Source organism: Shewanella polaris (assembly GCF_006385555.1).
GTDB classification, from domain to species: Bacteria; Pseudomonadota; Gammaproteobacteria; order Enterobacterales; family Shewanellaceae; genus Shewanella; species Shewanella polaris.
In genome coordinates this window covers 2,076,173-2,133,843 of record NZ_CP041036.1, presented here as the reverse complement: position 1 = coordinate 2,133,843, position 57,671 = coordinate 2,076,173, and the positions used below count along the sequence as shown (strand labels likewise).

Annotated in this window: 41 protein-coding genes and 1 tRNA gene (2 of these 42 running past the window's edge); 17 read left to right on the top strand and 25 right to left on the bottom strand. The window is 40.3% G+C overall.

The window, feature by feature from the left end:
* The 3 genes in view from FH971_RS09320 to FH971_RS09310 are tightly spaced (at most 13 nt apart) and all read right to left on the bottom strand, a layout consistent with a single transcriptional unit that may run on beyond the window.
* On the bottom strand, window positions 1-537 hold the 5' end (the start) of the coding sequence (locus FH971_RS09320; protein WP_140234112.1) for an FAD-dependent oxidoreductase. Its footprint begins 1,239 nt before the window's first position; the window shows 537 of its 1,776 coding nt (coding positions 1-537); its start codon is at window positions 535-537; its stop codon lies beyond the left edge, outside the window.
* A complete protein-coding gene (locus tag FH971_RS09315; protein ID WP_137227248.1) occupies window positions 537-752 on the bottom strand; it encodes a 4Fe-4S dicluster domain-containing protein in 216 nt (71 codons plus the stop codon). Before FH971_RS09315 ends, FH971_RS09320 begins: the two co-directional genes overlap by 1 nt.
* A gap of 13 nt (window positions 753-765) precedes the next feature.
* Window positions 766-2,169 carry a ferredoxin reductase family protein gene (locus tag FH971_RS09310; RefSeq protein ID WP_167496001.1) on the bottom strand — a complete coding sequence of 468 codons (1,404 nt, stop codon included), beginning with the start codon at window positions 2,167-2,169 and terminating at the stop codon, window positions 766-768.
* A 275-nt stretch (window positions 2,170-2,444) separates the two neighbouring features.
* On the opposite strand from FH971_RS09310, the gene FH971_RS09305 reads away from it, so the two are divergent.
* Window positions 2,445-3,518, top strand: a complete 1,074-nt coding sequence (locus FH971_RS09305; RefSeq protein WP_140234110.1) for a methyltransferase — start codon at window positions 2,445-2,447, stop codon at window positions 3,516-3,518.
* A 105-nt stretch (window positions 3,519-3,623) separates the two neighbouring features.
* Here FH971_RS09305 and serC read toward each other — a convergent pair whose 3' ends face one another.
* Window positions 3,624-4,715 carry a 3-phosphoserine/phosphohydroxythreonine transaminase gene (gene serC / locus FH971_RS09300; protein ID WP_137227251.1) on the bottom strand — a complete coding sequence of 364 codons (1,092 nt, stop codon included), beginning with the start codon at window positions 4,713-4,715 and terminating at the stop codon, window positions 3,624-3,626.
* A gap of 169 nt (window positions 4,716-4,884) precedes the next feature.
* Window positions 4,885-7,608: a DNA gyrase subunit A gene (gene gyrA, locus FH971_RS09295; protein ID WP_140234109.1), complete on the bottom strand. Its 2,724-nt coding sequence runs from the start codon at window positions 7,606-7,608 to the stop codon at window positions 4,885-4,887.
* Between the two features lie 387 nt (window positions 7,609-7,995).
* Between gyrA and ubiG the strand changes: the two genes are divergently transcribed.
* The 5 genes from ubiG (at window position 7,996) to yfaE (ending at window position 13,994) form a co-directional block, all read left to right on the top strand.
* Window positions 7,996-8,721 (top strand): bifunctional 2-polyprenyl-6-hydroxyphenol methylase/3-demethylubiquinol 3-O-methyltransferase UbiG, encoded by a 726-nt coding sequence (gene ubiG / locus FH971_RS09290; RefSeq protein ID WP_137227253.1) that lies wholly within the window; start codon window positions 7,996-7,998, stop codon window positions 8,719-8,721.
* Between the two features lie 178 nt (window positions 8,722-8,899).
* Complete coding sequence (locus FH971_RS09285; protein ID WP_137227254.1) at window positions 8,900-9,562, top strand: HAD family hydrolase; 663 nt, start codon at window positions 8,900-8,902, stop codon at window positions 9,560-9,562.
* 553 nt (window positions 9,563-10,115) lie between these two features.
* Window positions 10,116-12,404 (top strand): class 1a ribonucleoside-diphosphate reductase subunit alpha, encoded by a 2,289-nt coding sequence (gene nrdA / locus FH971_RS09280; protein ID WP_137227255.1) that lies wholly within the window; start codon window positions 10,116-10,118, stop codon window positions 12,402-12,404.
* Between the two features lie 71 nt (window positions 12,405-12,475).
* The gene (gene nrdB / locus FH971_RS09275) at window positions 12,476-13,606 is read left to right on the top strand and encodes a class Ia ribonucleoside-diphosphate reductase subunit beta (RefSeq protein WP_137227256.1); all 1,131 of its coding nucleotides are present in this window, start codon (window positions 12,476-12,478) and stop codon (window positions 13,604-13,606) included.
* Entirely contained in the window at window positions 13,596-13,994 is a 399-nt protein-coding gene (gene yfaE, locus FH971_RS09270) for a class I ribonucleotide reductase maintenance protein YfaE (RefSeq protein ID WP_137227257.1), read from the top strand. Before nrdB ends, yfaE begins: the two co-directional genes overlap by 11 nt.
* A gap of 121 nt (window positions 13,995-14,115) precedes the next feature.
* Here yfaE and FH971_RS09265 read toward each other — a convergent pair whose 3' ends face one another.
* The 3 genes from FH971_RS09265 to FH971_RS09255 form a co-directional block, all read right to left on the bottom strand.
* Window positions 14,116-14,412, bottom strand: a complete 297-nt coding sequence (locus FH971_RS09265) for a 2OG-Fe(II) oxygenase (protein WP_140234108.1) — start codon at window positions 14,410-14,412, stop codon at window positions 14,116-14,118.
* A 190-nt stretch (window positions 14,413-14,602) separates the two neighbouring features.
* Window positions 14,603-15,394, bottom strand: a complete 792-nt coding sequence (locus tag FH971_RS09260) for a hypothetical protein (RefSeq protein ID WP_420853480.1) — start codon at window positions 15,392-15,394, stop codon at window positions 14,603-14,605.
* Window positions 15,395-15,544: 150 nt separating this feature from the next.
* On the bottom strand, window positions 15,545-16,693 hold the full coding sequence (locus tag FH971_RS09255) for a BamA/TamA family outer membrane protein (protein ID WP_140234107.1): 1,149 nt from the start codon (window positions 16,691-16,693) through the stop codon (window positions 15,545-15,547).
* A gap of 835 nt (window positions 16,694-17,528) precedes the next feature.
* On the opposite strand from FH971_RS09255, the gene FH971_RS09245 reads away from it, so the two are divergent.
* Both FH971_RS09245 and FH971_RS09240 read left to right on the top strand, forming a co-directional pair.
* The gene (locus FH971_RS09245; protein ID WP_101087073.1) at window positions 17,529-18,392 is read left to right on the top strand and encodes a PA4780 family RIO1-like protein kinase; all 864 of its coding nucleotides are present in this window, start codon (window positions 17,529-17,531) and stop codon (window positions 18,390-18,392) included.
* Between the two features lie 664 nt (window positions 18,393-19,056).
* Window positions 19,057-19,383, top strand: a complete 327-nt coding sequence (locus tag FH971_RS09240; RefSeq protein WP_137227260.1) for an EF-hand domain-containing protein — start codon at window positions 19,057-19,059, stop codon at window positions 19,381-19,383.
* 64 nt (window positions 19,384-19,447) lie between these two features.
* Here FH971_RS09240 and FH971_RS09235 read toward each other — a convergent pair whose 3' ends face one another.
* Entirely contained in the window at window positions 19,448-19,741 is a 294-nt protein-coding gene (locus FH971_RS09235) for a hypothetical protein (RefSeq protein ID WP_137227261.1), read from the bottom strand.
* 280 nt (window positions 19,742-20,021) lie between these two features.
* On the opposite strand from FH971_RS09235, the gene FH971_RS09230 reads away from it, so the two are divergent.
* Both FH971_RS09230 and yghU read left to right on the top strand, forming a co-directional pair.
* A complete protein-coding gene (locus FH971_RS09230; RefSeq protein ID WP_140234106.1) occupies window positions 20,022-20,699 on the top strand; it encodes a haloacid dehalogenase type II in 678 nt (225 codons plus the stop codon).
* Between the two features lie 152 nt (window positions 20,700-20,851).
* Complete coding sequence (yghU, locus tag FH971_RS09225) at window positions 20,852-21,709, top strand: glutathione-dependent disulfide-bond oxidoreductase (RefSeq protein WP_137227263.1); 858 nt, start codon at window positions 20,852-20,854, stop codon at window positions 21,707-21,709.
* 169 nt (window positions 21,710-21,878) lie between these two features.
* On the opposite strand, the gene FH971_RS09220 is transcribed toward yghU, so the two are convergent.
* Window positions 21,879-23,894 carry an oxidoreductase gene (locus FH971_RS09220; RefSeq protein WP_140234105.1) on the bottom strand — a complete coding sequence of 672 codons (2,016 nt, stop codon included), beginning with the start codon at window positions 23,892-23,894 and terminating at the stop codon, window positions 21,879-21,881.
* Window positions 23,895-24,057: 163 nt separating this feature from the next.
* On the opposite strand from FH971_RS09220, the gene sppA reads away from it, so the two are divergent.
* On the top strand, window positions 24,058-25,902 hold the full coding sequence (gene sppA / locus FH971_RS09215; RefSeq protein WP_140234104.1) for a signal peptide peptidase SppA: 1,845 nt from the start codon (window positions 24,058-24,060) through the stop codon (window positions 25,900-25,902).
* A gap of 131 nt (window positions 25,903-26,033) precedes the next feature.
* Window positions 26,034-27,047, top strand: a complete 1,014-nt coding sequence (gene ansA, locus FH971_RS09210; RefSeq protein WP_140234103.1) for an asparaginase — start codon at window positions 26,034-26,036, stop codon at window positions 27,045-27,047.
* Window positions 27,048-27,160: 113 nt separating this feature from the next.
* Here ansA and FH971_RS09205 read toward each other — a convergent pair whose 3' ends face one another.
* From FH971_RS09205 to FH971_RS09160, 10 genes are all read right to left on the bottom strand, one after another.
* Window positions 27,161-27,442, bottom strand: a complete 282-nt coding sequence (locus tag FH971_RS09205) for a YeaC family protein (protein ID WP_140234102.1) — start codon at window positions 27,440-27,442, stop codon at window positions 27,161-27,163.
* Window positions 27,439-27,756 carry a zinc ribbon domain-containing protein gene (locus FH971_RS09200; RefSeq protein WP_140234101.1) on the bottom strand — a complete coding sequence of 106 codons (318 nt, stop codon included), beginning with the start codon at window positions 27,754-27,756 and terminating at the stop codon, window positions 27,439-27,441. The genes FH971_RS09205 and FH971_RS09200 overlap by 4 nt, the downstream gene beginning before the upstream one ends.
* A gap of 52 nt (window positions 27,757-27,808) precedes the next feature.
* Complete coding sequence (locus FH971_RS09195) at window positions 27,809-28,933, bottom strand: M14 family metallopeptidase (RefSeq protein WP_137227269.1); 1,125 nt, start codon at window positions 28,931-28,933, stop codon at window positions 27,809-27,811.
* Between the two features lie 107 nt (window positions 28,934-29,040).
* Entirely contained in the window at window positions 29,041-29,703 is a 663-nt protein-coding gene (locus tag FH971_RS09190) for a response regulator transcription factor (protein ID WP_137227270.1), read from the bottom strand.
* 157 nt (window positions 29,704-29,860) lie between these two features.
* Window positions 29,861-31,660, bottom strand: a complete 1,800-nt coding sequence (locus tag FH971_RS09185; RefSeq protein ID WP_140234100.1) for a DUF885 domain-containing protein — start codon at window positions 31,658-31,660, stop codon at window positions 29,861-29,863.
* Between the two features lie 635 nt (window positions 31,661-32,295).
* On the bottom strand, window positions 32,296-33,615 hold the full coding sequence (locus tag FH971_RS09180) for a DEAD/DEAH box helicase (RefSeq protein WP_137227272.1): 1,320 nt from the start codon (window positions 33,613-33,615) through the stop codon (window positions 32,296-32,298).
* Window positions 33,616-33,811: 196 nt separating this feature from the next.
* Window positions 33,812-33,901 (bottom strand) — tRNA-Ser (locus tag FH971_RS09175).
* Between the two features lie 265 nt (window positions 33,902-34,166).
* Window positions 34,167-34,790 (bottom strand): YchE family NAAT transporter, encoded by a 624-nt coding sequence (locus tag FH971_RS09170; RefSeq protein ID WP_371833623.1) that lies wholly within the window; start codon window positions 34,788-34,790, stop codon window positions 34,167-34,169.
* Window positions 34,791-35,516: 726 nt separating this feature from the next.
* A complete protein-coding gene (locus tag FH971_RS09165) occupies window positions 35,517-37,568 on the bottom strand; it encodes a dipeptidyl-peptidase 5 (RefSeq protein WP_140234099.1) in 2,052 nt (683 codons plus the stop codon).
* 205 nt (window positions 37,569-37,773) lie between these two features.
* Complete coding sequence (locus FH971_RS09160) at window positions 37,774-39,348, bottom strand: fumarate hydratase (protein WP_140234098.1); 1,575 nt, start codon at window positions 39,346-39,348, stop codon at window positions 37,774-37,776.
* Window positions 39,349-39,487: 139 nt separating this feature from the next.
* Between FH971_RS09160 and pabB the strand changes: the two genes are divergently transcribed.
* The 5 genes from pabB to FH971_RS09135 all read left to right on the top strand — a co-directional run bounded on the left by pabB (window position 39,488) and on the right by FH971_RS09135 (window position 47,851).
* Window positions 39,488-40,918, top strand: coding sequence for an aminodeoxychorismate synthase component I (gene pabB / locus FH971_RS09155; protein ID WP_140234097.1), 1,431 nt, complete (start codon window positions 39,488-39,490; stop codon window positions 40,916-40,918).
* A gap of 193 nt (window positions 40,919-41,111) precedes the next feature.
* Window positions 41,112-41,795 (top strand): glutathione S-transferase family protein, encoded by a 684-nt coding sequence (locus FH971_RS09150; RefSeq protein ID WP_140234096.1) that lies wholly within the window; start codon window positions 41,112-41,114, stop codon window positions 41,793-41,795.
* Between the two features lie 365 nt (window positions 41,796-42,160).
* On the top strand, window positions 42,161-43,882 hold the full coding sequence (locus FH971_RS09145) for a phospho-sugar mutase (protein WP_140234095.1): 1,722 nt from the start codon (window positions 42,161-42,163) through the stop codon (window positions 43,880-43,882).
* Between the two features lie 247 nt (window positions 43,883-44,129).
* Window positions 44,130-46,523 (top strand): TonB-dependent receptor plug domain-containing protein, encoded by a 2,394-nt coding sequence (locus tag FH971_RS09140; RefSeq protein ID WP_140234094.1) that lies wholly within the window; start codon window positions 44,130-44,132, stop codon window positions 46,521-46,523.
* A 266-nt stretch (window positions 46,524-46,789) separates the two neighbouring features.
* The gene (locus FH971_RS09135; RefSeq protein WP_140234093.1) at window positions 46,790-47,851 is read left to right on the top strand and encodes an NAD(P)H-hydrate dehydratase; all 1,062 of its coding nucleotides are present in this window, start codon (window positions 46,790-46,792) and stop codon (window positions 47,849-47,851) included.
* Window positions 47,852-48,082: 231 nt separating this feature from the next.
* Here the strand turns inward: FH971_RS09135 and FH971_RS09130 are convergent, their stop codons facing one another.
* The 5 genes from FH971_RS09130 to glgB form a co-directional block, all read right to left on the bottom strand.
* A complete protein-coding gene (locus FH971_RS09130; protein ID WP_140234092.1) occupies window positions 48,083-49,786 on the bottom strand; it encodes a glycogen synthase in 1,704 nt (567 codons plus the stop codon).
* A gap of 9 nt (window positions 49,787-49,795) precedes the next feature.
* Window positions 49,796-51,058: a glucose-1-phosphate adenylyltransferase gene (gene glgC, locus FH971_RS09125; protein ID WP_140234091.1), complete on the bottom strand. Its 1,263-nt coding sequence runs from the start codon at window positions 51,056-51,058 to the stop codon at window positions 49,796-49,798.
* An 88-nt stretch (window positions 51,059-51,146) separates the two neighbouring features.
* Window positions 51,147-53,609: a glycogen/starch/alpha-glucan phosphorylase gene (locus FH971_RS09120; protein WP_167496089.1), complete on the bottom strand. Its 2,463-nt coding sequence runs from the start codon at window positions 53,607-53,609 to the stop codon at window positions 51,147-51,149.
* Window positions 53,610-53,683: 74 nt separating this feature from the next.
* Window positions 53,684-55,783, bottom strand: coding sequence for a glycogen debranching protein GlgX (gene glgX / locus FH971_RS09115; RefSeq protein WP_140234089.1), 2,100 nt, complete (start codon window positions 55,781-55,783; stop codon window positions 53,684-53,686).
* A 41-nt stretch (window positions 55,784-55,824) separates the two neighbouring features.
* A protein-coding gene (glgB, locus tag FH971_RS09110; RefSeq protein ID WP_140234088.1) for a 1,4-alpha-glucan branching protein GlgB crosses the window boundary here: on the bottom strand, window positions 55,825-57,671 show its 3' portion. The gene runs 388 nt beyond the window's last position; the window shows 1,847 of its 2,235 coding nt (coding positions 389-2,235); the start codon falls outside the window, past its right edge; it ends in the stop codon at window positions 55,825-55,827.

Below are 57,671 nucleotides of genomic sequence, written 5' to 3'. Positions count from 1 at the left end.
GTGAGTGATCATGATACGTTCCTCAACGGGAATATTACGTTCGTTGAGGGGCTTCATAAAACTGTGATGATAAAGTGGTGAATCAAAGAATCCCCATGCCTTGAGCTCTTGTACTCGAGCATAAGAATGCTCAGCCAATTGCCGAGTAAATACAGGATTATTAGTCTGAATGGCAGATTCTGTTACTTGGGCAACAAATTCATCAATACTCATGATGGCATTGTCTTTATCGTAACTAAAAATTCCTTTTGCGAAAGGCGTTAACCCTGAGCTACCGACTCGCCCTTTGGATACTATTAGGGTTTTCGAACCTGCATGATGGGCTTTTACTGCAGCAAATAACCCTGCCATGCCACCACCAATAATTAGCACATCAAGCTCACGATTATCGACAGTAAAGTCTTTGCTGTTTATCTTAGGTTTATTCTCTTGTGCGGGCGCATCAAACGGAATACTAGCGAATGCTGCAGCTCCGGCTATGCCGCCTGCTATGCCGATAAATTGACGACGAGATAAAGTTTGTTCGGGTTTCATCATTACCTCCAAGACACCATGACAGGAATACTTTTATCCGGGGTGATAGTGATTGCACCAACAGGACAATATAATCTGCATAAATGACAGATCTGACAATCTTCCGGGTAACGTATTTCAGCTTTGTTTGTTTCTTTATTCATATGAATAACATCAGTTGGACAACTTTTGACACAAGCCTCGCAACCAATGCAGCCAGATATTTGCTTAATAGGCATCTTTTGCTCCTAATTAAAATGCAAGTTGTTCAAAATGGATTTGATTATTTGCCACACCCAGTTGCTTAAAATGACCAGTCGTCGCCGTTAACATTGATTCGGGGCCACATACATAAAATGTCCATTGTGTTTCTAATTGAGTAGTGACACTGGCAGCAATCTGCTGTAAATCAATAAATCCTTTCACTAAATGACGACCACTCAAAAGATCGTTATTTTCAATATGTTCACACACTAATTTCAGCTTAAAATCGACCATGGTTTGTTCAAGTGCTATTAGCTCATATAAACAGACCATACGATCGAGTGTATGATTAGCGTAAATAAGTCTAATTGGACGGGGATCATGTTGTTCTGCTAGTTGACGTAATAAACCTAGTATGGGCGCAATACCTGCCCCCCCAGCAATTAACGTTATTCCTCTCGTTAAATTAGCTTGCTCAAGTGTCATATTGCCGTAAGGACCATCAATATAAACAGTTGCACCTAATTCAAGTTGGCTTAATGATGAAGTGTAGTCGCCTAACTCTCTAATAATAAACGATATCATTTTGTGTTGTTGAGAAGCGGTTACTATCGAAAAAGGATGTTGTTCCAAGTTATATGGATTACCACTGGTGTTAATCCACACAAACTGACCTGCTTGATAATTTAATGATTGCGCTGTTTTGGATTTAATACTCAGTTTCCAATCACACTCACTGATTTTTTCAAGTGCATTAATGGCGTAAGGATGCTTTTTAATATTACGTGGCTTAATGAAGTAGTTATAAATTAACAATGCCATCGACACACAGTACAAAGACCACCAAGTGATATTGAATGCATGGTTAAATTGTCCATGACTTCCAATGGTTGTCACATGCAGTGTCGCCAACGTAGCAATAATTGCAAAACCAATAACATGCAATAAACGCCAAGTCTCATAGCGTAGATTGAGCTTGTCTTTATAAATCGACATTAATACCCAAACCGCCATTGTTAACCAAGCTATTATTCCTGTTAACATATTTGGTGACGTCACCACACTGACAATGCTTAACCACAAGTCATCTATAGAAATAAAGCCTTTGGGTAATACAATTAATATGGGATGTAAGAAGAAGAAAATACCGAGATATTTACCGAACTGTTTATGCTTGGTGATCCCCCAGTCTATGTTGGCAAATAATGGCAAATACTTTAGCCGTCCAGCTAGCGGAAATTGCATAAAGAAAACCATCATTGCAATTAAATTAACGGCACCTAGCACACTGCTATAGACACCAGTAAATTCCATACCCAATAACTGGGCAATAACAAATGGCACGATTGCCAATGCTAGATAGGCACAAGCCAACCTTTTGTGCTTAGTAAATTTTAATGAACGTAAATGTAGGTTTAATGCCTGTGTTTTAATCGAAATGGGTGAATTCATTATGTCTCCAAGGGTGTAATGACACCATAGAAATACCATACATGCAGTAGGGTTAAGATGGGGTTAATAATGACTAATAGTAAAGTAAGGTTACGCAAAGCTATGTAAACACTAGGGCCTGTTGAATTAATCAGACTTAGTTCCAGATAATATTTAGCTGATGTGTATTATTGTTAACCTAAAAAAACGAAAACTAGAACTAGGTCAAAACCTTAGTGATATTTATTTGCTAATCTAATATCAATATTTTCCTCATTGTTAAGTTAACGTTTCTAATGTATTTTTATCAATCTCCCAAAAAAATATCTGCTTTTGATGCCAAGTTTGAAGCACAAAAAATAGCTTTTGCACCTGTCAGTTTTCAAGTCGCACGTTGCTTAAATAAATTTGGTTTACTCGCTGAGGTTGATCAGGCTGGTGAACAAGGCATTAGTCTTGTTCAACTTACTCAGCATGTTGAATTGTCTGAATATGCCATTCACGTATTGCTTGATATGGGACTCAGCATGGGTATTTTTTGGTGTAAGGATGATCATTATCGATTGGATAAAACGGGCTATTTCTTGCTCCATGATGATATGGCCGCAAAAAATCTAAACTTCATTCATGATGTTTGCTATCAAGGTTTGTTTGAACTCGATGAGTCACTTAAGCAAGGTAAAGCAATTGGACTTAAGCACTTAGGTGATTGGGACACGATTTACCCAGGATTAAGCCAACTACCTGAACAAACTAAAAAAAGCTGGTTTGAATTTGATCATTATTATTCAGATCATGCTTTTGACAGCCTATTACCATTAATATTCAAGTCACAGCCGGACCATATTATTGATGTGGGTGGCAATACTGGTAAATGGGCATTTGCATGCACCCATTATAATAAAACCGTCAAAGTAACCATTATGGATTTACCCGGTCAACTTGCTGTTGCAATGAAAAATGCACAAACTCATTTGGTTGCAGATCGGGTACATCCATTTGAAACAGATTTACTCGATAGCAACAAGCCTTTCTACCAAGGTGGTGATTTGTATTGGATGAGTCAATTTTTAGATTGTTTTTCAAAACAACAAATTATCACTATTCTGCAACGCACAGTGGCTGCGATGAAGCCTGGCAGTGAACTTTGTATTTTAGAGACCTATTGGGATCGACAGCCACACGAAGCGGGCGCCTATTGTGTTAACGCAACGTCGTTGTATTTCACCGCTATTGCCAATGGGAATAGCCGCATGTACCACAGTAAAGATATGCTAAAAATGATTAATGAAGCTGGGCTGTATGTTGATGAAGACATTGATAATATTGGTCTTGGTCATACCTTACTACGTTGTAAATTAAAGCCGTAAATCGGTATTAAACATGGATACTAAGTACTAAAAAAAGCGAATGCTGTTTGGCATTCGCTTTTTTATATTCATTAACCCAAATTGCGGTAAGGTTGGCTTTTTAGATTAGCTGTGTTTTATGGCAAAGTTATTCATAAAATCAACCAGGGCTTGTACACCTTCAAGTGGCATCGCATTATAAATGCTGGCGCGCATACCACCCACGATGCGGTGACCTTTTAACGCGACTAAACCCGCCTGCTCCGCTTGCTTTAAAAACTCAACGTCTAAGCTATTGTCCACTAGTTGGAACGTCACGTTCATCCGTGAGCGATTATGTGGCGCTACGCCATTTTTATAAAATGGGTTACTGTCGATACACTCATACAATAACGCTGCTTTTTGTTGATTAACATCAGCCATCGTGCTCACGCCGCCATTAGCCTCTAACCACGCAAACACTTCTGAGGCTAAATACCATGCAAACGTGGGCGGTGTATTAAACATAGAGCCATGTTCAACCGCTACTCGATAATCCATTATTGATGATTGAGGTAGACTTGGAAGTGTTAGCATATCGTCACGTACAATGACAATCGACAAGCCTGATGGACCAATGTTCTTTTGCGCGCCGGCGTATATCAGTCCGTATTTACTGACATCAATGTGGTGCGACATAATAGTAGACGACAAATCCGCAACAATTGGCCATGGGCTATCTAATTCTTCGAAAATTTCAATACCATCGACGGTTTCGTTAGAACAATAATGCACATATCGATAATCTTTATCGATTGCAGTTAAATCAGGCAATATCACCTGATTAAGCCCATCGACTTGTTCAACAATATTGATGGTATCAATTTGGCTTTCACTGACTAATTTTTTTGCTTCAGTCACTGCAGCTGATGACCATTGACCACTCACCAAATAAAGAGCCTGGCCGTTATCACCCAAAAAGTTATTCACCACGTTCGAAAACTGGGCGCGACCACCACCGTGCATAAATAACACATGGTAATTGTCAGGAATATGCATCAACTTGCGCAGAGTCACTTCGGCTTGCTGAGTCATTGCAATAAATTCTTTGCTACGGTGGCTAATTTCCATTACGGAGACGCCTAGGCCATTCCAATCAATTAATTCCTGTTGTGCTTTTTGCATCACAGCTTGAGGTAACATCGCAGGTCCAGCACAGAAATTATAAATCGCACTCACAGACAACTCCTTGACTCAATTTTTATTCATCAGATAAGAGCATTAATACTAAGTATTTTAGTACCCTTTGAATAGGGGGCTATCCGTCTATTTTGATGAATATTTTTCCGTAAAATAAAACGAGCGCCATAAGGCGCTCGTTATTGAAGCAGTAAAGTTCACCGTCAGATTAATCCTGTTCGTCGTTCTCTACATCACTTTCCACATCAGAACCGGTCGATTCGGTTGACTCACCTTCAGCAACTTCGCCTTCGATGATATCAGCAGGCACAATCACATTGCCTTCTTCGTCTAACAACTCATCAGTTTGAATTTCTTCAATACGCTGCAAGCCAACGACTTTCTCGTCTTCTGCGGTGCGGATGATAGTCACACCTTGAGTGTTACGACCAATAATAGATACACCTTCAGCAGGAGTACGAACTAACGTTCCTTTGTTACTGATCAACATTATTTCATCAAACTCGCCCACTTGTACAGCGCCGACTACAGGACCATTACGGTCGCTGACTTTAATCGATACCACACCTTTAGTGCCACGGCTCTTCGCTGGGTATTCGCTCAGTTCAGTACGCTTACCGTAACCATTTTCTGTTACGGTTAAAATCGCGCCATCACCTTTAGGAACAATCAGTGAAACTACTTTTTGACCATCTTCAAGCTTAATACCACGAACACCGGTTGCAGTACGGCCCATTGGACGTAAAGCAATGACTTCTTCACCAGTTTCTGCATCACGTTTCACTTCACCCGTTTCAGAGTCACGTGCTTTCTCGTTAAAGCGAACCACTTTACCTTCGTTAGAGAACAACATAATGTCGTCACTACCTTCGGTAATATCAACGCCGATTAACTGATCGCCGTCTTTTAAGTTCACCGCAATAATACCGTTTGCACGAGGATTACTGTAGGCAGTTAATGCTGTTTTCTTAACAGTACCGTGTGCTGTTGCCATAATGATAAATTTATCATCTGCGTATTCACGTACCGGTAGGATTGCAGTAATGTGCTCACCGTCAGAAAGTGGTAATAAGTTTACAATTGGACGACCACGAGCAGTACGACTTGCCAAAGGTAATTGATACACTTTTAGCCAGTACATCTTACCAAAGTCAGAGAAGCACAAGATGGTGTCATGGGTGTTTGCCACCAATAACTTTTCAACAAAGTCTTCATCTTTTACTTTAGTTGCCGCTTTGCCTTTACCACCACGACGCTGAGCTTGGTAGTCAGATAGCACTTGGTATTTTGCATAACCTAAGTGAGATAAAGTCACTACAACGTCTTCTTCATTGATTAAGTCTTCAAGACTCATGTCAATTTCGTTAGCGTTGATAATAGTGCGACGTTCATCACCGTATTGTTCAAGTATTTCTTCTAGTTCTTCTTTAATCACTTCCATCAAACGCGATGGAGTACGAAGAATGAATAACAAACCAGCAATCAGAACTAAAAGCTCTTCATATTCCGCTAAAATCTTGTCATGTTCTAGACCGGTTAAACGGTGCAGACGTAATTCCAAAATTGCTTGTGCTTGTTGCTCGGTTAAATAGTACTGACCGTCACGGATACCGAACTCAGGCTCTAACCATTCAGGACGCGCTGCATCATCGCCAGCTTTTTCAAGCATGCCTTGCACATGACCTAATTCCCAACCTTGTGCCACTAACTTTGCTTTGGCTTCAGCTGGTGTAGGTGATGCTTTAATTAACGCAATAATCGGGTCGATGTTAGCCAGTGCAATGGCAAGTGCCTCAAGAACATGAGCACGTTCGCGAGCTTTACGTAATTCAAATACGGTACGGCGCGTGACCACTTCACGACGGTGAAGAATAAAACACTCAAGCATTTCTTTAAGGTTAAACAATTTAGGCTGACCGTTAGTCAATGCCACCATGTTGATACCAAAAGAACACTGCATTTGGGTTTGAGAATATAAGTTGTTTAGTACAACCTCACCCACTTCACCACGTTTGATTTCAATAACAATACGCATACCGTCTTTATCAGACTCGTCACGTAGGCCACTGATACCTTCTAATTTTTTATCTTTAACAAGCTCGGCAATTTTTTCAATCAAACGGGCTTTGTTAACTTGATATGGAATTTCATGAACGATAATACGTTCACGGCCATGATCATCAGTTTCGATATCAGCTTTTGAGCGCATGATTGCGCGGCCACGGCCAGTGTTATAAGCATCGATAATGCCTTTACGACCATTTATTGAAGCTGCAGTTGGGAAATCGGGACCAGGAATGTATTCCATTAACTGTTCAATTGACAAGCTTGGCTCATCGATTAACGCTAAACAGCCCTTCACCACTTCCGTTAAGTTATGTGGTGGGATATTGGTGGCCATACCGACCGCAATACCTGATGAACCGTTAATTAATAGATTCGGTACACGAGTTGGTAATACCGCAGGGATCATCTCGGTGCCATCGTAGTTAGGCACAAAATCCACAGTTTCTTTTTCAAGGTCGGCTAATAATGAATGCGCCAACTTTTGCATGCGAATTTCGGTATAACGCATCGCCGCAGCGGAGTCACCGTCGACCGAACCAAAGTTTCCTTGTCCGTCAACTAATGTGTAGCGTAACGAGAAAGGTTGCGCCATACGTACAATCGTATCGTATACAGCAGTATCACCATGCGGGTGATATTTACCAATTACGTCACCAACAACACGAGCAGATTTTTTATATGGTTTGTTCCAATCGTTTTTTAATTCGCTCATTGCGAACAATACTCGACGATGAACAGGTTTTAAACCGTCACGGACGTCAGGTAATGCACGACCTACAATTACACTCATAGCATAATCAAGGTAAGAATTCTTAAGTTCGTCTTCGATGTTAATTGGCGAAATAGATGATGCCAGATCAGTCATAAACTGCGCGTTCCTCTAAAGTGAGCTGACAATAAAACTTCCATATTATTATCTAGCTTAAAAACGTGATTTGGCATTCTAACACAGATATTTAATGTCGCCAGAGCAAAGACCTGCCAAATCCTCTCTCACTATTAAAAATTATAAAAAAGCTAATATTTTCAGCTGATTTAGTTTATTAATTAGCTAATATACGGCTATTTTTTAACAAAAATTAACCTCAATGAATTTAGGATGTAAACACTGATGAATGCAAAATAACAATTTAACACTCATAAATGGATATTTTATAAGCAAGTGTGAACAATGGTTGCCATTGTTCACTTTTATTCGTAAAGGTTATCGCTATAATAGCCGCCATAGATTTTAAAACAATTAGGTTACGTTATGTCACATGCTGAACAATCGACACCCAATGTTGATCCCCTCGAAATCGCAAAATTTGAAGCCATGGCACAAACATGGTGGGATCTCAATGGCGAGTTCAAGCCATTACACTTACTTAATCCACTGCGTTTAAACTACATTGACCAAACCGCTGATGGAATTTTTGATAAGAAAGTGCTTGATGTTGGCTGTGGTGGCGGCATTTTATCAGAAAGCATGGCGCGCTTAGGTGCACATGTTGATGGTATTGATATGGGGACTGAACCTCTTGAAATAGCAAAACTGCATGCTTTGGAGTCTGGCGTCACAGTCAATTACCTAAAAACGACAGCTGAAGCACACCGCGACACCCACCGCGAATATTACGATGTAGTGACTTGTATGGAAATGCTTGAACATGTACCCGAGCCACAATCGGTTATTCAGGCGTGTTGTGACATGGTTAAACCTAATGGCTTTGTGTTTTTCTCCACGATTAACCGTAATGTTATGTCTTACTTACAAACCATTATTGGCGCCGAATATTTATTAAAAATGTTACCCGTAGGCACCCATAATCACAGTAAGTTCATTCGCCCCTCTGAACTGATAGCATTAGTCGACAATACTGACTTACTGTGTAGAGATGCTTTAGGCATTACCTACAATCCTTTATCTGGGGTATTTAAGTACACTAAAAGTGTTGATGTAAACTATATGATCGCCACCCAGAAAATCAGCGACTAGCCAAGTGGTATCAATAATCGATTAAGCGCGATTATAAGCACTCGCTTAAACGATAGACGATTGATATCACTCGATGATATAACGCTGACGATAAGCACAATAGCGGTTCGTCAGTCACTTCCCTTCTGTATTGGTCACTTTATTGTGGCATTAAACATCTCATTTTAGGAACATCACAGTGCATAAAAATGATGTTAAAGGGGTCTTATTTGATCTTGACGGCACACTTGCTGACACAGCACCAGATTTGATACATGCGCTTAATTTGAGTTTGGATGATGCGGGTTTTAGCGCTCAGCCACTCGATAAAATGCGTCATGCAGCCTCTCACGGCAGTTTATTTTTGGTTAAAACGGCTATTCCGGATGCTGATGAAGCATTGCAAATCCGTATTCAACAAGGGTTACTACACCACTATGCCCGTATTAATGGCGATTACAGCCGCTTGTTTACAGATTTACCTGAACTGCTGACATTATTAGATCAGCAAGGTATCCCTTATGGGGTGGTGACCAATAAACCTGCTCGTTTTGCTCGACCTCTCATTGAAAAACTAAATTTAACTCATCAGCTTAAAGCAATCATTAGTGGTGACAGCACCCGTTATGCCAAACCACATACGGCACCAATGTTGTTAGCGGCGCAGCAAATAGCAACACCACCAGAACATATTTTGTATTTAGGTGACGCAGAGCGTGATTTAGTCGCTGCACATAATGCTAATATGCTTGGAGGTGTCGCGCTTTGGGGATATTTATCACCCCATGATACGCCCGATTTATGGCCGTCAAGATGTCAATTTAAACACGGTGCATCGTTAAAACAATTTTTTGCAGAATAATGACATTCAGTGATGGGATATCAACAAATGAGTCTTTATGGTGAATCACCAATTATTGATTATGATCACGATCACTTGACGATCAAAAGTGGTAAAAGATCAATATAAAAATGAGCATAATTTATTGATCGCTGTTTATTGTAGCGATCGAATTTTTCTCATTTAACGGTTGAAAAAATATCACTTATCAAAAACTCGTTATAAATTTGGGCTCTAGGGTTAGCCGTCACTAACCCTGCGGTTTATCCTCAAGTTATCCACAACAAGTTAATGAAATTGTGGCTTGCAAAAAGGCTCAAACCTCATTATCTTGTATCTAAGATTTTAAATAGCACCATATCTTGTGTGTGGCTGACAATCAAAACACTACGCCTTTACATTATAAAGAACGTAGATGCTAACTAAATGTATTGGTATTTATACTATGTTGTGAATACATTAAGCTTGATTGTTTTAACATGGAATTGTTTTGTAACTGATTCGGATCGAATCCAGCAGCACGGCATCCAACAACAGATCACATGTTTTGATATAGAACCAAGGCCTCTCTTCAATGAATAGCAATATGACAGTCACTAAACGCAGTGGCGAACGTGAACCGATCGATTTAGATAAAATTCATCGCGTGATCACTTGGGCAGCCAAGGGATTAAAAAACGTCTCAGTATCTGAAGTAGAACTTCGATCTCACCTGCAGTTTTTTGACGGCATTCCGACTGAAGCCATTCATGAAACCATCATTAAAGCAGCGGCTGATTTGATCTCCCCAGAATCACCTGATTACCAATTTTTGGCAGCCCGTTTAGCGGTATTCCATTTACGTAAAAGAGCCTTTGGTCAATTTGAACCGCCTAAGTTATATGATCATGTCACCAAGTTGGTTGATATTGGTAAATATGACAAGCATATATTGGCTGACTATAGCCGCGAAGAACTAGACATTCTTGATACCTATATTGATCACTGGCGTGACATGAACTTCTCGTATGCAGCAGTAAAGCAACTTGAAGGTAAATACCTAGTACAAAATCGTGTGTCTCATGAAATATATGAAAGCGCACAGTTTTTGTACATTTTGGTAGCAGCATGTTTGTTTGCTCGATATCCGAAAGAAATCCGTCTGAAATACATTAAAGATTTCTACGATGCGACATCTTTATTTAAGATTTCTCTGCCTACGCCAATTATGGCAGGCGTACGTACACCTACCCGTCAGTTCAGTTCATGTGTATTAATTGAGTGTGATGACAGCTTAGATTCAATCAATGCAACCGCATCTTCTATCGTTAAATACGTGAGCCAACGCGCTGGTATTGGTATTAATGCTGGTCGTATTCGTGCCTTAGGCAGCCCTATTCGTGGCGGCGAAGCATTCCACACAGGTTGTTTACCCTTTTATAAATATTTCCAAACTGCGGTTAAGTCTTGCTCTCAAGGCGGCGTACGTGGTGGTGCGGCTACCCTTTTCTATCCTTTATGGCATTTAGAAGTTGAATCGCTACTTGTATTGAAAAACAACCGTGGTGTTGACGATAACCGTGTACGTCATCTTGACTACGGTGTGCAGTTAAACAAATTAATGTACCAACGTTTGATTAAAGGTGAATACATTAGCCTATTCAGTCCATCAGACGTGCCTGGCCTTTACGATGCATTCTTTGAAGATCAAGTCGAATTTGAACGTTTATATCTTCAGTATGAGCAAGACAGCAGTGTCCGTAAAAAACAAATTAAAGCCGTTGAACTGTTTTCATTGATGATGCAAGAGCGTGCTTCTACTGGCCGTATTTATATTCAAAACGTAGATCATTGTAATACCCACAGTCCATTCGATTCAAAAGTGGCACCAATTAAGCAATCTAACTTGTGTTTAGAAATTGCCTTGCCGACTAAGCCACTGAATAACATCAATGATCCAGACGGTGAAATTGCGTTATGTACCTTGTCAGCACTTAACTTAGGTGCAATCCAAGATTTATCTGAGCTTGAGCCGTTAGCTGATTTAGCCGTACGTGCATTAGATAACTTACTTGATTACCAAGATTACCCAATTAAAGCAGCGCAAACGAGTTCAATGAATCGTCGTACCCTCGGTATTGGTGTCATTAACTTTGCTAATTACTTAGCCAAGAATGGTAAAAAGTACTCAGACGGTTCAGCTAATAACTTAACCCACAAAACCTTTGAAGCGATTCAGTTCTATTTGCTTAAAGCGTCAATGAACTTGGCAAAAGAGCAAGGCGCATGTCCGTTATTCCACGAGACAACGTACTCAAAGGGTATTTTACCCATCGACACCTACAAGCGCGATTTAGACAAAATTTGTGACGAGCCATTGCACATGGATTGGGAAAGTTTACGTAGCGATATTAAACAATACGGTTTGCGTAACTCAACGCTTTCTGCATTAATGCCGTCTGAAACTTCATCGCAAATATCAAACGCGACTAATGGTATTGAGCCTCCACGTGGTTTAATCAGCGTAAAAGCTAGTAAAGACGGTCAACTAAAACAAGTAGTACCAGACTTTGATGTACTTAAAGACAAGTACGAATTACTTTGGAATATGCCTAATAATGATGGTTACATTCAACTTGTTGGTTTAATGCAGAAGTTTATTGACCAAGCAATATCAGCTAACACTAATTACGACCCAAGCCGTTTTGAAGGCGGTCGAGTGCCGATGCAGACATTGCTCAAAGATTTACTAAGCGTATACAAACTGGGCATTAAAACATTGTATTATCATAATACTCGCGACGGTGCCTCTGATCAGTTTGATGACATTATCGCTGTCGAAGAAGAAGACGATGGCTGCGGTGGCGGTGCGTGTAAGATCTAATCATCACTTTATCAATATTTAGCGGGGTCTTCCCCGCTTTTTGGAAAATGCGTTATCAGGACACCTAAATAATGGCTTACTCTACATTTTGTCAAACACCTAACGATTCAACCAAAGAACCTATGTTTTTCGGTCAATCGGTTAATGTGGCTCGCTACGATCAACAAAAATATGAAGTATTCGAAAAGTTGATTGAAAAGCAATTATCGTTTTTCTGGCGTCCAGAAGAAGTTGATGTCAGCCGTGACAAAATTGATTTCGGTGATTTACCTGATCACGAAAAACACATTTTCTTATCTAATCTTAAATACCAAACCTTACTCGATTCTATCCAAGGTCGTTCACCAAATGTGGCATTTTTGCCTTTGGTATCGCTGCCAGAATTAGAAACGTGGATTGAAACATGGTCGTTTTCTGAAACCATTCACTCACGTTCATATACTCATATCATTCGTAATATTGTTAACGACCCTTCAGTCGTATTTGACGATATTGTCCAGAATGAAGAAATATTAAAGCGTGCTGGTGATATTGCGGCTTATTATGATGACCTGATTAAACTCACCCAGATTAATAACCTCTTAGGTGAAGGTACTCACGTTATCGATGGTGAATCAATTACGGTTAACTCACGTATCCTAAAAAAATCACTGTATTTATGCATGATGTCAGTTAACGCCTTAGAAGCTATTCGTTTCTATGTCAGTTTTGCGTGTTCGTTTGCCTTTGCAGAGCGTCGTGTCATGGAAGGCAACGCTAAAATTATTCGTTTAATTGCCCGTGACGAAGCATTACACCTTAACAGTACTCAACACATATTAAGCCTAATGCAAGGCGGTAAAGACGACCCAGAAATGGGCGAAATTGCTGCTGAGTGTAAACAAGAAGCGTATGACTTATTCGTCAAAGCAGCAGAGCAAGAAAAAGAATGGGCTAAATACTTATTCAAAGACGGTTCAATGATAGGCTTAAATGAACAAATTCTATGTCAGTATGTTGAATTTATTACGAACCAACGGATGAAGTCGGTACATTTACCACAACCGTATCCAGATCAATCAAACCCGTTACCGTGGATGAAGAATTGGTTAGAAAGTGATGCTGTGCAAGTTGCCCCACAAGAAGTAGAAGTGTCATCTTATCTTGTTGGTCAAATTGACTCTTCTGTTGATGGCGATGAGTTTTTAGATTTTGACCTATAAAAAGTTTTTCAAAAAAGCGCCTATTATAAGCTTGAAAGGACAGCCGGTTATTTTGTTTGACGGCCAACATTCAAGTTTATTAGAAGCGCTTGAATCGAAAAAAGTAAAAGTATTTTCAGAGTGTCGTAATGGATTTTGCGGTGCTTGTAAAACCACAGTCATATCTGGAGAAGTAAACTATTTTTGCGAGCCTCTTGCAGAACTTAAAGCCGACCAGTGTCTACCCTGTTGTTGTGTGCCTAATGGCGATTTAAATCTCAAACTCTCTTCTGAGGGCGTTAAAGTGGTCACTAAACGCCAATACACTGTACCAAATAGCCCAGAACAACCGACAACGGCGTTAACTCAACAAATTCACACCAACACCAAGTTGGCTCACGAAGGTTAAACTGTCACTGCTAGTGCCTTCTTTTGAATGTTTAGCGTTGGATATTGGCATTTTAAGATTGAGATATGCGTTTTGAAATATGAATACTGAAATATGAATACTGAAATGTGAATGCTTTTGTTTAAATATTTAAGGCCAAGCTTAATAGCACACGTTTGCCTGACTCAATTTTACTCACGCTGTGTTCATATTTATCAGGACGAAACAAATACACCCGCCCCCATAAATTCACTATGCATTTTTCACAGTTGAACACCCCACCTACTTTTGGTTGTCGCAACACAAAATTTAACTTGTAATAACGACCCTGTTGTACGGGATCAATATGGTTCATCACCCGATGATAAGTATGGTAAGTCACTTGGTTTATCGAGAACACTCTACTGCTAAAAATGGCTTTATTGATCACCTTGGCCATGCTCACTCCAATTGACATATCAGATGTCAATTATACTGATATCCAAGCCATCAGGAAGCCAGGTCAACCATTTAAAATCATCTATGATAGACGATAGATATTGGTTTAAGTCGGTTCAATAGCGCGGTAAACGTTAGCGATTAGGCTATTGCCACTGGCTTCAAGTAAATAACGGTTAAAGGTAGCTAGGTTAACCTAATGGGGAACTCTTTGTGAAGATATCACAGGATGACACATAGCTATCAAGCTCAATAACACCTTGGAGAATCAAACCATGATAATGGGCTTTTACAAGTTGAAAATTCATGCTTGGCGCAAAAAAATAGGTTACCTCATCTGCTCCCGTTTGCTCAACGGGTATCAATTGCATTTCACCCCAAGGGGGTATAGTCGCTGTTACTGCACTTTTAACATAGTATTGATAAGGCTCAAGCGCATCAGAGGCCTGCCTTACTAAAGCAAATTGTTGTCTTCCGCGAATAAGATATTCACGTATTTGAATCGCTAAGGTATCAACATCTCTTAAAGGAATCGTTTTTGATTGATAAGCCGTGATATCGCCATCAAGATCAACCTGAGATTCAAGACCATTATTCGCCACGGTGACTTGCATGTCTCGAGAGCGAAAACCACTAACCTGTTGATGAAAGTTATCGGTCAGCCATTCATTAGTGATATTTGACCATGATACTTGGCTTCGCTGTTGATATTGAGTGCCAATGCCCAAAATACTGGCTTCACTTTTTGAAGTGATAATGGCTGATTTGCCTTGCCATTTCTCAATACGAGTCATTTTACCTGTATGCAGCCCACTAAGATAAATAGAATAATTAAAGGTCTTTAGACATTTATCTTGGATTTCACCCGCTAATACGTTGCTACTCTGCAGCAAACCACATGAAAGGCCAAATATCGTCAATACTCTTGCGCCCAACACACAAGATGCTGTAGATACCCTAATATTAGGATAGCTTGTCAGCATAGGCTTTATTCGCATCATTAATGTCATCATCGGTATTGGCATTTCGCTATTTATTGTTTCCTTGGCAATGGCTAACTTGAAAAGTGTCACCTACAAATAGAGCCCTTAAAAAGCATCATCAAACATAGTGTCATTTACAATAACATTGCCTTAAAAAACTTCATTCACATTTAAATAAAAATTAGTTTCATTTTCACCTACCCCGACATCAAGACGTAAATTAATATTGTCTTTAATGTTAAAGCGAAATCCAGTACCGTAAGCCGTTAATAAGGTGTCGGTTAGCTCACTCACTTTAGGCGCTACACTGCCAACGGCCCCCCAAAAGACCATGCCATAACGTTGAAATATCGGTAAGCGGTATTCAACTTGGCCCATCATCATTTGCTCATCTCGATAACGACCTCTAATGTAACCACGCATCGCATTGGAGCCACCAAGGTCAGGTAATAAGCTCCAAGGTACGTCTCCACTGGTAAGGTGGCCTTGAACTTGCCAAGCGATCAATCCCGGCACTGAACTTAAGTCAATATAATTGGCTAACTCAATGTTATAGGTTGAAAACGAATCAAATTTATCATTTTGATATAAACCGGCATCGACCTGAAATAACCACCCTTTGGTCGCATTTAAACGGTAATCCCTTGAATCATAAATACTAGAAACAACCACACCAGAGCTAAAATTATTCGGTAAAATATCACTTGAATCTACTGACAAACCAGTGGAAACCAACTCTAAGCTGTCGGCACTGGTGTAAATAAAGTCAGCCCCTATACCAATGAAATAGTGACTGGCAATCTCGGTCATCCAGCGAGGTTTAAAACTATACAGTTGTTCATCGAATTCATGATGATTAAGATCTTGATCGCCGTCATCAATTCCGACACCATAATAAACAGCCGCTTCATTGTGCAGCTCTAAATCAAGTAATAATCGTTGTTTACCTTGGTTTAAAAACGTCATATTTTCAACTTGAACACCGTAGGATTGATTCATAGATACAAATGAATTCAATACTAATGATGATGGTTGTTCTTCACTCGATGCATTATCGGTTTTATACAAGCCAACCATTAATAACCCGACACCAAACTTTTTTTCCGGGGTGTAATAAGCCGTAGGTAAATAGCTCATATCAATCGCTTTGGTGTCATCAAACTCGCCATCGGCACCAAACACCGACAATATGTCATCAACCCAAGTGGGTTCCATATCTTGCGGTGTTTCAAATAAGGGCTCAACAGCAGTGGCTGCATTAGAAAAAACAAATAGTGCGAGAAGTAAGGTCCGTTTCATAAAAACTCTATTAACATGTTGAAATTGTTTCGCATAACGACAAAAATGCAAAATATTTGTACGACTAAATGGCCGCGTAACGTGATGATGTCTTTGTTATAAACAATTGTATCAAATCACAATTATTATCCTGCCAATAACTTAACGTTGACTGAAGAAAAGCTTAATTGTTACTGAACCACAGCGTTGCTAGGGGCTGTTGATCTTTCAAGGTTGGTTTTGCAGCGAATTGTTGGTCATTACTTAAACATGAGTTATAAGGCAGAGACTTTGTAATATAGTTATTCTACATAAAAAGTCGATAACGCAGTAAAAATGACCAACAAACGCTGCCCGAAGGGTTCGGCTAAAAACGTTTTACTCTTTGTTGAATGAATTTTGCTTAGATGACTAGGCATCAATCCATTCGCCTCGATAAAAACGTTTTTAACTCGAACAAAATTTAACCAGCAAAGATCAACAGACCCTAGATATCAATTTTAGCGATTACCCATTCGGTTAGCGTTAGCCCTAATATACAGACCACAACAACCAGATTAACGTCATTGGTATTCATTGATGCAGGAATCGAAGCGCAATATACCACATTTCATTCTTTAAATTGACAATTACTCAACATAGTCTCCCTCGGTGTGACTCGAAAATAAGGTCAATTTCGACTATGTTTAACTGAATAGGTACAATGATTTAAATCATCAAACAAAAATGTATTAATAGAGCGTATTGAAGCAAAAATGCACTACAAATCAGACTTATTTAATCTGTGTTGTTTTAACAAGTGAAAATTATTTCCTTAGATATATCATCCAGCGCGCAAGTAAGGTATAACGACGCAATGAAAACGCCTATACGATTACAACCACTGGTTGACGATGGTCTCGTCGATGAAGTGATAAGCCAACTCATGAGTGGCAAAGAAGCTACGGTCTATATGATCAGATGTGGCGATGCGATTCGCTGCGCCAAAGTGTATAAGGAAGCCACTAAGCGCAGTTTTAAAAAAGCAGCACAATATCAAGAAGGTCGAAAAACCAAAAACAGTCGTCGTGGTAGAGCCATGGAAAAAGGTTCTAAATACGGTCGTGAAGAACAAGAAAAAGCTTGGCAGAATGCCGAGGTCGACGCGTTATATAAATGCGCCGCCGCTAAAATTAGAGTACCAGTGCCTTATGGCTGCTTTGATGGAGTGCTATTGATGGAGTTGATCACCAATATTCATGGTGATGTTGCACCTCGATTAAATGATGTTACTCAGATGAGTGCTGAACAAGCGCAAACGCAGCATTACGTTATGATGGGTTATGTCGTACGAATGTTATGTGCAGGTATTGTTCATGGCGATTTATCAGAGTTTAACGTGCTCGTAGATCAGAATGGACCGGTTATCATTGACCTGCCCCAAGCTGTTGATGCATCAGCAAACAATAATGCCAAAGCGATGTTATTTCGTGATGTGAATAATATGACAGACTATTATTCTCAATTTGCCCCAGAATTAGCCGCAACAAAATATGCTAAAGAAATGTGGGCCTTGTACGAACAAGGTGAATTAACGCCGGAAACACAATTGACCGGTTTATTTGAAGAAGACACAACAGCGGCTGACGTCGATTCTGTATTAGAAGAAATTAACGCTGCATTTGAAGAAGCCCAAGAAAGACGCGAGCGCATGAGTGATGCAAACAGCGACGAGTATTAAATCGATCGTTTATTCACTCATGTGAACACCTAGGGAGACTTACGGACAAATTATCGAACGATTTTTCCGGTATTATGTCTCCCTATTTTATCGCCCCTACCCCAAGTCAACTCCGAAGCAAAAGTATGGAACTCTTCTAATTAAACAGCAGTTGGCCAAAATAACAGGCTGGCGGACCAACATTTATACAGCATAGGCTTAATCCGACTCTGAGCGAAGATAAAATTTCATCACTGACAACGAAGGCTGGTTGATCGTTGACAATGAATTTTATTGATGTTTAAAGCAATTTAAACAAGGCAGAGCGAATAACAAATAGTATTAAACATCAGTAATCGATAACACAGTAGTAAGATGCTACAAACACAGCCCGAATGATTCAGCTAACAGGACACTACTCTTTTTGACGAGTTATTTACCTAATTACAGACTTGATTTTTAACACTTACGCCACTTAACAAAAACACCAAACCATTGATATTAAAAAATAACATCCATGAAAGACCAACTGCTAGAGCCTAAATGTAAATCAGTTATTTTCCTCATAGTAATAAATAAAGGGTTATAAGGTAGTGTCGTCAATTTGTTGTGCACTATATAACCTTGTATTTTACATGGTTAAGAGGGTGTATAATTAAATTGAAAAGATTACAAGGAGGATATTATGAATGGTTATGTTTTATCTGCATTACTAGTTTTTCTCACTATTTCTATGTCAGCTAATGCTACTGAAAATGAAAATGGTAGTATGGGAATGTCTCAAATGCCTGTATTTTCCGATATTGATACTAATCAAGACAAATTGCTATCTGAAGAGGAGTTTGAACACTTTCAAAATGCAAGACAAGAGTTGCGTGAATCTGAAGGTCGCATGTTAAAAAACTCATCGCATTGTCATGAAATGTTTGAGCGTATCGATTCAGATCATAATAATGTTATTGATGCTAAAGAATTTCAATCTCATCACGAAATGATGAGATACTCTAAATAATCAATATCGCTTTAGAGAGGTCTAAATTTATGACCTCTCTTTTATAAACGGTTTACATTTTAAATCAACACTCTGCCGCGATTAGCTTACCTTTAAATACCCCATAAAAAGCCACACAAGCACCAGCAAAACCTAAAAATGAACATATTAGGCGATAATCACTGTTGTCGATAAAGAAGTTAGCCACACTGAAAACCAATAAAATAAGTAAACCAACGTTTTTGGTCATCATCATTTTAGGTTCAAACATCAGCCACTGCTGACATTTAGGGCATTGTGTTTCAACACCACTTTTGCCTTTGCGCACTTGTTTTAGTGCTTTACGAGCAAAGATACCCTGACAACAAGGACATTCCATTTTACATCACCTATAATATTTTTAATTATTATAATACAATGAATTAACACAAATTCAAAGGTATCTATCTCACACCGATAACATTAGTTCATTCAATCTAACTTAAACACAAACCAAATTAGAACGATCGCTCAAAATAGTGGTTGAACGAATGATATTGTTAGTTTATAGTCTACCAAATACAAGATACTGTCATATTGTGAAGTCAATATTATCGTCAAGTAGTCGTTAATTACACCGACACGTAACACTTGGTTCGAAGACAAATGGAGCAAACAACATGCACAAAATGATAGGGTTTGATGTTTATGGCACATTAGTGGACCCAGTGGACATGGGTCAACATCTGCAAGTGTTAATCGGCGACAAAGCGCAAGAATTTGGTCAACTCTGGCATGATAAGAAAGTTGAATATGCATTTCGTCGTGGTTTAATGCAGAAATATGAAGATTTCAGTGTTTGTACTCAACAAGCTCTACAATATTGCTTATCCGTTTTCAATGTCACATTGTCAAACAGCGAACAACAAGATTTACTGGCTAAATTTAGTCAGCTGGCAGCCTTTGAAGATGTTATTCCTGGGCTAGCTCTTCTACGTGACCAAGGTCATACCCTTGCCGCATTTTCAAATGGTCCAGAAATTGCTGTTCGCACATTAATGGCTAATGCTGGAGTATTACCTCTCTTGGATAATGTCATCAGTGTTGACGACCTCAAGACTTATAAACCTAACCCTGCCGTTTACCATCATTTAATGACTCGCACTCAATCTGAACCACAACATTGTTGGATGGTATCGAGTAATCCATGGGATGTTATTGGTGCAAAAGCGGCAGGACTTAACACGGCTTGGATTCAACGGGACAGTAAAAAAGTATTTGATCCCTGGGGAATGGAGCCTGATTTAACTGTCACCAATTTAATCGAATTAAGTGAACAGTTAGCCGTCATAGAATAAAAATGAACAACGACATTAAAGAGACAAAAGCATAACTCATACGAGTTGATGCTAATGCAACCAATTCATACACGTTACACTAACCTTATTCAGTTAAGCGTATTTTAAATTTGTATGATTAACCTGTAAACGGGTTATCACGAGGAGATTTTATGAGTAACCAATATACCCCACCTAAAGTTTGGACTAATAATACTAATGGTGGTAACAAATGGGCAAACATCAATAGCCCAGAGTCTGGTGCTAGATTCGAGAAAGTACTACCTGTAGGTCAACATTCTTTACAACTTTATTCTCTTGGCACACCTAACGGGCAAAAAGTAACGATTCTTTTAGAAGAGCTACTTGCTTTAGGGATTAAACAGGCGGAGTACGATGCTCATATCATTAACATCGGTGAATCTGACCAATTTTCGTCTGGGTTTGTTGATATAAATCCAAACTCAAAAATTCCTGCCCTATTAGATAAATCAGCTGATGAAGATGTTAACGTATTTGAATCTGCATCCATTCTGGTTCATCTCGCAGAGAAATTCGACCAGTTTCTACCTAAAGACGGGAAAGCAAGAACCCAAACATTTAATTGGTTATTCTGGGCGCAAGGCTCTGCCCCTTTCCTAGGCGGTGGCTTTGGTCATTTTTACGCCTATGCTGATGAAAAACAAGAATATCCTATTAACCGTTTTGCGATGGAAGTTAAACGCCAATTAGATGTATTGGATAAACAACTGGCAAAAAATACCTTTGTTTCTGGCGAGGAATATACCATTGCGGATATGGCAATATGGCCTTGGTACGGCAACTTAGTATTAGGTAAGTTGTATAGCGCCGCCGAATTTCTCGATGTTGCAAGCTACAAAAATGTCGTGCGCTGGGCCAATCAGATATTAATCCGTCCAGCAGTACAACGTGGCAGAATAGTGAATACAACATGGGGCGAACCATGGGAAATGTTGCCAGAACGTCACAGTGCGGCAGACATTGATGCAGTATTAGCATTAAAGCCTTAAACACTAAAACGTATTATCCACAACAAACCCATCGATGATAAGTCAGAAACTAACCGTTATTGGGTTTCGTTAACGCAACAAAAAGCCTTCTTTTTTACAGAAGGCTTTTTTATACAAGGTGCGTACATCACTTCAATGAAGATAGCTAAACGCTAGCATTTGCGAGAAACTAGATACTCATCGCGAGCTCTGCACCTTGACGAATAGCGCGTTTAGCATCTAATTCAGCAGCCACATCTACCCCACCAATTAAATGAACAGGTATTCCACTCGCTTTCATTTCATCAACTAACGAGCGATTTGACACCTGTCCAGCACACAACACCACATTATCGACATCAAGCACTTCAGTTTGATCACCCACTTTAATGTGTAGCCCTTGCTCATCAAACTTTTCGTAGCTAACACCCGTTTTCATATGTACATCATGTTGCTTTAACACACTACGATGGATCCAACCGGTCGTTTTACCCAGCCCCTTACCCATTTTAGTGGTCTTGCGTTGCAATAAATACACATCTCGGCCTGGTTGATGTTCCGGTTCGTCGGTTAAACCACCTGCATGCTGATACGTTTTATCAATACCCCATTGTTCCAACCACTTATCTGGTCGTAATGTATTTGATTCGCGCTCGCATAAGAAGTGAGCAATATCAAAACCAATGCCGCCTGCACCAATCAAGGCTACATTGTGGCCAATTTCAACTTGTCCCGTTAATACTTGCTGGTAATCAACCACTTTAGGATTATCAAAACCGGGCAAATCTATTCCTCGTGGTATCACCCCAGAAGCAATCACAATTTCATCAAATTTTTCATTCGCTAATACTGCCGCATCAAGTTTGGTGTTTAGGCGAAGATCAACTTTATGCAGTTTAATTTGATTGATGAAATAACGAATGGTTTCGTTAAACTCTTCTTTCCCTGGGATTTTACGTGCTAAATTAAACTGGCCACCGACTTCAGACTTGGCTTCAAAAAGTACCACTTCATGACCACGCGTCGCAGCATAAACAGAAAACGCCATCCCAGCAGGACCAGCACCCATTACCGCAATTCGTTTTTTATGGCTGGTAGGGGTAAAATTAATTTCAGTTTCATAACACGCGCGAGGGTTGACTAAACAAGTCGCTCGCTTCATTGAAAAGGTATGGTCCAAACAGGCTTGGTTACAGCCAATACACGTATTAATTAATTCTGGGGTATTAGCAGCAGCTTTATTCACAAATTCTGCGTCGGCTAAAAATGGTCTCGCCATTGATACCATATCGGCTTGACCAGATGCGATAATCTTCTCACCTATTTCAGGGGTGTTAATTCGATTTGTTGCTATCAACGGAACCGTAACTTCAGCTTTAAGCTTTTCAGTCACCCATGAAAATGCCCCACGTGGCACACTCGTTGAAATCGTCGGTACACGTGCTTCATGCCAACCAATACCGGTATTTATAATGCTGACACCGGCTTGTTCTAGCAATTTCGCCAACTCTACAACTTCATCCCAAGTTGAACCATTATCAACTAAGTCGAGCATCGACAAACGAAACACAATAATAAACTCTTTGCCTACTTTGGCCCGAATAGCATTGACGATATCAATTGGGAACTTAATTCTATTTTCATAGCTTCCGCCCCATTCGTCACTGCGTTTATTGGTACGAGAACTGATAAATTGATTGATTAAATAGCCTTCTGATCCCATCACTTCAACACCGTCATAACCGGCTTTTTTGGCCAATGCCGCGCTAGTAGCATAGTCTTTAACGGTAGAACGCACTTGTCGTGCAGACATTGCTGATGGTGTAAAAGGAGTAATTGGTGATTTGATTTTACTCGGGGCTAAACTGAAAGGATGATAGCTATAACGACCCGCATGTAAAATTTGCATGCAAATCTTACCACCCGCCTCATGCACGGCATCTGTCACTATTTTATGTTTACCGACTTGCCAAGAAAAACTCAATTGACAGGCATGTGGCGCTAGGCGTCCACGTAAATTAGGTGCAATACCACCGGTGACGATTAAGCCTACACCACCTTGAGCACGTTCTTTATAGAACGCTGCCAGTTTCTCAAATCCGCCTTTTTCTTCTTCTAATCCCGTGTGCATCGAGCCCATCAATACGCGATTTTTAAGCTGTGTAAAGCCGAGATCTAAAGGTTCTAATAAGTGTGGAAACGACATTCAAACATCCTTTTTAAACAAGTGATTTAAACCAGCATACATCGACAATAAATTTTGCTCAATCAATTAAACGATTGCTGGTCAAAAACCGTTACAATTGAGTTTCACATTTACATTGATTTTCAGTTAGGATGTCTACATTAGAATGTTAAAGGAGTGGCAAATGTCCGCTAAACCCTCGTTTTTAAAAAGGATGTTTTTACTGTTATGGAATACAGTAAACGGTATCCGTAAATTCATCATTAATATTATTTTTTTTGGTTTGTTGGCCGTTATTGCAGTTGCGTTACTCAATAGTGAAGAAGACGTTGTCGTCGAAGATCAATCTACCTTAGTATTAAACTTGTCTGGCAGTATTGTCGATCAGAAACATTACGTCGACCCGATAGAAATGGCCCTTAGTCAAGGACAAGCTAATGATCCAGAAGGCGAAATCCTTTTATCCGATCTACTTTATACCATCAATAATGCGACTGAAGATGTCCGTATCAGTAGCATCGTATTAGATTTAGCCAATTTGCAAAATGCCGGTATTAGTAAGATGACCGCCATTGGTGAAGCGTTAAATCAGTTTAAAGCAGCCAACAAATCAGTGATTGCGATGGCCAATGGCTACGATCAAAATCAATACTTTTTAGCTAGCTTTGCTGACAAAATCTACCTTAATAATCAGGGTATGGTTTCAATTGATGGCTTAAGTCGTTACCGCTTATATTACAAAGCCGCACTCGAAAAGCTTAAAATCACCACACACGTATTTCGAGTAGGTACCTTTAAGTCTGCGGTAGAGCCCCTTATCCGTGACGATATGTCTGATGCAGATAAAGAAGCCAGTAAAGTATTGTTAAATGATATCTGGCAAAGCTATTCAACTATTGTTGCCAGTAACCGTCAAATAGCACCAGATCAATTAGTACTAAGCCCAGATGAGTTTCTCGTTCAGCTCGATAAAGCCGAAGGTGATGCTGCTAAGATGGCAATAAACCTCAAGTGGGTTGACGAATTAGTTTCAGCTGACGCTTTTCGACTCGCAATGATTGAGCGGGTTGGCAGTGATAAAGAAGGTAAAAACTTTAAGCAAATTAGCTTTAATGATTACCGTGCGCTAACAGCCCCCATGCCTCACTTTGTTGAGAAAGACTCTGTAGCCGTTATTGTTGCTAAAGGTACGATTCTTAATGGTAAACAACCTGCGGGACAAATTGGTGGTGAAAGTACTTCTGCACTACTTATGAAAGCACGCTTTGATGACAAAGTGAAAGCGGTAGTGTTACGGGTTGATAGCCCTGGTGGTAGTGCTTTTGCATCAGAGCAAATCCGCCAAGAAGTATTAGCACTTAAAAATGCTGGTAAACCTGTAGTGGTTAGCATGGGTAGTCTGGCTGCATCTGGTGGGTATTGGATATCTGCCAGTGCCGATTATATTGTGGCTACGCCGACTACCCTTACTGGTTCAATCGGTATTTTTGGGATGTTTGCTACATTCGATCAAGCACTTAATCATTTTGGTATCACTTCTGATGGTGTTGCTACCTCTGATTGGGCAGGATTATCACCTACACGTGAATTAAACCCCCAAGTATCTGCAGTAATACAACGTCATATTGAGCGTGGTTATCATGAGTTTATTTCGCTGGTTGCTAAAGAACGTCATATGACACTAGAACAGGTCGATAATATTGCTCAAGGTCGTGTATGGACCGGTAAACGTGCATTATCATTGGGCCTAGTTGATGAGTTAGGCGACATGGACACTGCATTAGCCAAAGCGGCTGATTTAGCAAAAATGGATAAGTTTGACGTAAAAGTGATTGAACAAGAACTCAGCGCTGAGCAGCAACTTATCCAGCAAATCATGGGCGCGACAGCGGCTTATGTCCCTGACAGTGTTCGTCAAACCAGTGTAGTAGAACAGCTTGTTAAGCAATGGGCAGGTGCATTTGAAACACTTTCAATGTTTGATGACCCAAATCATGTCTATATGTATTGTGAAAATTGTAATTATTAATCAATGATATAATAGACATATAAAGATTATTCAAAAAAAGCCTGCTAAGCAGGCTTTTTTATTGGGGATCGATAAATAAACTCGTATAATTTGCACAATCTGCAATCGCGATTCAATAAGAGCCTAAATACATGACAAAGCGTTCAATTTACGTAGCCTATACTGGCGGTACCATCGGGATGCAAAAAACCGCAAATGGTTTTGTGCCAGTATCTGGGTTCTTGACAGATTGTGTACAGTCAATGCCTGAGTTTTACCATACCGAAATGCCTGAGTTCGTTATACATGAATACAGCCCGTTAATTGACTCCTCCAATATGGCACCGACCGATTGGCAAATGATTGCAAATGATATCCAAGCCAATTATGAAAAGTATGATGGGTTCGTTATTTTACATGGCACAGATACCATGGCTTATACCGCATCTGCATTGTCATTTATGCTGCAAGGTTTATCAAAACCTGTCATTGTCACTGGCTCACAAATTCCGCTTGCTCAATTACGTTCAGACGGACAGACTAATTTACTCAATTCGCTCTATATTGCGGCAAACTACCCAGTGGCAGAAGTCTGTTTATTTTTTAATAACAAGCTGTTTCGTGGTAATCGTTCGACTAAGGCTCATGCTGATGGCTTTGATGCTTTTGCATCACCTAATTTTCCTATGTTGCTCGAGGCAGGCATTAAAATTAATCTTAAAGCCGGGAAAATTACTAAGCCGACGGGCGAACCTTTGGAAGTGGTGACCATTAGTCCACAACCTGTTGGTGTGGTGACACTTTATCCAGGGATCTCCACTGATATTTTTAATAATATTTTACAACAACCTGTTAAGGCTCTTATTTTATTGACCTTTGGTGTGGGTAATGCCCCGCAAGATAAGAAGTTACTTGATACGCTGAAGCAAGCAGATGAACGTGGCATTATATTAGTTAATCTAACTCAATGTTTCCAAGGAAAGGTTAATATGGGCGGCTATGCAACGGGTAACGCCTTAGCGCAAGCTGGGGTGATTAGCGGTGCGGATATGACCATTGAGGCTGCATTAGCTAAACTGCATTATTTATTGTCTATTGGATTAACTCCGGCGCAAATAAAACAACGCATGCAAGAAAACCTTGTTGGTGAACTGACCATTGATTAGTTAAGGTTGGTATGCCCTAACGGTGCCATACGCTAACAATGTAATCACTAAACATAAAAATGCGAGCTAATTAGCTCGCATTTTTGATCTATTTATCCGTCTACAGAACGAGGTTATAAATCAGCTTCTTTAAACTCGGCAATAGAATCACCTTTAAACTGTTTTTTTAACTCTGTTTTTGATAATTCATTTATATGACCATCAGCAGCAATAGTAAAATGGTCTGTTTGATGAAGTTTACGTGCTTGATATAACATCACAACTTGTAAGCTTGACTCACGTTGTTGTTCAGTTAAAGCCGTTCCATCATCCCATTTACCTAATTCGGTAGCAGACAACAAGCGCAGGTAAATATCTTCATTCATTTCATCAATGACTTTGTTGATATCGTTCATACTGATTTCCGTTTATGTAATACTATTCTGATGCGAGTCACAAGATAACCCACAAAGCCAATAACAAACATTGCAATCGCAAAGTAAGACTTTAGCCCCTGTGCAGGCTCACCGCCCCAAAACCAAACCACAACACCCGCGATAAATAACGTCAGAAAAAGAAAACTTTGATTCATTAAGCTATTTGAACGCTCAATGTGGCTAATAATAGTGATAGATTCAGTATTACCACTCAAGTCTACTTTGCAATGTGGACATTGTTTCGCCAAACTTGAAATTCGCTTTTGACATTTAGGGCATGCAACTAAGGCCATAATCTACTCTACCTACTTATCATTTTTATCAAAATAACATTTACTGTCGTGATTATAAGTTATCAACCACAGCTAACATTGCTACTAAAGACGCTTCGCCTAAATACACACAACGCTCTGGAGACCAGCCCACAAATGGATCAGCTAAATTGGCATTGTCTTTAAATGGCATCTCTAGTGTATTTGATAAACAGCTAAACGTATTGGCTACCCAGTTAGAACCTACGGTTAAGTTAGCTTTACCAGGTTCATCTTTATCATAACCAAACTCAGTTTGAAAATCTGCACTGGCAATAGTCAAAGCGCTGAGGAATTGTTGCTGTAATTCAGCCATTTTATCGTTGTAGTTTGGTACGCCTTCACAACCCGCAAGGAATACATAAGGCAAACCTTCATCACCATGGACATCATAAAATAAATCAACACCTGTTTGTTGCATTTTATTAACGACATAAAACACTTCAGGGCTTTTTTCTAAGCTAGGCGTTTGCCATTCACGATTTAAATTGGTACCTACAGCATTAGTACGTAAGTGACCGCGTGCGCTGCCATCTGGATTCATGTTAGGCACAATATAGAAATTGGCTTTGTCTAATAAGGCTTTAGATGTTGGGCAATCACTATCGAGTAATTGATTTAGCAAGCCTTCGACTAACCATTCCGCCATGGTTTCGCCAGGGTGTTGACGCGCAGTTATCCAAATATTTTTTTTATCTGGATTAGCATCACCAATTTTAAGTAAGGTCATGTCGCGACCATCGAGGGTTAAACCAAGATGCTCAAGACTTACTGCTGGGTGCAATTGCACTTCGCTGATCAAATCTAAATGGCGTTCGTAACTGTACGGTGCAAAGTAAGCAATTTGAATGGCTTCGCAATCAAGTTCAGCTTGAATGGTTAACTTGCCGTCGGCATATTGAGTTGGCAATCTGAACCATGTTTGACGATCATAACTGGCAACGGCTTGATAATCTTCCCAACCTGTTGGATAAGATGCGCTACCTGCATTGAGGATATTAAGGGTGTAAGTCTGACCGACTTCCCCTTCTAAACGAAAATTGAACCATTGATAAAATTCGCCACCAAAATCAGGTCGAATTGCAAGTTGTATATCATCATGTTTATCAAGGTTGATGACGTCAATGTTGCCGCCGTCAAAGTTTGCTGTAATCCGCATTAGATTATCCTTTAATGTGCTTGCACTTATTTTTGGCTTAATAACGATTGGTATAAGCCTTATTTTATGCGCTGTAGTTTATCAAATGCGGCAATTAGTGTGAACCTTTAAAAACTAAAGCTGTAACCTTGACCGCGTACAGTGTTGATCAATTCACGGGGTAAATTACGTTTAACTAATTTACGGCGTGTATTACTGATATGCATGTCTAAGTTACGGTCAAATCTTCCCAACTCTTTGTGTAATACCCGTTGCTGTAATTCTTCTTTGGTCACCACCTCACCCTTACGTTCATATAAATATACAAACAAGCGGTATTCAGTCTGGGTCAGAACTAATGACTTTCCAGCAAAGCTAATGGTGTAGCAAGTATCATCAAAACGAATATGATCAATATTCTTATTATTAATTTGAGGTTGCTCCCGTCGATGGAGCACATTAAGTCGTAGTTGAAGTTCACGAATATTAAGTGGTTTTGCTAAATAATCATCGGCACCCAACTCTAACGCATTGATGCGCTCAATGTCGCTATTACTGTCCGCCAGTACAATAATAGGTGTTCGGGTTTGTCTTGCAATTAACAACCAAAATGAATCCATTTTAGGCACTGAAAAATCCAATAAAATCGCTTCGAGCTCCATAGTTTCCATGTTGATTAGAGCATCAAAGGCATTATTAACCTGATGGACACTGTAACCCTGCTCGCTCAGTTGTTGTGCAATATCAGTTTTATCGGATTGGGAATGTTCAATGAATAAGATATTCTTCATGATTATTTACTTAATGATAACGATTACCATTAAGATTATCATAGCGATTTAATCAACACTAGATAAAAGGTAACCTTTAGCCCTTTTTACATACAAAAAGGCCTGATATCTTCAGGCCTTGAGGTATAGATCACACTATTAACTAAATTAAACCCGTTTATTTATCCAGCATTAGCTGTTTAATGAATTTAACAGGGGCGCTACCGTAACTTAAAAACTGTTCATGGAACTGTTTCAAATCAAAGCTCTCACCTTGTTTAGCTTTAAGTTGTTCTCTGAAATCATAAATTTCGCGATAACCGGCGTAGTAACTAGTCAATTGAACTTGACTTAAGGTTGCTCGACGCCACTTCCCTTCCGCTTCGGCGCGTTGTTGGAATGCTTCATTCTCAAGTAAGTCAATCACTTCTTGCTCACCCATACCGTTGACTTGAATACTGTAATCTAAAATGGTGTTACAAATAACCCGTAAATTCCACTTGTAATACATCAACCACATTTCAGGTTCAAAGTTGCCATAGCCCTCTTCTAACATCATACGTTCAGCATATACAGCCCAACCTTCTATCATGGCGCCGTTACCAAATAAGCTTTTTACTAAACTAGGAGATTGGTTAGAAAATACTAATTGGGTGTAATGTCCTGGGATTGCCTCATGAATATTGAGCACCTGTAAAATCCAGTGATTGTATTCACGTAAATAACTCTCTGCCGACTCATCACTCATGTCATCAAGGGGTGAAACGTTGTAGTAAGTATTACCACCTTTGTCATAAGGCCCAGGGGCGCTAATGGATGCACCAGCAAAACCGCGCATGTATTCTGGAGTTTCACGTACGATTAGAGGTTTATTGGGATCAAGTGTCACCAGTTGTTTGTCATTCACAAATTTAATAAGCTCTGGAATTTGCTTTCGTACTTCAGCAACAAAGTTTTCCCGTTTAACATGCTTGGTTGATAACACATCAATTAACTGACGAATAGCTTGCCTCTCGTCGTCTGGTTTTGGTGTATCAATGTACTTTGACCAAATTGTATCAGTGATCTTAGCCATTTCTTGCTGAATATGATTTTTATCCGCCACGGCTTTATCGTATAACTGTTTTGCCGTCATACCAGACTGAATATCAAAGGCGAACTTTTCTTCGTATAATGTTTCACCAATACGAAAATCACGGGCCCCATTTTCAGTGAGCTTAGTTTCCAGTGCAGTTAACCATTCAATGTGTTGCTTAATTGCTGCCGTTGCAGCGTCAAAACGCTCTGTAAATAGCGCTTTTTGCTCTTTGCTTAAACCAGAATCAGCGACTTGCTGAACTAACTCCGTGGACAAAACCGAAAATGCACCTTGATTTTGCATAATGGCTAATTGGGTATGTTCAAGTGTCGGATCGCTAATATTATTTCGAGCTGCTTCATAATAGGCGGGCACATTTTCTAGACGTGCAATCACAGAGGTTAAGCGTTCATCTAACGGCGCAAAGTCTTCATTGATGATTTGTGCAAACCCTCCGGCAACATTGTAATTAGACGGATCCCATTGCCAACCTTTAAAGCGTGTAATTTCCCATTGCATTGATTCAACTAAATTACTCAGTAATTTATAATCAATTAACTCGTTCGCGGATAACGACTGTTGATCAAATTGGGCTAGTGCCGTTTGCTGTTGTTTAACAAAAGCCAGTGTTTTGTCGCGGCTAGCTTTGTTTGGGATATCTAAATAACCATCATTTACGTGCTTGCCACTGTACAGGGCCCACGTTGGTGATAATTCCCATAGTTCATCTATAAACTGTTGTGAATATTCGTTAAAGTTTAATGCTGCCGCTGCTGTAGTTTTGCTAGCCTCAGCAGTAACGGCCTTGGTTTGTGTACTTTGCTTAACCGAGTCATCGCTACAACCGACCAATCCAGCCAAGGCAAAAGAAACCGCCAAAGGAAGTAAAGATTTTTTCATTTGTTATCCCTTAAATTGTTATTATTTTTAGTGTGTATAAACTTATATTTTGATACTTAGCGTTTTCGTGATTATAGGTTTTTGCTGCGTAGAGTCGTGTAAAAAATAATCCTACTGCAATTATAATTAGTTAATCATGTTCGTCACTATTTTGCAGCAAGCAGACATCTTTTGTGACACAAAACAGCCAATAGATTCAAAAAATGATCACTAGGGGCTGTTGATCTTTCAAGGTTGTTTTTGCAGCGAATTGTTGGTCATTACTCACATTTATAACTGCGCGGCAGAGACTTTGTGGTGTAGTTATTCTACATAAAAAGTCGATAACACAGTAAAAATGATCAACAAACGCTGCCCGAAGGGTTCGGCTAAAAACGTTTTACTCTTTGTTGAGTCACTCTTCGTTAAGTAAAAGTAGCTTAGATTGCTAGGCAGCAATCCGCTCGCCTCGATTAAAACGTTTTTATCTCGAACAAAATTTAACCTGCAAAGATCAACAGACCCTAACAATGTTCAAAGAGATGGCTATTGATTTACCAATCCGCTAAATAGACCTTACTTTACCCAACGAACACAAAAAAGCGGAATATAAATTCCGCTTTAATAATCACTAAAAAACCGTTCATATTAGCAGGCTATATATTCCATGGATTCGGTTTATTACCTCTAGCGCTCGCTGGTGCTTTAGTCGTTTTGGTTTTTCTAAAGTCTGACGAATCTGTTTTCGATTTACCTAAACTGAGTGAAGGTCTATCTGTATCGGGTGACGACTTATGTTGGCGACTTTTAGGCACAAAATTTAAAACCGAAACAGGTATGGGTTTCTTAGGCTCAAAACCTTCAATCACTTTACGTTCTAACAAATGCCCTAAACGACTTTCGATCATACATAAGTTTTTAAAATCATCATTAGACACAAATGAAATTGCCTCACCAGCGGCTCCCGCACGCCCAGTACGACCTATACGATGGATATAGTCGTCGGCAGGAAACGGTAAGTCATAATTCACTACACGAGATAAGTCATCAATATCAATACCACGAGAGGCAATTCCGGTAGCGACAAGATATTGTATTTTACCTGATTTAAAATCAGCTAAAATCTGTTCACGCACTGGTTGGCTTCGCCCACCATGAATACATTCAGCGTTAATATCGCGCTTTTCAAGCTGACTCACCAATTTGGCTGCACCTTGTTTAGTTTCGATAAATATCAGCGCTTGATTCCACGCTTCTGTTTTAATTAAATGGCTTAATAAAGCAGACTTTTTATCTTTATCGACGGTTGTTAGCCACTGTTCGATTTTTGGTGTTGAGTCACGATCAGCAATCACCGAAATTTCAACAGGACGTTTAATCGCCGTTTTCGCTAATGATCGCACTTGGTTTGATAATGTCGCCGAGAATAATAAACTTTGACGCTCTGAAGGTAATTTATCAATAACTTTATTAATGTCTTCGATAAATCCCATGTCGAGCATTCTATCGGCTTCATCAAGCACCAAGACTTCAACTTCATCAAAGTGCACTGCACGTTGGGTATATAAGTCGAGCAAACGTCCTGGTGTTGCCACCAAAATATCCACGCCATCGATTAACGCTTGTTTTTGTGGCTTTTCATCAACACCACCGTAAATGGCAAATGATGTTAACGGTAAATGCTTAGCATATTGCACAATATTAGCTTGTATTTGCACCGCGAGTTCACGTGTAGGGGTTAAAATTAATGCCCTAATACGCTTAGTACGCTGAATTTCACTATCGGCTAAGCGCTCTAAAATTGGCAATACAAAGCTGGCCGTTTTACCCGTCCCTGTTTGTGCGGCCGCAAGCAGATTTCTACCCGTTAAAATAACCGGAATAGTTTGCTGCTGAATAGGTGTTGGTTGACTGTATCCCACTTCATGTAGGGCATTGACAATCGTGTCGCGTAATCCAAGTGTCGAGAAAGGCATGAAAGTGGGTCTCAATAGTAAAACAAGAATAAAGCATTATAGAGGTTGCGCATAACAAGCGCTAACACCTATTTAATTTTAAAATATGCTAGATAACGCCATGTGGAGACAACGATAACAATAGACGTCATTCACAATGTCATTGTTTAATAGCACAAATGAAAAAAGACGCCCGAAGACGTCTTTTTTCATAATATGGCGGTGAGCGAGAGATTCGAACTCTCGTTAGGGATAAACCTAAACACACTTTCCAGGCGTGCGCCTTCAGCCACTCAGCCAGCTCACCAAATTTTGACTGACTTTTCATCTTAACCGTTAAAGGTGATAATATAAAAAGGCAGTAATTAATCTATTGATTATGTTGAAATTATTAACTGTTGTCTCAACAATGCAACACCCCCTAATTTGTAGCCAGTATTCAATATCAAATTGAACATTGGCCCTCGAGGTATTGCTAATCGTGGCGTACTTTACGCAAATGCCGATAGCGGGTCAAGTTAAAAAACTACACTATCAAGTGTTTGCACAAATGCTCAGCAACTTATGTCAAATTAACCTAATAAGGTTGGGAAAAGTCCTTTAACACCAGCAGCAATGACTTCAATGCCTAAAGACAACATCAGTAGACCCATTAGACGGGTAATAACGTTAATACCCGTTTTACCTAATAGTTTAAACAGCATTGGCGCTATGCGAAATAAACCCCAACTAACAAGGCCTAAGGTAATAATGGTTAAAAACATACCAATGTAGTTGGTTATTTGGTGATGCTCCGCCGCAAATACAATTACCGCACTAATGGCACCAGGACCGGCCATTAATGGCAAGGCTAGTGGCACAACTGCAACAGATTCCATACCAGATGACTCACGGTCTTCTTCTTGGTTACGTTTCACTTCACTGATTTTACCTTGCAACATCGACATCGCAATAATACAAATCAAGCTACCACCCGCGATACGAAAAGCCGATAATGAAATACTGAACATACTAAGAATGTAATGCCCTGCTATTGCCGTCACCAATAGAATGATCACTACGGCCATATTTGCATCACGATTAGTATTTTGGCGATCAGCTTCAGTTTGATGGCTGGTTAAGCTCACAAACACAGGTAATAACCCTACTGGGTTAATAATGGCTAATAGTCCTAGAAAGAACTTGATATAAAGCATGAAATCCACTTGGTATAACCCTCTTGATATTACCTGTATTGAAGCTCGATTCTGAGCGCGCTAATGTAGCTGAAACATTAACATTTCCCAAATGAATTTTTTTGTATTTTATAGGGTATTTTTCAATACAAAAACTAATGATAGATATATTTATTACTTTTAGGCTTTTCATTTACATCACGCGATTAAAGATAAATTAGTTATTTTATTTCATAAACATGTAACAATTCGATTACTTAACCTGCTAGTGGCTATTTATAGAACAGTAACTGTGCTTCACATACGGATATTATATCTGAACAAAATGTGCCTATGATGAAAAATACTAACACCAGGCTATAAATCTATCATCACAAATAAATCTGTAAACAACCCCTAACATCGACACAGTTTCATTATCAAAATCGTTGCTTATCTTGTCGCTTTTAAAACAACTTATATGCCTCTTATAGAATAGCTTAAGGTGTGACGGTTAACGCTACTCGTAATACCATAAATAATATCGTTATTAACCTTCACTTGTTCGGCTATTATCAGCGCGATTGGCACTGTTGCAGCGCTGATAATAAAAGCCTGAAGACTCACTAGGCTAAAACAGCATAGGAATAAAAAAGAGATGCTGCCAGTGGCAACATCTCTTTTATTCTGTCTATCGTATTAATTGCTGCTGAGGTCGAGGATTGAATACTCACTTCATTAAGCGATTAACTAACACACTAGTCTTAACTAATTAGCCGTCCAACGATCCATCCAACCCAGTACATTCTTGTACCATAGCTGTAAGTTATCTTGATTTAAGATCCAGTGGTTTTCATCTGGGAATACCAACAACTCAGAAGGAATACCTTTACGCTGCATAAAGGTAAATGCCCCAAGACCTTGGCCATAAGGCACCCGATAGTCTTTTTCACCATGGATAACTAACATTGGTGTTTTCCAGTTTTCAACATAATTAACTGGGTTAAACTTTTCATACAAGTCTTTGTTTTGATCATATGAGCCACCAAAATCATATTCTGGGAACCATAATTCTTCGGTCACATAGTACATAGAACGCATATCAAATAAGCCTGCATGATCAACCAAGCATTTGAATCCGTCATTCCATTTACCTTGGAACCAGTTCATCATATAACCACCGTAAGAACCACCTAACGCACAAGCGTTGTTAGCATCTAACCAAGGCTGTTGTTCGGTTACGGCTGCCATACCTTTTTTAAGATCTTCAAGTGGCTTTCCGCCCCAATCTTTACCAATTGAGTCTGTGAATCCTTGACCATAACCAGTAGAACCATGAAAATCTACCATTACCACGCCATAACCTGCCCCAGCCCAAAGCTGTGCATTCCAACGTCCGCTGAAACTGTTACCAAATGAACCTTGTGGGCCACCGTGAACTAGGTATGCAATAGGGTATTTTTTACCTTCTTCAAAGTTAGCTGGTTTGATCCAGTAACCATGAACCGTTTCATCATTCCAACCTTTAAAGTTAAACTGTTCAAACTCACCAAAGGTGATCTCAGCAAGTTTATCTTGGTTAACATTAGTCAGTTGTTTTAGTTGTTCACCCTCAAGGGTCACGCTGAATAGATCGCCAGGTTCAACTAATGATGATTTTTTGAAAATAAGACGATTATTGGTCACAGCCACTAGGCTATTACTGCCTTGATTGTATATAGGTCTTACATCACCAAATTGGGTGTTAACCTCAAAGATAGACACTTGACCAACATCTTGTGCGGTCACATACAAAGTACGGCCGTCTGCATTAAACGCCAGTGAACTCGGACTACGGTCCCACAATGGTGCGACTTCTTTTTCTTGGCCAGTGACATTGTCACGTAACATAATTCGATAACGATCGGCTTCATAACCCGGTGTGGTCATAGCCAAATACGCTAGATAACGGCCATCTGCTGAGAACGTTGGTTGAGAATCCCATGCTTTATTGTCTGGGGTTAAATTAACCGTGTCGCCACCGGCTACAGATACTTGCCATAAATCGTAATTAGTGGTCCAAGCTTGATCGCGGCTCGGGGCTTTAGCACTATATACAACGTATTTACCGTCTGCTGTGAAAGTGACTTCTTCCATGCCTGAAAACGGTTTAGGTGGCGTTTCGGTATCACGGCCCTGTGTCACGTCAGTGGCCGTTGTAATCTTGCTGCCATTAAGTGAGGCAACAAATAAATGATTACGCGCATTGTCTTCCCACGTGTCCCAGTGACGCACCATTAACTGCTTGTATAAACGACCAGTGGTTTTACGTTCAGCTTCTTCGGTAAATTTGTCTTTAGAACAAGCTAGGTCTTTACACTCTGGAAATACCCGCAAGTTCATCACAACTTGTTTACCGTCGTTAGACAACTTATAGCCGTTAATATCTAACGGTAAATCAGTAACCGCTATTGCTTCACCGCCATCAAGGGACAGTTGAAACAATTGGCTGGTTCCTGTGCGGCTAGCAAGGAAATAAATCGATTTGCCATCAGGCGCAAAACTCACATCATATTCAGTACCTGTTGCTGAGGTAAGTTGTTTTGGCTTAGCATTTTTATCACTCAAATCGAGTTGATAAAGATCTGAGTTGCCCTCACCTTTGTCATCAACCAGTTTGACGCCATACACCATGGTTTTGCCGTCATTTGATACGGCGGCTGAATGCAATTTATTTAAGTTAACCAATTGCTGAACATTGAACGCTGCGGGCTCGGCCGCATAAACTGAGGTTGCCATGCCAGCAGCGATCAGTGCGAATAATACAGAAGACTTTTTCATTGTTATCTTGTCTCGGTTGTTTGATAAAACATGTTTCGCGTTGTGTCAGCTACGAGCCAATAATCGCAAAAACATAAAATGGGTACTGCAGACTAACTAAAGCAAAACGCTCAGGCAACATGCCTTTTGTAAAAAGCTGTAAACCCGAGCGTTTGATCACATTGACGCTAATCGCTTAAGCGAATGCACAGTGCGTTATGGCTTATTATTTAACTTTGCTGTTGGCAATGTTAATTTTCCAAATTGCTGGGCCCGTCTCATGAGCATTAACACCATTGGTATCAACTGCCACTGTTACCGGCATATCTTTCACGTCAAACTCATATATAGCTTCCATTCCTAAATCAGCAAATGCCACTACACGTGATTTTTTGATCGCTTTAGACACTAAATAAGCTGCACCGCCAACGGCCATTAAATATACCGCTTTGTGTTTTTTGATCGATGCTACAGTTTCAGGACCACGTTCAGATTTACCAATCATGCCCATAAGACCGGTTTTGTCTAACATCATATCGGTGTATTTATCCATGCGGGTTGCTGTTGTTGGGCCTGCTGGGCCAACCACTTCATCGCGTACCGGATCAACAGGGCCGACGTAATAAATAAATTTACCGGTAAAATCGACGCCTTCTGGCAAACCTTCACCTGAATCCAGTAATGTTTGTATTCGTTTATGCGCAGCATCACGGCCAGTAAGCATTTTACCGTTGAGTAATAAAGTATCACCACTCTTCCAGGTTTCAATCTCTGCTTGGGTGACAGTGTCTAAATTAACGTGATGGGTATTCTCACCAGCTTCACGGGTAATTTCAGGCCAATCAGACAATGATGGCGGCACTAAATTAACTGGACCCGTTCCGTCCAAATGGAAATGAACATGACGAGTAGCAGCACAATTGGGGATCATCACAACGGGTTTAGATGCAGCATGAGTCGGTGCTGATTTAATTTTAACATCTAATACTGTCGTTAACCCGCCTAAACCTTGCGCGCCAATACCTGAGTTATTCGCTCTTTGGAAAATATCTAAACGAAGCTTTTCTTCAGTAGTTACTGCGCCTCGGGCTATTAATTCATGAATATCAACAGGATCCATCAATGATTCTTTTGCCATTACAGCCGCTTTTTCAGCGGTACCACCAATGCCTATTCCTAACATGCCCGGTGGACACCAGCCAGCACCCATCGTCGGTAATGTTTTTTCAACCCAAGCAGCAATATCATCAGATGGATTAAGCATGGCCATTTTTGATTTGTTTTCAGATCCACCGCCTTTTGCGGCAGTCATCACTTCAATTTGATTACCAGGCACCATTTCTACGTGCACGACAGATGGAGTATTGTCTTTGGTATTCTTACGCGCGCCAGCAGGATCTGACACTATTGAGGCACGTAAAGGGTTATCTGGGTTAGTGTAAGCACGACGAACACCTTCATCGACCATCTCTTGCACTGTCATGTCAGTTTTATCCCACTGAACAGCCATACCAATTTTGACAAAGGTCGTCACAATCCCAGTGTCTTGACATAAAGGGCGTTTGCCTTCGGCAGACATCCGCGAGTTAATCAAAATTTGCGCAATAGCATCTTTGGCCGCAGCACTTTGTTCGCGCTCGTAAGCTTCAGTCATCGCATCAACAAAGTCTTTAGGATGATAATATGAAATGTATTGCAGTGCATCCGCGATACTTTCTATAAAATCGGCTTGCTTAATCACAACAGCTTGATGTGACGTTGCAGAATGAGATGTAGGATCAGTTTTAGTATTCGTCGACATATGGGGCGCTCCAGCAGCCATTGCGGCCTAACATGTTTATCGTTTTTATAAGGATCAATTTAATATTACCTATTAAGACCAATATGATACTCTTTCCATCCTTTTTGGGCTACACCACATTCTTAGATAAGGGTTATCAATGTCTTCGCGGGCAAAAAACACACTCTTTATGCAAAAACTAGATTGGGAAATAGACACTAAGCAACTATTTTCATTATTTAGCCACCAGCCATGGGCGATATTGCTCGACTCAGCCAATGCACAGCACCAAGATTCACAGTTCGATATCATCGGGTTTAATCCAATCGCGACGTTAACAAGCAACGATGGCATCAGTCAATTTAGTGCAAAAAAACCAACCATCAAAGCCCTCAATATTGAAATAGATATCCATGCCAATCCGGTCACCACATTAGCTCAACTGCATGCGCGGTTATATCCATCAGCTCAAAACAGTCAGCATCCATTTAGTATCGGAGCAATAGGCGCATTTGGCTATGACCTTGGTCGCAATATTGAAACCTTGCCCCAAACTGCCATTAAAGATATTCATCTTGACGATATAAATATTGGTTTTTATGACTTTTCATTAATCTACAGCTATGTGGATAAGTCCTGGTATGCTTACCATTTTTGTGGAAAAAACGCACTTGATATTGAGTTGAATTTAATTGAACCTAAAATAAAAAATATCGAAAAAAACTTAGTGACAGCAAAGCCTTTCAGATTGACTACGGCTTGGGTTAATCAGACAAATTATCAGCAGTATCAACACAAATTTGATCAAGTACAGCAGTATTTACTGAGTGGTGATTGCTATCAAATCAATTTAACCCAACGATTTGAGGCTCATTATCAAGGGGATGAATGGCAAGCTTATTGCGCATTATCTCTTGCTAACCAAGCTCCTTTCTCGGCATTTATGCGGGTTGATAATCACTGCATGTTATCTATCTCGCCAGAACGATTTATCAAACTCAATGACCAGAATATTGAAACTAAACCCATAAAAGGCACTTTGCCCCGCCATCATGATCCACTTTTAGACCAACAAGCTGCCGCGTTGTTATTAGCATCTGAAAAAGATCGTGCTGAAAACGTGATGATAGTAGATCTTCTTCGAAATGATATTGGCAAAGTAGCCTCACCCGGTTCTGTTAAAGTGCCTAGGTTATTCGCCATAGAAAGCTTTCCTGCGGTACATCATTTAGTCAGTACCGTTACCGCCACATTAGCGGACCATAAAACCGGATTTGATTTACTTAACGCCGCTTTCCCTGGTGGCTCCATTACCGGAGCACCCAAAGTTCGCGCAATGGAAATTATTGAAGAATTAGAGCCATCACGACGCAACCTATATTGCGGTAGCATCGGCTATATCAGCCAAAACGGTAATATGGATACCAGCATTACTATTCGTACTTTAGTGACTGAAAACCAGCGTATATATTGCTGGGCTGGCGGCGGCATTGTGGCCGATTCAAATGGTGATGCTGAATATCAGGAAAGTTTTGATAAAGTCAGTAAAATATTGCCTTTATTGGCTGAACTTAATCAACCGGATAATTAATTCGGTTTATCTTCATGCTAACAATCCTGATATGACTTCCCCCACCTGTGGACTAACAACAACCCTAACGAAACAGCACAAAATTTATATTATTAGATGCTACAGCAACCTTTATTTGAACGGATGCTCAAAACTTATTGAGCATCCGTTCAAAACCTGTTTAAATACACTTCTTACAGAATAAGGAGTTAACATGCTTAAATTTTATTTCCATCCTGGTCCTAACCCGATGAAAGTTGCTTTGTTTCTTGCTGAAACGGGTTTACCTTTCGAACTTGTTCCAGTTGATACCCTTAAAGGTGAGCAACATACCGCTGAGTTTAAAGCGATTAACCCTAACGCCAAAACCCCTGCCATTGAAGACAATGGTGTAAGAGTGTTCGATTCAAACGCCATTTTGTTATACCTAGCTGACAAAACAGGCAAGTTAGCATCAACACCAGAAAACCGTGGAGAACTGCTATCATGGTTAATGTTTATTGCTACTGGTTTAGGGCCCTATTCTGGTCAATGCGTCCACTTTACTCACCACGCACCTGAAAAAATTGACTATGCAGCAAACCGTTATCGACGAGAAACACAACGTCATTATGATGTACTCGATGCGCATCTTAATAACCGTGACTTTATTGTTTGTGATGAACTAAGCATTGTCGATATTGCAGCATGGGGTTGGGTTGATCGTATTGGTTTTGTATTAGGTGAAGATGCTCTAGCAACTTACCCTAATGTGCAACGCTGGTTTAATAACATCAACAGCCGTCCTTCGGTGGAACAAGCCAGAAATATGGGTAAAGATATTGAATTCAAGTCAGAATTTGATGACGTCGCCAAACGAGCATTCTTTCCACAAAATTATGCTGTAGCAAATAAATAGATAGATAGATTACCTGCACAATATCATCCAACACAAGGCTTGCGGATTAGACTCACAAGCCTTGTTTCTATTATTTAGACTGTAATTTTAGGTAAATAACTTAAACTCAATAAGCTATTACTCGACATATTTCATTACAGTTTGGAAATTCATCCAATCTCTTCTAATGATAACAAACAAGTTCAATATCGATGTTTTCTCATTACAACTCGTTGCTTATACGCTTATATTATTCATCACGCATGTAGACTTAATGTAAATCTTGAGTACGAATTGTAATTTTTATCCATTTTAATACGAATTTACTTGTTCTAATCACTGAAACTTTCTACTGTTATTGAAAATGATTATCAGTGAGGTTACTCATGAATACCCATCTTCAGCACCAAATCAACCAATGGCTTAATAACGATCCAGACCCTAAAACTCGCTCACAACTGCAAACCCTTATTGATACCAACAATGAGGCGGAGTTAACTACACGCTTTTCTGGCCGTTTAGCCTTTGGTACTGCAGGACTTCGTGGTGAAGTGGGTGTTGGCCCTATGGCAATGAATCGTTTGGTTATCCGTCAAACCACTGCGGGTCTAGGCGCCTACCTTCTCGATCAAATAGACAACGCTGCCGAGCGCGGTGTGGTAATAGGCTACGATGGCCGCCACGATTCATTAAGCTTCGCCCATGATGCTGCCAGTGTATTAACGGCGATGGGCATAACAGTACGTTTGACCCACAAAGTGGCCGCCACGCCTTTGGTCGCTTTTGGGGTAAAACATTTTAAAGCTGCCGCAGGTATTGTGGTAACCGCGAGTCATAACCCGCCTCAATACAACGGCTATAAGGTGTATTGGGAAAATGGCGCACAAATTATTCCCCCACATGATAGCGGAATTGCAGCACAAATTGCCCGAGCAGCAACCCAAGCGATCCCGTTTTTAGATCTAGATGATGCCATCTCACAACAAAAGCTGACTTGGTTACAAGACGATTTTTACCAAACGTATCGTCAAGGGGTATTTGATGCCAAAGAGCTACAACAACGCAGCGGGCAAGATAACGTCAGTTTGGCTTACACAGCAATGCACGGCGTTGGTGCCGACATGGCTGAAGCGGTATTAAAGGATGCTGGGTTTACTCAAGTCTATTCGGTAATGGCTCAACGTGAACCCGATGGTGATTTCCCGACAGTAAACTTCCCCAACCCTGAAGAAAAAGGCGCTATGGATTTAGTCATTGCAGAAGCAAAGAAGCACAATGCCACGCTTGCTTGCGCCAATGATCCAGATGCTGACCGTTTTGCAGTTGCGGTTCGTACTGAAGATGGACAATATAAAATGCTCACTGGCGATCAAGTTGGTGTGCTCTTTGGCCATTACTTACTCAGCCACGCACCCAAAAATCAACGATTGACGGGGACAACGATTGTTTCATCGAGTCTATTATCTAAAATAGCCACTGAGTTTGGCACCCAAAGCTATACCACTCTAACGGGCTTTAAATGGCTAATGAACGTCGGTATTGCCAAAAACCAAGTAGACAATCAATTTTTATTCGCCTATGAAGAAGCGCTCGGTTACACCATAGGTAACTTGGTATGGGATAAAGATGGTTTATCGGCCTTAGTTGCTTTTGCACAGCTAACTGCAGAACTTGCCTCCCAAGGCCAAACCATTTGGGACAAGTTAGAACAGATTTATCGTCAACACGGATTTCACCTTAACGCTCAAGTGAGTATTGCGCTTAAGGCAGATACACCTAATATAGGTGCGTATTTACGTGAAAATCCTCCATTAAAAATTGGTGAGTATGCAGTGGTATCGACCGACGATTTAAAAAGCCTTCAGCGTACTTCGGCCGACGGTAGCAAACAAAGCATTGATTTACCCAGCAGCGATGTATTGATTTATGCCTTAGAAGGTGGCGCACGCGTTATCGTTCGTCCATCGGGTACAGAACCTAAAATTAAATGCTATTACGAAGTCGTAGAAACCATGATGCCAACAGATACTTGGGCATCGGCACAAGAACGCGCACAACAAGCTATGACCACCTTTATAGAATCTCATCAAGCTAGTTTGCCAAGTTAACTGACTAGCCAAACAATACCCACTGTTTCACAATCAAAAAGTTAAACGCCTGTTATCATTAACAGGCGTTTGTTTTTACATATAGTCAATTGTGAATAAGTTGAGTGCATTTTATTATTTAACTAGACCAGAGTGTCATGAGATATGACCGATTGAACTAACTAACCCCTTATTAAAGCCATCTATACGCCTACAAAAATGACTATAATGTTACAACATTTATTATAACGTTATCGCAGGATTGCTAATGTATAAAAGTATCGTATCTTTGGCCGTTGTTGCCAGTATTTCAGCCCCAGTAGCTTTTGCTGCAGAGGAAGGTCAAAACCTAGAACGTATTCAAGTTATAGGTTCACGTATCGCGCTTCGTACAGCGACAGATAGCCCTACGCCGGTAGACATTATTACTTCTGAGCAACTTGAAGCCACAGGTATTACTGAAACAGCTAAAGCATTACAATTTGCTGCGCCAAGTTACAGCTTCCCATTTTCATCCATTACCGACGGTAGCGATGCAGTTCGTCCTGCAAGTTTACGTGGCATGTCACCTGATCACACATTAGTGTTGGTTAACGGTAAACGTCGTCATGGTTCTGCGTTAGTTCACTTATCGGGCACTGTCGGTAAAGGTTCGTCTAACGTCGATTTAAATGCTATTCCAATGACATCAATTAAACGTATTGAAATTCTACGTGACGGCGCATCTGCATTATACGGTTCTGATGCCATTGCCGGCGTGATTAACGTGGTATTAAAAGACAGCGATCATGGCGGGAGCATCGCAACACAAATAGGCCAAACCTATGAAGGTGACGGCGAGCAAGTCCGTATTGGTGTTAACCAAGGTTTTAGCATTAGCGATGATGGTTTTGTGAACGTATCGTTAGAAGCCCATCAGAAAAACTCGACCAACCGTGCTGGTTTAGATACTCGTCAACAATATCCAACATTAGCAGACGGCAGCCTAGACCCACGAGAAGACACATTTAATCGTAAAAATCACCACGTAGGTGACAGCGATTATGAAAACTACGGTTTATTCGTTAATGCTGAACAAGCCACTACCGACACCAGTAAAGTATATGCATTTGGTGGGATCAGTAAGCGTACTTCAACATCTGGCGCATTTTATCGCCGTGCACTAGATTCGCGTAACGTACTTGAAGTGTATCCAGACGGTTATTTACCACAAATTAGCCCAGAAATTATCGATTATTCATTTTTAATGGGTTATGACGTTGAAGTAGGCAAATGGAACATTGATGCTTCTGCAGGTTATGGCAGTAACAGCTTTGAATACAAGGTTGAAAACACCATTAACGCTTCGCTAGGCCCAGACAGTCCAACCAGTTTTGATGCTGGTACCTTGTCTAACAGCGAATTGAACCTAAACATTGATGCTTCGACTTATTACGACTTTTATAATGATTCAGATTTAATGGTCGCTACAGGTTTAACCTTCCGTCAAAGCGGTTATCAAATAGAAGCAGGCCAAGAAGAATCATACATTCAAGGCGACTATGAAGGTAAGTCTGGTGGTAGCCAAGGGTTCGGTGGTTTTACTAAAGAGTCTGAAGTTGACGAAGACCGTACAAACACAGGTGTATATGTTGAGCTAGAAAACCAACTAACTGATGATTTTTATTGGGCTGCTGCTGTACGTTACGAAGACTATTCTGACTTTGGTGGTAACACGAGTTGGAAATTATCCGGCCGTTATAACCTAACAGATACCGTAGCATTTCGTATCACTACAGATACCGGTTTCCGTGCACCAAGTGTACAGCAACTATACTTCACTAACGTGTCGACCTTTTTCGATCCAGACCCAGTCACAGGCGAATTTATTCCACGAGAATCAGGTACCTTTAATCAATTGTCTCCAATTAAACAAGCATTGAATATTCCTGATTTGAAACCTGAAATATCGCACTCTATCAGTGCTGGTATAGTATATAGCGGTGACAATGGCTTTAATGCAACATTAGATGCATATCAAATTAATGTCGATGACCGCATTATTTTATCGGGTTCTGTTGACCAAGAAAGCTCACCGGTTATTGCTGCTGCACTTGCAGGCACTAACGCTGAATCTGCGCGATTCTTTATGAACGCAGTGGATACCCAAACCCAAGGTGTCGATTTAGTGATGACCCAAGACTTTGATTTAGGTCAGTTTGGTGATGTGATGGCGAACCTTGCTTATTCATACAAAGAAACCGAAATTAAGTCCGTTAACTTGCCAACTCTCTTGAATGGTTTAGAAGATGAATTGTTTGATCGTGTCGAAGAAATTCGTATGACTGAAGCGACATCAAAGCATTCGGGCAACATAGGTTTTACCCATAAGTACGATGACTTTACGACGAACTTACGTTTTAGCTACTTTGGTGACTACACAATAGGCTATTCATCGAGTGAAGTTAACTATGATGCTAAGTGGACAACCGACATCAGTACCCGTTACCAAGCCACTGACTCATTAGCGGTAACGCTAGGGGTTCAAAACTTGTTTGATACTTACCCAGAGAAACGTCCTGAAGATAATAACTTCAATGGCATATTTGTGTATCCGTTAACTAACACACCATTTGGTTTTAACGGCGGTTACTACTACTTAGATCTACGTTATACCTACTAATCTTGTAAAACTGTTTTTTACTACACAGCAACGATATTGTGGCTCCAATACAAGCCACAATATCGTTCATTTAATGATTAGCTCTTATGATTAACACTTATGGCTAATCAATCGTAATTCAACTTCATTTCACTCATCTATTTTACATATCATCACAGCTTGTTACCTATTCTACAAATCGGTCATTATTTGCTTGTTTTCGAGTAGATCATAGGCGATGCTGATCAATTAGAGTTCCCCGCAAGAATAGTCTGATTGGAGTGAATATGGACATGCTGACGCTTGATTATATTAAAACACTACTGCCAACACGACCTGATGAAAGCCACAAAATGACCTTTGGTAATGTACTGAACATTGCTGGGTCGATCAATTATCGCGGCGCAGCATATTTATCAAGTATGGCAGCCCTACGAGTCGGTGCAGGCTATGTATCATTAGCCAGTAGTTCATGTGTATGTAACAGTATTACAGCACAAACGCCTAATATTGTGACCATTCCATTGGTGACACAAACGGCGTTAATGTCCTCCGCTATAACATCTACAGCAAAAATAATCAGTAAACTAGATCAATATGAACATACTGATCCAGAAGCTATTTCTGTTGATGCCGTAAAACAATTATGGGTTAAATTACAGCAAACGAGTGTTGTCTCTGTGGGATCAGGACTAAGCTTAATGGGGACAGATGATCAACCGAGATCGCCAAACGAACCACAAAATGATTCAGACCCGCAGGTACAGCAAGACAATCTCCAACTGAAGGGGAATTTTGATTTTTTCTGTCATCTCATGAAGGCTATTGAAACCAGTGTTACCAAACTTATTCTTGATGCTGATGGTATTAACTTTTACGCCAAAATGATTCAATCTCCCAACGACGAGACATTACCGTCATTTAAACTTCCCACTCAAAGCGTACTCACTCCTCATCCAAAAGAATTATCGCGTTTGCTGGCGGTGGATGTCACTGATATACAGCAGCAACGTGAACATTACGCGACGTTAGCAGCCACAAAGTTTGGTGCTGTTGTCGTATTGAAAGGACATAAAACCGTCATAACTGATGGCCAGCAAACCTTTATCAATTCCACAGGCAACAGTGCGTTGGCCAAAGCGGGAACCGGTGATGTGTTAACGGGAATGATTGCAGGATTTTGTGCTCAAGGAATGGCACCACTAGAAGCAGCTTGTTTAAGTGTGTATTTACATGGTTTAGCCGGTGATTTGGTTAGTAAACAGCAAAGCTGTTATAGCTTATTGGCCTCTGAACTGCTCGATTACATTCCTAAAGCGATACAGCTTGTGTTGCAAAAAACGGCTTAACCAACCGCTTAACCTGAGTTGAAATTAACCTATAAAAAGCCAAAATTTCCGAGTGGTTATAAATTAACTATAAAAAACCAATCAAGTTCGATTGGTTTTAATTGAACAGTCTAGTTAACTGACACTCTTATTGACTTAACTGTCTGCTTTACTAGGCAATTTTTTCTGTTAAATGACATAAACTATTTAGGTTGTCTTTTTAACTTAAATGATATGATTTCATGAGTATTTTTAATGGCTAACATACAGCTTTTCAATATACTGTTTGGCGGCAACATCCCAAGTAAATCGTTGTTTGGCGGCGTTTTGTTTTACCTGTTGCCAAGTCTCACTACCATACAATTTAACCACTTGGTTAAAACGATCTACTAATGCTTGGCTTTGTGATGCCAGCGTTTCGCCTTTAAATATCCAACCAGTAATATTATCTTCTATTGTATCGTTCAAGCCACCCACCCCATGTACCAGACACGGTTGCCCTTTGCGCATAGCGAGCATTTGACTGATCCCGCAAGGCTCGAATGAACTGGGCATCAAAAACAAACTACCACACTGATAAAGCTCCTCAGCTAATACGTCATCATAACCATGTAAAAATACAAAGTTACTATAACGTACTGCAATAGCTTGCAGTACGTTAGCAATATGCTCATCGCCGCTGCCTAGCAACATAAATACACCGCCGGGTTGTTGCCGTTTAAGTGATTCTAATATCGCCTCTAACACCGTTTTAGCCGAAAATTGACCTTGAGGATCGTTAAATGGTTGTAATAGAATCAACAATTTTTGTTCAGTCAAACGGCCAACATAAGTTAATAGAAAACGATCCCCTTCACGCTCAACTTGGCGCAATTCAGGTAAAATGGAGTCCATTAACAGCACATGTTTATACTGACCAATCCGCGCGATTGCAATAGAATCGATAGCACTGAACTGAGTCGTCTTAGCTTGCCATTTGATAATGGTATTTTCAGCTTGCAACAATAACTCAGCATGGCTTGCAATATCGGCTAAAGGCTCAGAAACAGCATCTTTGTAGACACAGCCATTAATGATGCCGATTAAATTATTTTGCTTAACTTTGGTCGCCAAATCATTTTCTAATCCTTCGCCACCAAAAAAACCTTTTTGATGATCGGACGGTATTAATACTTCACGTGCATAAGTGGGTGAAACCAAATGCACTTTATCGCTGAGCACAATGCCCATTCGCATCGGATTAACACAGTTGTTATAGCGTGGATCGAAAATGCTCACATCGGCAATTGAGTTTAATTTATCAATGTATTGTGGAAACCAATGGGTAAAAGAAGAATCATTACCAATAAACGGCCTAATTCCCTGCAGTGCCAAATTGTGGATAGTAAATACACAAGGTAAGGCCTTAAGCGCAGAGAATTCATCCACACAACTGCGAAGCATCGCCACCATGCCAGTGTGCCAATCATGCAGATGTAACACGTCAACACGCGGTAATAATTCTTTTACAAGGCTGGTGGCAACACTAAGAGAAAACAGGGCATATTTTGTCGCATCTTCCGCAAAAGGTCTGTCGGCAGAGCCATTACAATACACTTGGCCTTGATGATTAAACAATGGATGATCAAATAAATATATTTGCGCCACTGAATCGTCAACAATATCTTGCTGCACTACAGCTATATCATCTTTGTGTTGTGGTCTTGGCATCCGATAAACCACCACGGTATGATGGTCACCTTCAAACTCAACCTCAATATCAACCATATGAACGGCACGGTATTCTTGAGCCAAAAAACCGTAATTAGGCATAGCAACATCAGCTATCACACCACATTTAGCTAATGCTGGGGGCAAATCGCGAATAACATCCGCCATGCCACCCACCTTCGCGCCGTGCAGTGCATCATTTTCTGCTGCCACCAGCAATACTCGTTTTACACTCAATTGCGTCATTAATGCTCCTTATTCATAGCCAACAGGTAACCCCAGCATTTTACGTGTCACTAGAGTAATGCCTTTTTCGGATACCCTAAATCCTCTAGCCCTGTCATGATCGTGATTATAGCCAATCACCATTCCTTCAGGGATGATACAGCCACGATCGATAATGGCATTCTGGATTTTACAATTTTTTAATACCACTACATCAGGTAATAATACCGTGTCTTTTACAAACGAATACGAACATATCCGTACTTCGTCAAACAATACGCAACGTTTTACTTTTGCACCTGAAATAATACAGCCACCAGAAACAATAGAATCGACTGCCATTCCGCGCCTATCGTCATCATCAAATACAAATTTGGCTGGCGGTAACTGGGCTTGATAAGTCCAAATTGGCCACTTTGCATCATAAAGGTTTAATGGTGGTGTGGGTGACACTAATTCCATATTGGCTTCAAAATATGAATCTATTGTGCCGACATCACGCCAATATGCTGGCTGCCCATCAACTGAACTGTCGAAAGGAAATGCAAACACGTTATGATTATCAATAATTGCCGGAATAATATCTTTACCAAAATCCCGATTTGAGTTTTCGTTATCAGAATCTTTTTTCAACTGGTCAAACAAAAACTTAGTATTAAATACATAATTCCCCATAGAAGCTAAACATTTGTGCTTATCATCAGGTGTGGGTTTAGGCTTAGTTGGCTTTTCTTCAAAGCCAATCACTCGATTAGTATTATCGACTTCTAGCACACCAAAAGCACCAGCGGCCTCAGCAATGGGGGTTTCAAAACAACATACGGTCATATCTGCGCCAGATTCCGTATGGGCAGCTAGCAAGCCCGCGTAATCCATACGATAAATATGATCGCCAGATAAGACAATCACATACTTAGGGACTTCCTGACGAATAATATCGATATTTTGAAATACTGCATCAGCAGTGCCTTCATACCAGTTACCTGATGTTTGTTGTGATGCCGGTAATATTTCAACCGACTCTCCTAACTCCTTTTTAAAATGTCCCCAACCACGAGAAATATGCCGAATTAATGAATGTGACTTATATTGTGTCACCACCCCCACTCGACGTATTCCAGAATTAATACAGTTAGACAATGGAAAATCGATAATCCGGTATTTACCGCCAAAGTATAATGCTGGTTTAGCTCGCCAGTCGGTTAATTCATGCAAACGAGAACCTCGCCCTCCCGCTAGAATAAGCGCATAGGTATCACGAGTTAAATTGCTAATATAACGTATATCACTCATAAGCAGCTCCAATTATCGATTGAAAATAGCCATGAATAACCATTGCTCCATGGCCTACTTTAAGCGGCATTACGCCGCTATCCCTGTATTACTTTTTCATCCAAATTTCATCGCGGTAACCCGCTATAGTGTTGTCGCTTGAAAAACGCCCGCTAGCGGCGGTGTTTTTAATACTCATTTGTTGCCAGCTATCTTGATCAAGATAAGTCTTTGCCACTAGATCTTGTGTTAGGCAATAGCTGTCGAAATCGGCGGCGGTCATCCATTGATCATGGGGATCGACAATCGAATTAATAATATGGTCAAAAATACCCGGTTCTTCTAAATTGAAGTGACCGCTTTTTAGCATATTCATGACTCCGCTCAGAGCTTTAGATTGTTCGATAATTTGTTGAGGATTGTAATTAATTCGAGTCTGGCTGACTTGGCTAGCGTCTAATCCAAATAGGAAAAAGTTTTCTTTGCCTACCTCTTCAAGCATCTCGATATTAGCGCCATCTAACGTTCCAATCGTTAACGCGCCATTCATCATAAATTTCATGTTACCGGTGCCAGACGCTTCTTTACCGGCTGTGGATATTTGTTCAGATAAATCAGTACCCGGACAGATTTTTTCCATCGCGCTGACATTGTAGTTAGGTAAAAATGCCATGCGTAAATACGGGGTCACTTTAGGGTCAGAATTAATCATATGAGCAACATTATTTGCCAGCTTAATAATTTGTTTAGCCATGGCATACCCAGGGGCAGCTTTACCGCCAATTAATACACAGCGTGGCGCTATATTTTGTGTATCCCCATTGAGGATACGGCGATATAAATGGATAACATGTAAAATATTCAGTAATTGGCGTTTGTATTCATGAATACGTTTAACTTGCACATCAAACATCATCTTAGGGTCAAATTCGACGCCACATTGTTGTTTAACAAATTTGGTTAATGCTTGTTTGTTTTCATACTTTATTTGCGCCCAATCTTTTACAAATGCCTTGTCATTAATAAAGGCATTTAACCCAGTAAGGAGAGATAAATCGTTAATCCATTTATCGCCTAATTGACGGCTAATTAAAGACGCTAATTTAGGGTTACAAAATGCTAACCAACGCCTAGGGGTTACACCATTAGTTTTGTTATTAAACTTGTTGGGCCATAATTGATAAAAGTTATTAAATAACCCCTCTTTGAGTAACTGAGTATGTAATCCTGCAACACCATTGACAGAAAAGCTGGCAACGATGGCTAAATAAGCCATGCGAATATGCTGTTCGCCACCCTCTTCAATAATCGACATCTCGGTAAGTTTTTGAATATCTTCAGGCCATTTATGTGCCACGACTTCTAAAAAGCGCGCATTTATTTCTAAAATGATTTCAACAATGCGAGGCAACATATTTTTCATCATGGGCACAGACCAACGCTCTAATGCTTCAGGCAATAGTGTGTGATTGGTATATGCCATACATTGAGTGGTGATCTTCCATGCTTCATCCCATCCCAGTCCATATTGGTCAAGCAACAGTCGCATTAACTCCGGCACCGCAATACTTGGATGAGTATCGTTAAGCTGCATCACGTTATAGGTACTAAATTGACTAAAATCTTTACCAAATTTGCGTACGTAGCGCGCTAACAAGTCCTGCAAACTGGCTGAAGACAAGAAGTATTGCTGCTTTAAACGTAATTCTTTGCCATTAACACTGGCGTCATTGGGATACAACACCATAGTGATTTGTTCAGCCAAATTTTTAGTGGCTACAGCTTCGGTATAATCACCCTCATTAAATTCAGATAAATCGAACTCATCGTTAGCTTCAGCCTTCCACAATCGTAATGTATTAATACGCTTATTTTTAAACCCTGGGATAGGCATATCGTAAGGAATAGCTAATACATTTTGGGTATTCACCCACACATGATGTCGATTTCCCGGCTTATTGACATGGGTTTCGGTATGACCGTAAAAAGGCACAGATACACTGTGATTAGAAATACGCACTTCCCATGGATTGCCATTACGTAACCAACGGTCTGGACGTTCCACCTGATATCCATCGATAATTTTTTGCACAAACATGCCGTATTGGTAACGAATACCATAGCCCGTAACTGGTAAATCTAAACTGGCACAACTGTCTAAAAAGCAAGCTGCTAAACGACCTAATCCGCCATTACCTAAGCCCGCATCATGCTCAACTTGTTCCATGTCTTCTAAATTGGTGGAATATTCAGTCAGTATTTTTTGTGCCTCTTCAGTCATGTCTAAACTTAATAATGCATTGCCTAATGCTCGTCCCATCAAAAACTCAAGCGACAAGTAAGCAATTTGTTTTTGTGGGTATTGATTATCTTTTAATCGTGTTTGACGCCAATTTTCGAGCATTTGCTCCTTAACACTGAGTGCCAAGGCGTTAAATAATTCATGTTTATCATGTTCATCTCGACACAACTCATAATGAATATGTCTGGCTAATGATATCGATAAGCCGTCACAAGGTTCGCTAAGCGAACAATTCGGGTGGTCAGCTAAAATTTCGGCTGCAACATTCATATGATTATTGCTTTTTCTGCCACTTACGCTGGCATTGGTGTTATCGACATTGGCGTTATCTTTCGCTGTAGTCATCAATTGCTCCTTGTAAATTCGGTATGAAATAACATTAAACTGTGGCTCATTAAATTCACTTGTTGGTTATCATCAACCACAGGCTCACAGTCTTGGATATGTAATAAACACTGCCAATTTTGAAGATGGGGTAACTGTGGCAGAATAAAAGAATTGGTTAACTCACCTGCATTTATCATTAATAGCAACGCCTCAGTACTATCTTCAATCTCGCCTACATCTGCATGGCCTAAGTTACCGGTTATAATGACACTCAAGGTGCGGATTTGGTGTTCACCCCAATGTGATTTAGTCATAGGTTCACCTTGGCGATTAAACCAAGCTAAGCCATTGTCAAATAAGGCTTCTGGTTTATGAATAAACGCTTGATGGCACAACATCGGAAAACGTTTTCGCAAACTAATCAACTGAGCAGTGAAATTAACCAAAGGCCAATCTATTTTCTGCCAATCAAACCAACCTATTGGATTATCTTGGCAATACGCGTTGTTATTACCTTGCTGGGTTTGGCTAGACTCGTCTCCGGCCAATAACATCGGTACCCCTTGAGACAATAATAAGCAGGTTAATAAATTGCGTTTTTGCCGAGAACGAATGGCATTAATAATGGCATCGTCACATTCACCTTCAATACCATAATTGCTACTGCAGTTCTCTTGATGACCATCACGATTATCTTCACCATTAGCCAAGTTGTGGCGGTCGTGATAAGTGACAAGATCATGCAAGCTAAAGCCATCATGACTGGTAATAAAATTAATACTGGCTGCTGGCCCACGGCCGTTATGTTCAAAGAAGTCACTTGAACCATGGAAACGTTTGGCAAATTCAGGTAATAAACCACTGTCTCCACGCCAAAAACGGCGCATAGCGTCACGATAGCGATCATTCCACTCACTGAATGCCACCGGATAATTACCTAACTGATATCCACCAGGACCGATATCCCACGGCTCTGCAATTAACTTAACTTTACACAACACAGGATCTTGAGTTATTGCATCAAAAAAACCACTTCCAGGATCAAAGCCATAAGCTTCTCGGCCGAGGCAACTGGCTAAATCAAATCTAAATCCGTCAACGCCCATCACCTCAACCCAGTAACGAAGAGAATCCATGACTAACATCAACACTTGGGGATGATTCAAATTAAAAGTGTTACCGCAGCCAGTATCATTAATGTTGAAACGTTTTTCATTAGGCAATAACCGATAGTAACTCGCATTGTCAATGCCACGGAAACTGAAAGTTGGTCCCAAATGGTTTCCTTCCGCAGTATGGTTAAACACCACATCGAGGATAACTTCAATCCCAGCATTGTGGAGCTTTGAGACCATTTGTCTAAATTCTGATATATCACCCTCAGCAGTTAAATAACCCGAATGCGGCGCCATAAAAGCTATGCTGTTATACCCCCAATAATTAGTCAGGCCTTTTTCAATCAAAAAAGCTTCATCAAAAAAGTCATGCACGGGTAATAATTCGACCGCGGTGATGCCTAATTTTTGCAAGTATTCAATGATTGGTTGGCTGCCAAGCCCTGAAAAAGTGCCTTGTTGTGACAAACTGACATCGGGGTTTTGTTTTGTAAAACCCTTAACGTGGGTTTCAAATAAAATGCTTCTCGCAAGGCTAATATTAAGTGGTGCAATAGGAATATCATTAATAAATCCGCAATCGACAACCTGACATTTAGGCATGTATGGGGCGCTGTCTCTGATGTCAAATGACAAATCTTCATCCTTTGAATCAAAGTCATAGCCATAAAGCGCAGGATGATATGTAACCTCGCCGACTAATTTTTTTGCATAGGGATCGAGGAGTAATTTGTTATGATTAAAACGATGACCCAGTTCTGGTTGGTAGGGCCCATAGACACGGTATCCGTAGAGTAGTCCTGCTTGAGCACCGGATAAATGACAGTGCCAAATTTGTCGTGTTTGACCGCACATAATATAGTGCGCCGCCTCAACTTTTCCTGAGGAATCAAATATACACAACACCACTTTGGATGCATGCGCCGAAAACAACGAGAAATTAACCCCGTCGTCGTCAATTGTCGCGCCAAGTGGGTAAGCATAACCGCTGGTCATATCCATAACATGCCCTTATAAAATAAAAATCTGTTATCTTCGCCAATTTACGCTATTGGGTCGTCTAGACCTGCTTGTTCAGGTATCCACAAACTGCAGCCTAATGGCGGTACTGTTATCACTATACTTTGGGGCATTCCTTGCCAAGGTGTAGCGTGTGCTTTATAAATGCCATCATTGACCACATGACTGCCACCATAATGACGATGGTCGCTATTGAGACTTTCTATGTAGGGTTCGTCAGTTGGCACCCCGACTCTAAAATCGTGATAAACCTGTGGCGACATATTGACAACAATCACTACCGGTTGCTGTTTATCGTTGCCAAATCTGCAAAACACTAGAATGTTATTATCGGCATCATTACAGTCGAGCCATTGAAAGCCGTCGCTATGATGATCGCGTTGATATAGTGCTGGATGCTGTTGGTAAAATTGGTTGAGATCGCGAACCCAATCTTGTACCCCTTGATGTGGCGCATATTGTAATAAATGCCAATCAAGGCTCTGGTTATGATTCCATTCATTGCGTTGCGCAAACTCATTGCCCATAAAGATCAACTTTTTACCTGGGTGTGCCCACATGAATCCATAATAGGCGCGTAAGGTGGCGAATTTTTGCCAATCATCACCAGGGATTTTATGCAGCAACGACCCCTTACCGTGTACGACTTCATCATGACTTAACGATAAAATAAACTGTTCGGTAAAAGCGTAAACTAAACTAAATGTCAGTTCACTGTGATGGTAACGTCGATAAAGAGGGTCGCAGCTGATATAACGCAGGGTGTCGTTCATCCAGCCCATATTCCATTTAAATCCAAACCCTAAACCATTATTGCTGGTTGCTTGTGTCACTCCAGGCCACGCCGTAGATTCTTCAGCAATCATATTAATGCCAGGGAAGCATTGATACATACGTGCATTTAACTCTTGTAAAAAACTGATAGCTTGAAGGTTTTCTCGGCCGCCAAATTCATTAGGGAGCCATTGGTCAGGGTTACGACTGTAATCGAGGTACAACATTGACGACACAGCATCAAGACGCAAACCATCAAAATGAAATTCATACAACCAGTAATAAGCATTACTGTATAAAAAACTACGGACTTCCGCGCGACCATAATTATAAATTAACGTATCCCAGTCAGGTTGTTCACCTTTACGGGGATCTTGATGCTCATACAAACAAGTACCATCAAATCGAGCCAATCCATGAGGATCCTTAGGAAAATGTGCAGGCACCCAATCAAGTAACACCGCAATATTCTGTTGATGGCAAGCATCAATGAAGGCTTTAAGGCCGTTGGCATCACCAAAGCGATAAGTGGGTGCAAATAACCCCACAGGTTGATAGCCCCAAGATCCATCAAATGGGTATTCGCTGATGGGCATTAATTGCAAATGAGTAAAACCCATCTCTTTGATGTATGGCACTAGCTCGGCAATGAGTTGTGGATATTCGATATAATCTTGGCCGTCTTCACCAGTACGTCGCCATGAGCCTAATTGCACTTCATATATGGACATAGGCTCTACATGTGGCTGATGACTAGCACGCTCTATTAACCATTGACTGTCTTGCCAATCATAGCTTTCTTGCACAGGTATTTTTGATGCATTTTGAGGTGATGGTTGCATTGAAACCGCATAGGGATCTGACTTAATGATCTCATTGCCATTGGTATCGCAAATTGAGTACTTATAATGTTGGCCAGCTTCAACATCAGCAATGAAAATATCCCACAATCCACTAGCGGGGTGGCGACGTAATATATGACGTTGCTTATTCCATAAATTAAAATCACCGATCACTGACACCAGTTTGGCATTAGGAGCCCAAACACAAAAATGAACGCCTGTTACACCATGATGTTCTCGCCAATTTGCCCCTT

What these genes read in the sequence shown, in the direction of transcription:
- gyrA (WP_140234109.1), bottom strand. Translation starts at nt 7,608, where the DNA reads ATGACTGATCTGGCATCATCTATTTCGCCAATTAACATCGAAGACGAA.
- FH971_RS09165 (WP_140234099.1), bottom strand. Translation starts at nt 37,568, where the DNA reads ATGAAAAAGTCTTCTGTATTATTCGCACTGATCGCTGCTGGCATGGCA.
- FH971_RS09150 (WP_140234096.1), top strand. Translation starts at nt 41,112, where the DNA reads ATGCTTAAATTTTATTTCCATCCTGGTCCTAACCCGATGAAAGTTGCT.
- FH971_RS09190 (WP_137227270.1), bottom strand. Translation starts at nt 29,703, where the DNA reads ATGAAGAATATCTTATTCATTGAACATTCCCAATCCGATAAAACTGAT.
- ubiG (WP_137227253.1), top strand. Translation starts at nt 7,996, where the DNA reads ATGTCACATGCTGAACAATCGACACCCAATGTTGATCCCCTCGAAATC.
- FH971_RS09205 (WP_140234102.1), bottom strand. Translation starts at nt 27,442, where the DNA reads ATGAACGATATCAACAAAGTCATTGATGAAATGAATGAAGATATTTAC.
- FH971_RS09255 (WP_140234107.1), bottom strand. Translation starts at nt 16,693, where the DNA reads ATGAAACGGACCTTACTTCTCGCACTATTTGTTTTTTCTAATGCAGCC.
- FH971_RS09185 (WP_140234100.1), bottom strand. Translation starts at nt 31,660, where the DNA reads ATGAAAAAATCTTTACTTCCTTTGGCGGTTTCTTTTGCCTTGGCTGGA.
- FH971_RS09245 (WP_101087073.1), top strand. Translation starts at nt 17,529, where the DNA reads ATGAAAACGCCTATACGATTACAACCACTGGTTGACGATGGTCTCGTC.
- FH971_RS09120 (WP_167496089.1), bottom strand. Translation starts at nt 53,609, where the DNA reads ATGAATGTTGCAGCCGAAATTTTAGCTGACCACCCGAATTGTTCGCTT.
- FH971_RS09140 (WP_140234094.1), top strand. Translation starts at nt 44,130, where the DNA reads ATGTATAAAAGTATCGTATCTTTGGCCGTTGTTGCCAGTATTTCAGCC.
- nrdA (WP_137227255.1), top strand. Translation starts at nt 10,116, where the DNA reads ATGAATAGCAATATGACAGTCACTAAACGCAGTGGCGAACGTGAACCG.
- ansA (WP_140234103.1), top strand. Translation starts at nt 26,034, where the DNA reads ATGACAAAGCGTTCAATTTACGTAGCCTATACTGGCGGTACCATCGGG.
- glgX (WP_140234089.1), bottom strand. Translation starts at nt 55,783, where the DNA reads ATGGATATGACCAGCGGTTATGCTTACCCACTTGGCGCGACAATTGAC.
- FH971_RS09220 (WP_140234105.1), bottom strand. Translation starts at nt 23,894, where the DNA reads ATGTCGTTTCCACACTTATTAGAACCTTTAGATCTCGGCTTTACACAG.
- FH971_RS09170 (WP_371833623.1), bottom strand. Translation starts at nt 34,790, where the DNA reads ATGCTTTATATCAAGTTCTTTCTAGGACTATTAGCCATTATTAACCCA.
- sppA (WP_140234104.1), top strand. Translation starts at nt 24,058, where the DNA reads ATGTCCGCTAAACCCTCGTTTTTAAAAAGGATGTTTTTACTGTTATGG.
- FH971_RS09305 (WP_140234110.1), top strand. Translation starts at nt 2,445, where the DNA reads ATGTATTTTTATCAATCTCCCAAAAAAATATCTGCTTTTGATGCCAAG.
- FH971_RS09145 (WP_140234095.1), top strand. Translation starts at nt 42,161, where the DNA reads ATGAATACCCATCTTCAGCACCAAATCAACCAATGGCTTAATAACGAT.
- nrdB (WP_137227256.1), top strand. Translation starts at nt 12,476, where the DNA reads ATGGCTTACTCTACATTTTGTCAAACACCTAACGATTCAACCAAAGAA.
- FH971_RS09260 (WP_420853480.1), bottom strand. Translation starts at nt 15,394, where the DNA reads ATGCTGACAAGCTATCCTAATATTAGGGTATCTACAGCATCTTGTGTG.
- FH971_RS09265 (WP_140234108.1), bottom strand. Translation starts at nt 14,412, where the DNA reads ATGGCCAAGGTGATCAATAAAGCCATTTTTAGCAGTAGAGTGTTCTCG.
- yghU (WP_137227263.1), top strand. Translation starts at nt 20,852, where the DNA reads ATGAGTAACCAATATACCCCACCTAAAGTTTGGACTAATAATACTAAT.
- FH971_RS09310 (WP_167496001.1), bottom strand. Translation starts at nt 2,169, where the DNA reads ATGAATTCACCCATTTCGATTAAAACACAGGCATTAAACCTACATTTA.
- pabB (WP_140234097.1), top strand. Translation starts at nt 39,488, where the DNA reads ATGTCTTCGCGGGCAAAAAACACACTCTTTATGCAAAAACTAGATTGG.
- FH971_RS09235 (WP_137227261.1), bottom strand. Translation starts at nt 19,741, where the DNA reads ATGGAATGTCCTTGTTGTCAGGGTATCTTTGCTCGTAAAGCACTAAAA.
- FH971_RS09200 (WP_140234101.1), bottom strand. Translation starts at nt 27,756, where the DNA reads ATGGCCTTAGTTGCATGCCCTAAATGTCAAAAGCGAATTTCAAGTTTG.
- FH971_RS09130 (WP_140234092.1), bottom strand. Translation starts at nt 49,786, where the DNA reads ATGACGCAATTGAGTGTAAAACGAGTATTGCTGGTGGCAGCAGAAAAT.
- FH971_RS09230 (WP_140234106.1), top strand. Translation starts at nt 20,022, where the DNA reads ATGCACAAAATGATAGGGTTTGATGTTTATGGCACATTAGTGGACCCA.
- FH971_RS09240 (WP_137227260.1), top strand. Translation starts at nt 19,057, where the DNA reads ATGAATGGTTATGTTTTATCTGCATTACTAGTTTTTCTCACTATTTCT.
- FH971_RS09315 (WP_137227248.1), bottom strand. Translation starts at nt 752, where the DNA reads ATGCCTATTAAGCAAATATCTGGCTGCATTGGTTGCGAGGCTTGTGTC.
- FH971_RS09195 (WP_137227269.1), bottom strand. Translation starts at nt 28,933, where the DNA reads ATGCGGATTACAGCAAACTTTGACGGCGGCAACATTGACGTCATCAAC.
- glgC (WP_140234091.1), bottom strand. Translation starts at nt 51,058, where the DNA reads ATGAGTGATATACGTTATATTAGCAATTTAACTCGTGATACCTATGCG.
- FH971_RS09135 (WP_140234093.1), top strand. Translation starts at nt 46,790, where the DNA reads ATGGACATGCTGACGCTTGATTATATTAAAACACTACTGCCAACACGA.
- FH971_RS09160 (WP_140234098.1), bottom strand. Translation starts at nt 39,348, where the DNA reads ATGTCGACGAATACTAAAACTGATCCTACATCTCATTCTGCAACGTCA.
- FH971_RS09180 (WP_137227272.1), bottom strand. Translation starts at nt 33,615, where the DNA reads ATGCCTTTCTCGACACTTGGATTACGCGACACGATTGTCAATGCCCTA.